Consider the following 57,671-nt stretch of genomic DNA (forward strand, 5'->3'; position numbering starts at 1 on the left):
CTTTGGGGTCAGGTCTTGCACCTTGCCCCAACTTGCGGGCTTTAAAACGAATTGCTGTCACAACTTATAGGATTCTCCAACTTGATCACATCGAAACGACCAGTTTGGCTGCTACGAATCATCATGGCTGTTGTGTCGATAAGTTGTGTAGTGATATTCGTGCCTTGGCTTGCGGCCTGTGCTTATTTAGCGCCTTTGCCTGATAGGGTTCAACAGCAAGTGGATGATGCGATTCAATATGATCTGGATGGCATTGTGGTTTATGTGGATATCAAAGGTCAGGCTCCTCAGTTTTATGCTGCAGGCTGGAAAAATAGAGAAGATAAAGTACCGGCAGACCCGCACGCTTTGTTTAAAATTGGCAGTATCAGCAAGTTATATATTGCTGCCGCAACAGCCAAATTGGTCAGGCATCAGCAGTTATCCTTAGATGACAGCCTGACAAAACACCTGCCGGAATTGGCAGGGCGAATAGAAAACGCCAACAAGATCACCCTTAAAATGCTGTTACAGCATCGCAGTGGTATCCCTGATTGGATTGACGACCCTGAGTTTCCATGGACCACGTCATTGAAGGATGTGAATGAGTATCTTGAATTGGTGCTCGATGAACCCGCCGAATTTGAGCCGGACAGTAGTTATGACTATTCCAATACCAACTACCTGTTGATTGGCCGTATTCTCGACAAAACATTGGGTTACGCTCATCAAGACTATATCCGTAGTGAAATTCTGGCTCCTCTTCAGCTGTCGCATACCTTTGCAGGATTGAGTGAGGTGGACCTGAGCAAAGTTTCCAGTGGCTACTACAGGGGTTATGAAGGGGACGTAAAAATGCTGGATATTGTAGTTCCGGGTGGCTCTATGGTTGCGACAGCCGAAGATACAGGACTTTTTCTTCGGGCATTAAATGATGGAACGCTATTCGATGCTGTGGAACAAGACATCTATTCCTCCATCTATGTCTATGACCATACTGGGCTCTGGCCCGGGTATTCAAGCATCGCACGCTACCACAAGGATATTGACGCAGTAGTTATTCAGTTTGTGAACACCAGCGGTGGAAACTCCTGGCTGGTGTCAGAAATAGTGTATGACCGTATTGTTGAAATTCTACATAAGCAATAAGCAACTGCGTTTGTCGGTTATATGAGCTGTTGCTATAAATTCAGGCTGGTTTCTGAGCTGCTAATCAAAAGGTTGCCGTCGCAAGTGAGGTTGCTGCGAAATGGACAAAGCCTGACCCGAAGGTGCTCACTATAATTTTTTGCACCTCAGTATATTGGTCTGGCGCAACTCCTCATGACTAAAGTTCACCCTGCAGCAACTTAGTGCGAATATCTTCTAATTCTGTCCGGCGTGCATCAGTGGTTTGTGGGTAGGCTAAATCCAGTCGGGCCAGCGTTTCGTTAATAATGGTTGAAATGATTAAGCGGGCATTTTTCTTATCATCGGCTGGTATCACATACCAGGGCGCAACTTTGGTGCTGGTATTGCTTAAACACTCTGAATAGGCGCTCATATAACTGTCCCAGTGTTGGCGTTGTGCGGTGTCGGCTTCGGAGAACTTCCAGTTCTTATTGGGGTTGTCGATGCGGTCGAGAAAACGGCGGCATTGTTCTTCTTTAGACAGGTGCAAAAAGAACTTGATGACACGAGTGCCGTTGCGCACCAAATGAGCTTCAGATGCAACAATAGAACGGTAGCGATCTCGCCAGAAGCTACCGGAGTTAAGGTTTTTGTACGGCAGTTTTTGCGCCTCTAATAGCTGTGGCTGCACCTTCACAATCAGCACTTCTTCGTAATATGAGCGGTTGAAAATACCTATTTGACCACGTTCAGGCAGAGCGCAGTGGCTGCGCCAGAGAAAATCGTGATCCAATTCAGTAGCACTTGGGTGTTTGAAACTGTGCACCCGGCAGCCCTGCGGGTTTATGCCCGACATCACATGGCGGATAGCGCCGTCTTTACCTGCCGCATCCATAGCCTGGAAAATGATCAGCAACGCATAACGGTTGTCGGCATAAAACAATTGCTGCGCCTTTTTCATGCTGTTGGTGCTGTCGCTAAGTTGCTTTTTATAGTCTTTTGACGAGCTGTAGAACGGCTCTGCCACTGTGGCTTGCTGGTGCAAATCCAGCTTGGAACCCGGGGCTACGGCATAATCGGCACTGCTGATCGTCGGCTTTGTTTTCATCTGTCATCACTCGCTTTAGGTTAGTTTGGCTACAGGTCTGTAGTCAGGGTTTCGTCAGATTAGCCTCTGAAACAGGGTGGATGGCGACAGCTGCTTTGTTCTGACCTTGGCAAAGATCTTCAGGGTAGATCTTGCTGCGTGGCTCATTTATGCAATTTGATTTTAGTGTCGATTTATCAAACAGGTTTGATAGTACCCAGTGTTGATAACATATAGTACGAGCGACTACCAACCAAAACATCTACCTCAGATTTATAGGCATGACGAACCGGGTTGTTTGGGGGGCCAACTGACTGCCACTATGCGCCTGCCCCAGCTGAAATAAATTTACTCAATAGATGAAGTTTTTTATTGCCACTTAAACGATTAAGTTGTAGCTTTAAAGCATTATCAGATACAAATAATCTGACAGACCGGATGCGTTGTTGTATTGCCCTGGGGAGGGTGAAACGCGCCGGATTTTATGGATCTTGCCTTTGAAAAGGCTAAGGTGAATAAAGCCGAAGATCCTGATAAAAACCAGCGCTTTACAAAAGCGCACCATGACAGGGTAGACCCATGCAACACCTTCACTCTTTAAATGCGAGTTCGCCACCTTCATCCACAGCACAGCTGTCGCCCAGTGCTTTTACGCAGGTGAAGTGGATGACTTGTCTGATGTTTTTTGTCTTTGCTATGACCACAGACGCAGTGGGCGTCATTATTCCGCAAGTGGTGGCGCAGTTTCAGCTCAGCCTGACCGAAGCCGCCGCTTTTCATTATGTGCCTATGTTATTTATTGGTTTATCCGGTTTGTTTTTAGGCCGTTATGCTGACCGCTTTGGCCGTAAAAAGGTGATCCTGGCTGGTTTGGCGCTTTACGCTATAGCTTGTGTGGCTTTTATTTTTGGTGAAAGTTTTATCTTTTATCTGCTGCTGTTAGGTGTCAGTGGTTTAAGTATTGGTTTATTTAAAACCGGAGCTTTAGCGTTAGTGGGCGATGTCAGCCCTGATGCTGACAGCCACACCCGATTAATGAACAGAGTCGAAGGTTTTTTTGGTCTGGGTGCTATTTTTGGCCCTGCTTTAGTGGGGTTATTAATAGCTGCATCTTTAGACTGGACTCAGCTGTATCTTCTGGCTGGGCTGATTTGTGCTGTGCTTTTGATTATGGCGTCCAGACTGGAATATCCGGCCTATCAGCCACAGCAGCATACGTCGGTCTGGCAAAGTCTGGCGCTGGTGAAAGATAAACATGCGCTGGGGTTTTCGCTGGCCATCGCCTGTTATGTTGCCACCGAAGTCGCCATTTTTGTTTGGTTGCCAACCTTACTGCAAAGTTATGATGGCAACTTCACCGTACTGGCCGCCCACGCTATTACGGTGTTTTTTATTCTGCGCACCGCAGGGCGATTCCTCGCCGAGTGGTTATTGCTGCGTTTTAGCTGGACTGCGTTATTAGCCTGGTTTGGCAGCGCTATTTTTATCTGTTTTGCGCTGAGTATGTATTTTGGCGTCGCTGCCGCTTTATGGCTGATGCCGCTGTCAGGGCTTTTTATGTCGATGATGTACCCAACATTAAACTCCAAAGGCATCAGCTGTTTTCCGCGTCAGCAGCATGGCGCAGCTGCAGGTTTAATTCTGGCTTTTACCGCGCTGGCTGCAGCTTTAGGGCCTTTGCTGATGGGCTTAGTTGGTGATGCGATGGGGGATGTGCGTTATGGTTTTTATCTGGCGACAGGTTTTGCGTTGCTGTTAATGCTGGGGCTGTGGTGGAATCACTTTGTGCAACCTGCCGCCAGACGACTGGCGCTTGGGCATGATTAAGTGTTAAGGGTTTTGCATAAAACAAAGGCAGCCCAGGCTGCCTTTGTTGTTTTAGCGTTATAGCGAAAGCTTTATTTCAGCGGAATAAACTCAATAGCAGCGCCACCACCAGCTTGTAATGTCAGGGTGATTTTATCTTTGGCTGTTACTTCACTGCGCTTGATTTCATAAGCCTCTGGATTGGTTTCCCAGTGCGCGTCGGCTGCATCTGTATAGGCAATCATCTGATAACGGGTTCCGGCTTTCAGAAAGCTCAGTGACTGTTCTAAAGTGCGGGCCTCTTGGTTGCTGGTCGCACCCAAATACCAGTTGTTTGAGTCTTTATCCTGTCGTGCCATTACCAGATACTGCCCAATCTTGCCTTGCAGCGCTATGCTTTGCTGCCAGTCGGTCGGCACGGCATCGATAAATGCAAAAGCCGGGTGGCCCTGATAGTTCTCCGGTAAATCAGCTGCCATTTGCAGCGGGCTGTACAAGGTGACATACAAAGCCAATTGATTGGCTAAAGTGCTGGGCACTCTGTTATTCGGCCTGTATTTTTGATAGTCAAAGTTAAAGATACCGGGCGTAAAGTCGATAGGACCGGATAAACCGCGGGTAAAAGGAATGATCACCGTATGATTCGGTAAGTTACCGGTATCCGGGCTGCCGCCATTGTATTCCATACCTCGCACAGACTCCCGTGTCATCAGGTTAGGATAAGTGCGGCTTAAACCAGTGTCTTTGACTGTTTCATGGGCGTTGACCATCACTTTGTGTTTGGCCGCAGTTTCTGTCACTTTTTGAAAATGATTGACCATATACTGGCCGTGATGCCATTCCTTCTGGTCCACTCTGGTGCCGACATAACCCATTTTGACTGATGGAATACCGAGCTTCTGATAATAAGCAAAACCTTGTTCCATCTGCTTTTCGTAATACTGGATACCAGCAGCTGTCTCGTGATGACCTGTTAAAGTTACCCCTTTGCTTTTGGCGTAGTTATTTACTTTTTCTATATCAAAACCCTGGACTGCTTCAGTAAAACTAAAGGTAGGAGGGCGCTGCCACCAGTCGCCTTCCCAGCCTTTGTTCCAGCCTTCGATCAAGACGCTATCAATGTTGTGTTTACTGGCAAAGTCTATGTATTGCATGGCGCGTTCTGTGGTGGCGCCTTGTTTGAGGCCTGGTGACCAGTCTTTTTCGCCTATATGCATCTCCCACCAAATGCCGATGTATTTGCCGGGTTTGATGTAACTGACATCTGTATCTTTGGCCGCTGGTTCGTTTAAATTCAGAATCAGATCTGAGTTCAGTAAAGCCACTTCAGAATCCGTAATTTGAATAGTGCGCCATGGCGTTTGAAAAGGCGTTTGAGTGTAAACCTTATCGCCGTTGGCCCAGGGCACTAAGTCGGCTTTTAAGGTGATGTGGTTGTCGGTGATATTACGTAGTGTCATAGAGGCATAATCGACCAAAGCTGCTTCATGCACAGAAACTGCTATGCCTTGATCCAGCAAAGTCAGAGGGGTATGAGCCACATTGACTGAGCTTAACGCCGAGTTCAGATACTGATATTCAAAACGCTGATCCTGATAAGCCTGGATCCACCAGGCCGAAAAGTTACGAGCAAAAGCAAATTCGGTCAGCTCGTCGCTAATCACTACTTTGTTTACATGCGGCTGCTTTGGCAACAGATAACGAAAGGCGACCCCATCATTGTAAACACGGAATACCAACTGCATTTGCCGGGCTTTGTCGCCTTGTTCGCTTAAATCCAGGCTGATTTCGTTGTAGTGATCCACTATGGTGGCACGCTGGCCCCAAACCGGCTGCCAGCTACTGTTGTGGCTTTGCTTTTGTACTTTGTCTGCTTTTAAGTGGGCTTGCAGCAGTGGCTGATCTTTAAAAGCAAAACCCAAGGCTGAAGGCTTAATCACTGCTTTGTTTTTGTAGTTCACGCTATAAGTTAGGCTTTTATCCGACAAACTTAGCGTTAAGTTGATGTGCTGATCCGGCGATTGCAGTTGCCAGTTTTTTTCTGCCGCTAAGGCCGAGGTGCTGATTAGTATCAGCAGCAAGGACAAGATCCACTTCATAATAAAATCCTTTGATAGTTGGGTGTAAATCTATAAAAGTCAGCCGAATGGGCACCTTATGACTTTGTATACAAAGCTAAAAACTCGTCGTGACTGGTGAGTTTTTGCAGCGGTTGCTGTTTTGCGGTGCTGATATTCTGCATTACCTCAAGCAGCTGCTCTTTTGAATAAGCTCGCACTGCAGGGTGATAATCAGCAGGTTGAAGCCCTTGGCCTAACATCACTTGCAGCCAGGACGAGTCGCGGAAAATATCGTTAGCATCGTTAAAAATAGCGCCTGTTTCTTTAAACAAGGCCAGTTTTTCCTGCAGCCGATGCGGAATAGCCATCTGGCGCATATCCCGCCAAAAGTCGGAGTCGTCGCGCTCGTTGACGTGATAATGCAAAATAATAAAGTCGCGGATGGTTTCAAACTCGTCTTTGGATTCAGCGTTGTAAGCCCTGACTTGCGCCTCGCTGATGCCGTGGTTTGGAAACATTTTCATCAGGCGCACTATGCCGGACTGGATCAGGTGAATACTGGTCGATTCCAATGGTTCGAGAAAGCCGCTGGATAAGCCAATAGCCACCACGTTTTTATGCCATTGCTTTGTGGTGCGGCCTGTTTCAAAACTGATTTTTTTCGGTTCAGCCAAAGCTTTGGAGTCCAGATTATTCATCAGCGTCTGATAGGCCTGATCGTCGTTTAAATAACCGGAGCTGTAGACTATGCCGTTGCCATTACGATGCGTCAGCGGAATACGCCATTGCCAGCCAGCGCTGTGCGCTATGCTACGGGTGTAGGGCAGGGTGGTGTCGAAACGTTCTGTTGGCACAGCCAAAGCACTATTGGCTGGCAAGTAGTGGTCCCAGTGCTCGTAGGTAACACCCAAAGTTTTTCGGATCAGCAGACCACGCAAACCTGTGCAGTCGATAAATAAATCGCCGGTGATTTCACGGCCGTCTTTGAGCTGTAAGGCCTTTACAAAACCTGTTTCAGCGTCTTGTTTTACCTGCTCTATCAAACCTTCGGTACGGGTGACTCCGGCTTGTTCTGCCAGTTTTCTCAGGTATTTGCCATAAAGCGCTGAGTCAAAATGATAGGCGTAGGGCATATCGTACACAGGGTTAGGGGTTTTGATTTTGTTAAATTTGCCTTGTTCACAGCACAGGTAATTTAAATCAAAATCCCATAAGGATTCTTTTAGTCCAAGCTCTTTAGCCCGCAGCCAATAATGCTGAAAATTAGTCACGCCAAGGGTAGCGCCTGGCGCACCAAAGGTATGGTAATAACTTTCGCCTTGCACCCGCCAGTTTTCGAATTTGATCGCTAGTTTGATGGTGGCATGGGTTTCCCGCAGGAATTCTTTTTCGTCCAATCCCAGATACTGATTAAAAATCTGGATGGGGGGAATCGTGGCTTCACCTACTCCTATAATGCCGATGTCTTCGGATTCGACCAGTTCTATAGCAAGTGTATCGCCAAATACTTTTTTTAGCAGGGCAGCTGCCATCCAACCCGCAGTACCACCGCCTGCGATCACAAGTTTTTTGATGGCTTTTTGCATTGCTATTCCTTGGGTAATTTATTGTTTTATTTAGTAATTTTGTAGCTAAAGTTTAGCTACAAAAAAGCCCCTGACAACAATAGATGTGATCAGGGGCTTGTTCTGTGACGTCCTGTGGCTCTTAGTAGAAAGAGTAGTTAAAGTTCAGCATATAAGACGGGCCAAACTGGCGGCGTGTTGTCACTATGCCATTGTCATCTACTGTTTCTTCATCCACATCTGTCAGGTTGGTACCTTGCAGCGACACACGCAGACCTTCGAGCATATCGAACGGGCTTTGAGTAAAGTCATAGCTGATTTGCGCATCAACCAATGTGACGCCGTTGCGTGATGCAGTTTCAACTTTGTTGGAACCGCCACGCTGATAGGTGCTGAAATCTGAGCGCTCTGTCGCTGCAACCCTGAACTCAAAACCTTCCATTTCGTAGTAGGCTGTTACCGAATAAACACGGTCAGATTGCCCCGGAATGCGGGTGCCATCTTCCAGCTCGGCGTCAATTAAAGTCGCTGAGGCTGCCAGGCCAAAACCATCCAGACTTTCAGATAACATACTCAGTGGTGTGTTGGCCGTGAACTCTAAACCCTTCACTTTTCCTTTCAGACCATCTTCAAAAAATGAGAAGTAGCCATAATCAGGCGGCGTGACTAAATCACCTGCTGAATAGAAAATATCAGCCGGACCATAGAAGCCATCCTGGTCGATAATACGGTCATGGAAACCCGGAATAAAGTAGTCGGCTCCAGCGTTGGTTTCATCGTTACGGAAGTTAATCAGGCTGTCTCCGTCACGGGTCCAGTTCACCAAATCTTTGTAGAATACGGCCATAGAAACATAACCATCAGCTTCAAAGTAGTTTTCCAGCGACAAGTCGAAGTTATTGGATTCCAGCGGACGCAGCTGTGGGTTACCGGCAAATTTTGACCATGGAGTACCGTAGTTTTCTACATCTGCAATAGTGTTAGGGATGGCAATAGACTCAATACCCTGGTCGAACTTGACAAAACCTGAGGCTTTCATCTGATCGATACGGGCACGGCTGATAGTTTTGTTGGCGGCTGCACGGATAAACTTGTTATCTGCAACTTCAAAACTTAAGTTTAAGCTTGGTAACACATGGTTGTAGCTGGCGCCGTCGCTGACCAGACAATCGGCATCAATCACCTGATCGTTGTTGGCATCGCAGACTGCGAAGTTGGCGCCTACTATGCCCACATAACCATCAGAAGACTGGTCAGTTCTGACATACTGCAGACCGATATTACCAGTGTAAGGAATGCCGGCTATTTCGTTTTCAAAGTCGCCTTTGATATAAAAAGTAGTGACTTCTTCGTCCACACTGTAGGTGTCGCCTAAACGATCAGGCTCAAGCAAACCTGCGTCGTTTAAGCTGTAGGTACCGTCACGGAAAGGCGCAAAACCGTCGTAAGCCACCACCTGACCAAAACCTGCCCAGCTTAAATCGGCTAAACCATAAACGTAACTTTGTGGGATAGATGTAGATAACGGATAAGAGTCGGCTGTGGCGAAAAAGCCTTTGTTATCTTTGTCTTTGTAACGATCGCTGTAGTTCACACCTAAGGTTACTTTGTTGAAGTAGGAGCTCTCAATTAAACCTACAGTTTCAAGACGATAGGTTTTCAGCTCTTCAGTAAAATCGGCAAAGTTCAGGAAACCATCCTGCGCATTAAAGTAGCTGAATGGCTCGCCATTGGCTTGTAAAACAGGAGTGGTGAATTGGTCGGCAAGGTTCGCCATACCACCGCCCCAGACTTGAGGACCTGTCAGTTGCAATAAAGCCGGGTCAGAAAAAGCGTTCAAACCGCTGGAGCCGGTAAAGATGATACCGTCCGGGCTCATAATAAATTCGCGGCTTCCCAGCTGAGATGAATTTAAAGCGCCAGAGCGGGCCAGGCCTGCATAAGATTCGCCGCGCGAGTCGTGTTTTTCAGATTCGCTGGATGCGACGTCCAGTTCAACCGACCAGTTGTCATCCAGTTGATACTCAAGGTTCAGACCAAAGACTTGCAGTTTGCCGTCTTTTTGCAGTGGGTCGGTGCGAAGCACAGGGTTGGAATTGATTTGTGTACCTGTTGAATTTGCGCCAGAGCCTGTCACATTAGTGGATGAGAAGGGTTCGATAAAACCACGCAGTACACCTGAGTCTGAGTAGTCGATATCCAACGCATCTATGCTGATATCGAGCTTGTCGCTTGGGCGGAATTGTAATACGGCAGAGATGGTGTCACGTTCCAGTTCAGTACTGATGGACTGCGTATCCAGACCTGTTGGCAGCAGCTGTCCTGCAGCGTTTTCGCTGTAACCCCAGACACCGTATTTACGCTGATTATTCGGTGATTCAGTTGATGCCAGTGCAACAGCTAAACCAATGGTGTCATCGGCGAACTTCTCAACAAAAGATAAGGCAATACGTTTGCCTTTGTTGTCGAATTCAGGGTTATCTGAGTCGCTTTGATTCGCCTCGTAAGTCCCATTGACTGTTAAGGTTTCTTTCGCCTGCAGCGGACGAACTGTTCTTAAATCTACTGTACCGCCAATGCCTTGCACCATCAGGGTGGCATCAGTGGTTTTGAAAATGGTGGCGCCAGTCATAATTTCTGACGGGTATAAATCGTATTCCACACCACGGTTGTCGCCAATACCAATCAGCTCACGACCGTTCAGTGAAGTACCAGTAAAGTCTTCTTTAAAACCCCGTACTGAAATACCAGAAGTACGGCCGCCAACACGCTCACCGGATAAACCTGGTAAACGCGACAAGGATTCTGCGATAGAAGAGTCAGGTAATTTGCCTATGTCCTCAGCTGAGATGGATTCCACTATGGAGGAATTGCCCATCTTTTCCGCCTGAGCACGGATTAAAGAGCCACGAATACCTTTTACTTCAATGATCTCTACTTTTTCGGCTGCTTTGGCTGCGTCCTGTGCCAGCGCCTGACCGGAACAGAGTGCTGAGGAAACGGCCAACGATAACAAGGCTGGTTTAAATATCTGTCTTTTCATATCGAATTATCCTGTTGTCAACTTATGGTGCATCAAAATGTTTTTATTATGTGTACAGCTATCTATGCTGAAATTGTATTAATCATTCAGGGCTTTTCTGCCTTTGGTCTGTGGTTTGATGACCATATGGCTGACGAGCTTAATCGATTAAGTTTTGTGATATAAAAAAAGCAACTGGATAAAATATCGATATAGAGTTGCTTTTTTTCATCATCAGATGAACTTTTTTAATTCATCTCTTAATCGTTTTACTTCTGAATTCAGATGAAGTCAAGTCTGACCAGAAAATAAACAACTTGAAGTGCGAAACTGCTGGTAAATTTTTGCTGCGGACAAAAAAGAACCGGACTAAAAAGTCCGGTTATTTTCACTGGAGTTGAGACAAGCTCAGCTTAATAATTTACTTAGGGCGCTAAAACCCTGACGAATGGTTTCCACTCTGTTGTCGGTTTGGTCGCGTTCGACATAAGCGTGGCGTAAACCTGCTGCATCGGCTTTGGCAAAAATAGGTTTGAAATCAATCACACCTTTGCCGACATCTGCAAAAGCACCGGCTTTGTCCATGTCTTTGACATGCCAGAGTGGGAAACGGCCAGGTTGGCGGGCTATTAAATCCAGTGGACTGAGGCCTGCTTTGACGACCCAGTATAAATCCAGCTCCATTTGCAGCAGTTTGGCGTCTGTTTCATTCAGTAACACATCGTAAGGCACCTGGCCGGACAACTTGATAAACTCAAAGTCGTGGTTGTGGTAAGTCAGTTGCATACCAGCGGCCTGAATTTTCTCGCCGGCTTTGTTTAAAAAGGCTGCTAAGGCTTTGTATTGGTCAATCGTTTTGCGGTCTGTGTCCATCAGATAAGGCAGCACCAGATACTTGTGGCCCATGACTAAGGCCTGTTCAATCACCTTATCCAGATCCTTTTGCATCACATCCAAAGGTACGTGAGCTGATGGAGCATAGAGGCCTTCGCTGTCCATAATCTTCTTCAGCTGAGTTGCGCTTTGATCGTAATAACCAGCAAACTCAACCTGAGTGTAACCTACGCCAGCCACCAGTTTTAAGGTGTCTGCCACACTTTTCGCCATCAGATCACGCAGCGTGTAGAGCTGTAAACCTGGTACTACTTTAGCAGCTGTGGCTGATGCTTTAGTTTCTGCAGATAATGGCAAAGAGGCCATACCTAAACCTGCCACGCCCAAACCCAGCGCGCTGAGTTTCAGAAATTGTCGGCGCTGCTGATCCAGCAGTTCTGGTTTTTGTTTTAAGGTCGAATGGTCGTATGGCATAGCTAGCTCCTGCTCTGGTTGCGTCAACCAGCTTAACCCTGCCCAAGCAGAATATGCGCTGGTTTGGTGACTAAGGTCAGCTTAACCCAGCCGGAGCTGGACCTGTGCTGGCACGTTGAATAAGGTCAAAAGGTAAAATGACTTTAGGTGCTTTACCCAGACGACCTTCGATTAAATCTATTAATAAGCTGACCGCTGTACTACCAAATTCTTCAGCGGGCTGAGCTATGGTCGTCAGTGGCGGATCGGCAAAGGCGGCAAAAGAAATATCATCAAAACCTGCCACAGAGATATCACCAGGTACTTTCAGACCACTTTGTTTAATACCTTGCATAGCTCCTATCGCCATTTCATCGTTTTCGCAAAATATGGCGCTGGGTGGATTGGGCAAAGCCAATAATTCTGTGGCCGCTTTATGGCCAGATTGCAAAGTAAAATCACCCGGATAAAGCAAGCTTTCATCAAAAGCAACGCCAGCTGCATTGAGTGCATCTCTATAACCTGCAACCCTGTCACGGGTTAACGGGCTACGAGCCGGGCCTTTGATCATCGCAATACGTTTGTGTCCCAGTTCCAGTAAATGTTCGGTCATAGCACAGGCCGCTGCTCTGTTATCCAATAACACTGTAGGGCAGGCGATACGGTCTAAGACTTCACAGGCATTGACCATAGGCAACACAGAGCCGATTTTCATGTCCAGTTGAGCAAAGGGATTATGAGCGCGCAGCTGAACCAGACCGTCTGCTTGCGAGGTATGCACCATACGTGCATAACTTTGTTCCATTTCTTCATCTGCCAGCGTATTACATAACAGCAGTGAATAACCTTTATCGTGAGCGGCTTGTTGCATACCACTGATCACACGAGCGAAAAATACGTTGGCCACTGTAGGTACCAGAACAACCAGATTACGGGTTTTACCTGAGCGAAATTTTACAGCCATCAAATTAGGTTTATAGCCAAGCTGTTTGACTGCGGTCAGCACTTTAGTTCGGGTCTTCAGTGACACCAAATCGGGCTGCTGCAAAGCCCGGGACACTGTGGCCACCGACACTCCAGCCAGTTGTGCTACGTCACGAATAGTAGACATGAATGTATTTCACTTTATGGATTTGCTCCGGATTTTATCTGGATATTCAACACTATGCATCTGTTTAGCCTGACAATATTCAAGCACTAATTAATATCTGAAAGCTCATGTAACCGATATCATTTATAAAGCACTTTTTTATAAATGGGAAGGCAGTTTTACCGAAATGCTCAGGCTTAATTAGTGCAAATGCTCTTATTTGGTGCGATGTTTTTTTGAGTTTGTGCAATTAAAGTGCGTGATTTGCGACAAACAACGGATTTTCTATTGACGACACAAAATGTAATCCGTTACATTTTTTGCAGCTTCAATTTTTGATCTACAGTCACTATCTGTTTGTGTCTGTAAACCACAGGGAAAAAACCATGAAAACCCCAGGTAAGCAAAAAATTCGTATGGGTATGGTCGGCGGCGGAGAAGGCGCTTTTATTGGTGCAGTGCATCGTCATGCTGCTGCGCTGGACGGCCAGATTGAATTAGTCTGTGGCGCTTTTAGCCGGGATGCCGCTAACAATCAGCGCACAGGTGACGATTTGTGTCTTGATCCGAATCGCCTCTACAGCAGCTGGCAAGAGTTAGTGCAGCAAGAAGCTGCATTACCTGAGGACAAACGTATGCAGCTTTTGGTGATAGTGACGCCAAATCAGCTGCATGTGCCTATCAGCCGCGCTGCTATAGCTGCAGGCTTTCATGTGTTTTGCGAAAAACCAGCTGGAGTCACGCTAGCTGAAACTCAGCAACTGGCCGTAGATTTGATTGCCAGCAATAGCCTCTATGGTCTGGCCCATACTTACCTTGGTTATCCTATGGTGTGGCAAGCGAAAGAGCTGGTACAAAACGGCACTTTGGGCACTATCCGTAAAATTTTTGTCGAATACCCACAAGGCTGGCTAACCGAAGATTTAGAAAGCAGTCAGAACAAACAAGCCAGCTGGCGTACTGATCCTGCTCAGGCTGGTGCCAGTGGTTGTATGGCTGATATTGGTACCCATGCTTTTGGTATGGCGGAGTTTATCAGTGGCCAGCATATCACCGAACTTTGTGCCGAACTCAAAAGCCATGTAGAGGGCCGTCGTCTTGATGATGATGGTGCAGCTTTGTTCCGCACAGACGGCGGCGCCAGTGGTGTTTTACTGGCAAGCCAAATTTGTGCCGGTGAAGAAAACGCACTGAAAATCCGTATTTATGGTGATAAAGGCGGGCTGGAATGGCATCAGATGGAACCTAATACCTTGATCATTAAACCTCATGGCGCTCCTGTTCAGGTCTTGCGTGCCGGAGCGGGTCAGGCTGGTTTAGGTGCCGAAGCTTCACGTCGTTGCCGTCTGCCAGCTGGCCACCCTGAGGGTTATCTGGAAGCTATGGGTAATTTGTACCGTGATTTTGCAGCTGCTATCCGTGCAGGCGAACGTGGCACTCCTACTGGTGTGCCAGGCATTAAAGCCGGTATGCGGGGTATGGCATTTATTGAAACTGTCAGCAGCAGTCAGCATAGCAATGAAAAATGGCTGTCAATTCCTGCGACAGATTAAGCCGCTGGTCAGTGCAAAGGCAGCGTTCAACTTTTTGATTAGCCGGCATGCTGGCTCAAGGAACACCGATGAATAAAATGAAAGGGCCAGCCATATTTCTGGCTCAGTTTATGGGCGACGAAGCGCCATTTAACCACGTGGTCAGTATGGCCAAATGGGCTGCAGACTTAGGCTACAAAGGCATTCAGGTGCCGACTAATAATCCGGCCTTTTTTGATCTGGAATTAGCGGCGACCAGTCAGGCCTACTGTGATGAGATTCAGTCTAAATGCCGTGCAGCAGGTGTTGAAATTACTGAGCTGTCGACTCACTTGCAGGGCCAGTTAGTGGCTGTGCATCCGGCTTATGACGAGTTGTTTGATAACTTCGCGCCTGAAGCTTTACGTGGCAAACCGGCTGAACGCACACAATGGGCTGTGAAGCAGTTAAAACTGGCCGCCAAAGCCAGTCAGAATTTAGGCTTAAAAGCTCATGCGACTTTTTCCGGCGCTTTGCTGTGGCATTTAGTGTATCCATGGCCACAAAGGCCTGCGGGTTTGGTGGAACAGGGTTTTGCCGAACTTGCCAAACGCTGGTTGCCAATTCTTGATGCCTTTGACGAAGCTGGTGTGGATGTTTGCTACGAAATTCACCCAGGCGAGGATTTACATGACGGCGCCACTTTCGAGATGTTTTTAGCCGCCACCAACAATCATCCACGCGCCAATATTCTGTTCGACCCAAGCCACTTTGTGCTGCAGCAACTGGATTATTTAGATTTTATCGACCGCTACCACAGCAGAATCAAAATGTACCATGTCAAAGATGCTGAGTTCCGTCCTAATGGCCGCAGCGGTGTTTATGGTGGTTATCAGGATTGGGTCAACAGACCAGGACGTTTCCGTTCTTTAGGTGACGGTCAGGTTGATTTCAAAAGTATTTTCAGCAAGTTAACCCAATATGATTTCGACGGATGGGCAGTGCTGGAATGGGAATGTTGTTTAAAAGATTCAACCCAGGGCGCACGCGAAGGGGCTCCATTTATCGCGTCTCACCTGATTGAAAAAGCTGGCAGAGCCTTTGATGACTTTGCTGGTGCTAAAACAGACGAGGCGCGTAACCGCCGGATCTTAGGGCTAAAACCGTAATCGCATAATAAAAATTAAGAAATCATTATTTACCCAAAATCATTGATGATGCAGTCAGTACAGCGCAGCTTTAAGGATGAAGGGTAAAATCAACGGGGAAGACGAATCGAATGAACAGCATAAAAATACGCTTATGCAGCATGATGTTTTTACAGTTCTTTATCTGGGGTGGCTGGTTTGTCACTTTAGGTACTTTTTTAAGCCAGAACCTGCAGGCTACTGGCCCACAAACTGGTATGGCTTTTTCCACTCAGTCCTGGGGCGCTATTATTGCGCCATTTATAGTCGGCTTAATAGCCGACCGTTTTTTTAACGCTGAACGTTTGTTGGGTGTGCTGCATTTAGCTGGCGCTGTTTTACTGTACTTTATGTATCAGGCCGCTGATTTTACAACCTTTTATCCACTGGTTTTAGGTTACATGCTGGCTTATATGCCAACGCTGGCGCTGGTGAACTCTGTGTCTTTTGGCCAGTTAAAACAACCAGAACTGGAGTTTGGTCAAATCCGGGTGTGGGGCACTATCGGCTGGATAGCTGCTGGTTTAGTGATCAGTTATGCCTTTGGTTGGGATGCTCAGCAGGCTATAGCAGACGGCGCGCTGAAAAATACTTTCCTGATGTGTGCTGTGGCGTCTTTGGTGTTGGGTTTATACAGTTTTACCTTACCTGCGACACCACCTGCGGGTCGTGGTCAACAACTAAAATTAGGTGAGTTGCTGGGGCTGGATGCGTTAGCACTGTTAAAAGACCGCAACTTCGCCTTATTCTTCTTAGCCTCAGTGCTGATTTGTATTCCGCTGGCCTTTTATTACCAGAATGCCAACCCTTTCCTGACAGGCATAGGTGTTGAAAATGCCACAGGCAAAATGACCCTGGGCCAGGTGTCTGAAGTGTTATTTATGCTGGCTTTACCACTGTTTCTGAATCGTTTTGGTATTCGCTGGACCTTATTATTAGGTATGGCAGCCTGGGTATTACGTTATGTGCTGTTTGCTTATGGTGATGCAGGCCAGGGCTTATGGTTACTGGTGGTAGGTATAGCGCTACACGGTATTTGTTATGACTTCTTTTTTGTCTCAGGTCAGATTTACACCAACAGCAAAGCCGGCGTAAAAATCCGCAGTGCGGCTCAGGGCCTGATCACGTTAGCCACTTACGGTATAGGTATGCTGATTGGCTTTAGCGTTGCAGGTCAAATTACTCAGGCTTACACCACAACTGAAGCGACAGACTGGACTTCCATCTGGTTATTCCCTGCTGTGTTTGCTGCTGTAGTGCTGGTGCTGTTTGCAGTTATCTTTAAAAACGAGCCACTGCAACAACAAACAGAGGACAAACAGCCATGAAGCCGCAATTACCGCGCCGTGAACTGTTAAAGCAACTAGCCGCTGGCGCTATTGGTGCTTCGGTCTTAGGTTCTGGTTTGTTACTGTCAGGTGCTGCAGCTGCAGCGCCTGCGACAGCTGGTGCGCTCAAAGGCAATATCCGTCATTCAGTCAGCCGCTGGACTTATGGTGATTTATCCATTGAAGAGCTTTGTTTGCTGGTGAAGTCTTTAGGTTTTACCGCTATAGATTTGGTCGGGCCTGAAGATTGGCCCACCTTGAAAAAACATGGCGTGGACAGCTCTATGTGTAATGGTGCAGAGCTAAATCTGGTTGATGGTTGGTCAGATCCGAAGTTTCATCCGGAGCTGATAAAACGCTACTTAACACAGATAGATTTAGTGGCAGAGGCTGGTTATAAAAACCTGATCTGTTTTAGTGGCAATGCCCGTGGCATGGACAGAGAAACCGCCTTACAAAATGCAGTCACTGGTTTAAAACAGATTTTACCTCATGCAGAAAAGCGTGGTGTGGTGCTGCAAATGGAGCTGTTTAACAGCAAAGTGGATCACCCTGATTATCTGGCCGATGGCACAGCCTGGGCTATCGAGCTTTGTAAACGGCTGAACTCGCAGAACTTTAAGCTTTTATACGACATCTACCATATGCAAATTATGGAAGGTGACATTATCCGCACTATCAAAGATAACCATCAGTATTTTGGCCACTATCACACTGCAGGCGTGCCGGGCCGCCATGAAATTGATGACTCGCAGGAGCTGAATTATGTCGCTATAGCGAAAGCTATTCGTGACATAGGTTTTACCGGCTATCTGGCGCAGGAATTTGTACCAACACCCAAAACTAAAGAAGGCAGAGCGCAGTCACTGGCTCAGGCTATTCGTATTTGTGACGTTTAAACCGGGACAAAGCGGCCTGACCGTTTTGCCAAACATAATGAAAACAGGGCATGTAGCCAAAGTCATCCAGATATGACTGGTACAAACCCGCCCAACAGGGGACAACAAGATGACAGTTGCGCAGAATCATTACGACGCCATAGTGGTCGGTTCCGGCATCAGCGGTGGCTGGGCCGCCAAAGAGCTGACCGAAAAAGGCCTGAAAGTTCTGTTATTAGAACGTGGTCGTGACATCGAACATATCAAAGGCTACACCAATGCCTTTAAAGAAGCCTGGGATTATCCTCATCGCGACAAGGCGACAGAGAAGATGAAGAACATGCATCCGGTGCTGAAGCGGGAATATACGCTGAATGAAAGCACCTATGGCATGTGGGCCCGTGAGGATGAATCGCCTTATGTAGAGATTAAACGTTTTGACTGGTTCCGTGGTTACCATATGGGCGGACGTTCTTTATTGTGGGGGCGCCAGAGTTACCGTTTAAACGAAGCTGATTTTGAAGCCAACTTAAAAGAAGGCATAGCAGTCGACTGGCCTATACGTTATGCCGATCTGGCGCCTTGGTATGACTATGTGGAGCGTTTTGCTGGTATTTCAGGCAACAGGGATGGCCTGGATGTATTGCCTGATGGTCAGTACCTGCCTGCTTTTCCATTGAACGTGGTAGAACAATCTGTATCAGAACGACTGAAAAAAGCCTTTGGTGGTAACCGTCATCTGATCTGTGGCCGCACAGCCAATATTTCTCAGCCAAAACCTGAACAAAACCGCGTCAATTGCCAATACCGCAATAAATGCTGGTTAGGTTGTCCATTTGGCGCTTATTTCAGTACTCAGTCTTCTACTTTGCCTGTGGCGATGAAAACCGGCAATTTAACAGTGCGGCCTTTTTCTATAGTGACTCAAGTGCTGTATGACAAAGACAAAAAACGCGCCCGTGGTGTCGAAGTGCTGGACAGTGAAACCAATCAGACTTATGAATTCACCAGTAAAATAGTGTTCCTGAACGCTTCAGCCTTTAACTCGACCTGGGTACTGATGAATTCAGCCACAGATATCTGGGAAGGCGGTTTAGGCAGCAGCAGCGGTGAGCTGGGCCACAACGTGATGGACCACCACTTAAATGCCGGAGCTTTTGGTGAGATAGAAGGTTTTGACGACAAATACTATTTTGGCCGTCGTCCTACAGGTTTTTATATTCCACGCTTCCGTAACTGGGGCGGTGATAAACGTGATTATTTACGTGGTTTTGGTTATCAGGGCGCGGCCAGCCGTCAGGGCTGGCAGAGAAACGTGGCTGAGATGGGCATAGGTGCCGATCTGAAAAATGCTTTGGCTGAACCTGGTACCTGGACTATAGGTATGAGTGGTTTTGGTGAAATTTTACCTGATCACAACAATAAGATTTCGTTAGACCGTACTGTCAAAGACAAATGGGGTTTACCAGTGCTGGCGATGGATGCTGAGCTGAAAGCCAACGAAATCAAAATGCGTAAAGATATGATGCAGGATGGTATCGACATTCTTGAAGCTGGCGGCGCCAAAAACGTTCAGGGTTTTAATGGAGAATGCCATCCGGGTAAAGGTATCCATGAAATGGGCACAGCCCGTATGGGCCGCGATCCTAAAACCTCGGTACTGAATGGCTTTAACCAGGTCTGGGATGCGCCCAACGTCTTTATAACAGATGGTGCTGCGATGACGTCAGCCTCTTGTGTGAATCCGTCTTTAACCTATATGGCGCTGACTGCACGAGCTGCTGCTTATGCAGTAGACGCACTGAAAAAGGGAGACCTGTAACATGGACAGACGTGACCTGTTAAAAATGATTGCAGCCGCTACTGGCGTGGCTATGGTGGGTGGTGATTTATGGGCTGCCGACCTGAAATCAGCCGATGCGGGTAAAGCACTTTTTACTCAGTCTGATATTGCCTTTTTAGACGAAATTGCTGAAACCATTTTGCCAAAAACCAGCACTCCAGGGGCAAAAGACGCAGGCTGTGGCGCTATGATGGCCGTGATGGTGACAGATTGTTATGAGCTGAAATACCAGACGGTATTTTTTGAAGGCTTAAAAACCATCAAAGCTCTGGCTAAAAAACAATTTGGCAAAGACTTTATGCAACTGACTGCACCGCAGAAACATGAATTGCTGTCGAGGCTGGATCAGGATGCGAAGCAGGCCGCTGCCAATCCGTTACCTCATTATTTCACTTTGCTTAAACAGCTGACGCTGATGGTGTTTTTCACTTCTAAAGTGGGAGCAACTGAAGTGCTGCGTTATGTCGCTGTACCGGGCCGTTATGATGGCAATATGCCTTATAAAAAGGGCGATCGCGCCTGGGCGACCTGATCCGGTTTCGCTTGTTTTTGGTTTCAATCAGGCGGTTTAGTCCGCCTTTTTTAAGGTATTTATAATGAATTATGTATGGATTGGCGTTGCTTTATCCTTAAGCACAGCAGCTGTAGCTGCGACTGATATCAGCAAATTAACAGAAGCAGAACGTCATGCGTTAGCTGCTAAAACTGAAGTCTGGACTCCGGTGCCGCCTGTTGTTACTGCAGCAGAAGGCCAGGCTCCTTCAGATGCACTACAGTTGCTGGATAAAAACCTGTCGCAGTGGACCTCCGTGAATACTGGTGCTGCGGCACAGTGGACTATGAAAGATGGTGTGCTCACAGTAAAGCCAGGTACTGGTGATATCCGCAGCAAAGAATCGTTTTGCGATATTCAGTTGCATCTTGAATGGCGTGTCGGCAAAGATCGGATGGATAAAGAAGGTCAGCTGCGTAACAACAGCGGCATCTTTTTACAGGAAATGTACGAAATCCAGATTTTAGATTCGTACCAGAATAAAACTTATCCAAATGGCCAGGCTGGTGCTGTTTACAAGCAAACTATTCCGTTGGCGAACGCAACCCGTCCATCAGGTGAGTGGCAGGAATACGACATCATCTACAAAGCCCCACGTTTTGACGGTGAAAAGCGTTTATCACCGGGTTATGTCACAGTGCTGCACAATGGCGTGTTGTTGCAAAACCATACTGAAATTGCTGGCACCACTGAATGGATAGGAGCGCCGCAAGTGAAAGCGCATGGCTGCTTGCCACTGAAATTGCAGGATCACGGCGACAGCGTTAGTTTCCGCAATATCTGGGTTCGTAAGCTGGATTAATGCTCTTTTTATGGCAAAAAGGCTGGTTGATACCAGCCTTTTTTATGAGCAAAACCTGTTGTTACTTCATTTCAGCAATAATAACCTGCAAGCCTTTCAGTGAAGCTTCAACACTTTGCATTGGTGTCATTCCAGCAGGGTAAGATTCCTGTTCTACCACCAGCCATTGAGTACCACCTATAGTTTTATTGGCAGTGATCAAGGCTTTCCAGTCGGTCGTGTCTTTACCAATAATAGGATCTTCAGTATTGCCAGGCTCTGGAGCCGACGCTTTGTAGTGAGTAGTAATAGTGCGGCCCGGATAAGCTTTGACAAAATCTACCGGATCTTTGCCTGCTACTTCAGTCCAGCCCACATCTTGCTGCAAAATCACTTTGCTGTTGGTGTTTTTGCCAATCACATCCCAGGGCGTTTTGCCCATTTCGCCCAGCATTTCTGGTTTGTGGTTGTGATAACCGACCTGCATACCTAAAGGCGTTAGTTTTTCCTGAATTGCTGCTAAATCAGCGGCTACAGCTTTTGCGCCTTCAACAGTAAAAGCACGCTGATCCATTGGAATAATTAAATAATGACAATCTATGGCTTTATAAAAAGCGACAGTCGCTTCAAGTTGCTCCGGGCTTAATTTTTCAAAAGGTACGTGAGCGCCTGAAGCTTTTAATCCCAGTTTATTTAAAAATGCTTTTAAACCAGCAGGATCATTGGCGTATTTGCCAAAAAAGCCTGCAAACTCAACACCATCAAAACCCATTGCAGCAAGCTTTGTCAGAGTACCTTCAAAGTCGGCCTGCATCGCATCTTTGACTGACCATAACTGCACACTCAATTGAGGTGTAGTGGCCGTAACTGCTGTGGTATCGGCATAGCTGAAGCCTGAAGCTGTACTTGCTAAAACCAGGCTGAATACCCCAGCAGTTTTTGTTAGTTTTTTCTTTAAAAAAAGCATAACCCTGTCCTTTTTATTGTCATTGAAAGCGGTTTCAGAGTGCTTGATTTTGGCTTATAGATCAATGCTAAATGCGTTGGTTGGCGGGTTCTTCAAGGATTAAATTAAAACACTTCGCTGTATTGAAACTATCTATTGTCATGGAATGAAGCCAGTACTTTGGTGCTGGCTTCTTGTCTATTTGTTCTGCTTGGCCGAGGTGATTTATTTTATACAGAAAAGATCAGTAATCACGTCCACTTTGCTCACCAGCTTTCCTGTTACACCTCCATCAATTAGTAACTTTACATGTCGGTAAATCAGGCCGTAAGCAATCAGTGATTGTGACTCGACCAGTACGGACAGGAATATACATACTGTAATGCATGATAAAAGTGTTGATGATATTTGCCTGAGCAGGATTGGTGATGTATAGGTTAAGGCCTTTAAGGTTTGCTGCATTAAAAGGCACCACATTTCCCCCTTCGTCCGTTACGGACATTAGCTCAATCTCTAACTCTACAGGCGAGTTAGTTAGCGTTAATTTAAAGGTGACATTGCCTCCTGACTCAAGATTCATTTTAAAAATGTTCGGTAAGCTCGTTTGAACTAACCCTAATGTCTGAGCGAAATGGTTTACAACCTGCACGAGCGTTTCAATTTGCCCCGGAATACTGTTGTTTAGGAAATCTCTAATTCTCGTCTGACAATAAGCACAGTTAACAAACTCCCAAGCGTTGGATACAACGCTATTGGGTACAACCAATGCTTTAGCTGCAGCTTTCATTTCGTTATCAGCGGCGACAATTTCGCTCATCTGCATTTGAATAGTTGCTTCTGTTTGAACTTTAGATAACGCAACAGAATAAACCGCTGGCTGCATAGGCGAACCTGGAAGTCTCGCTTTTTTCACCTCATAAGTAGAGGCTTCTCGCTGTGCTAAATCAATCACAGTTACCGTTTTACTTATTACAGAACCTGGACTTGTAAGCGAGGCATTGGGGATATACTGCCAGGCCCAATTACTGACTGCAGTACTCTCTTTTGATGCATCGCAGTCAAAGCATTCAACTATATTAGATGCTTTAGCTATGAAGGCGAACATTAAAGCGCCGAATACTAACGTGAGTAATACGATTTTTTTCATTAAATACATCTTGATGATATGAATTCTCATTTGCATTATCTTACCTTTAACTGCTACTTGCAAACATAAAATTAGCTACTGGAGCTCATTGAGCAGAAACAAAGCAGACAAGGCTTCGTGTTACCTATGGCAAAAACACTAGTAAATTACTCCTGCGCTTAATGTGTAGGTGCGGTATTTAAAGGTTTTCTATACATAGTGTCATCACCTTTGCAGCGGAAGGAGCTTTTAAGCAGCAAAGATTACACATTGTTTAGTTGTTACAAAAAAATAGCCCCTTTGCAGGGGCTTTAAAAGTCAAACACCCGGGGAGGTGTTATCAGGGAAACGACTATCAATGGACCGGAGTTAACCACAGCACCTGATAAGGTAAAAGTTGTAAAGGGCCTGCTGGCAGCTTTTGAGCTGTCAGTTCGTCGAACCATAACTGGCCCGCTAATGAGCTGCAAAGTTGCGCATGTTCAGAGAAGTTCACCACTGCCACCAGGCGTTTGTTATCCAATTGACGTTGGTACAAAAACAGATGTGGATTGTCATCCCTTAGTATTTCTGTGCTGCCTGAACCTAGCAGTGGTAACTGGGCCCTGGTTTGGGTTAAGTGCTGTAACTGTTGATAAATACGGCCAGATAAGGTATCGGCAGAGTTGGCCAGCGCCAATTGTTTATCTGTGACTGCCACTCTGTTGACCCAACGGCTGTCGTCTTTTTTCGCAGGATCCAGCACATAGCTGTAATCGTTTTTTAAGCCCAATTCGTCACCCATATAAAGCAGAGGCAAACCGCCAATACTTAAAATGACAGAATTAAGCAGATAAATACGCTGCAGCGCATGCTTAAGATGCAGGGGGTTATTTTCAGCTTCAGCTTTTTCCACCCCAGCCAAAGACGACAACATACCGGCAACCCGGCAATCACCTGTGACAGGATTTTGCTGAAATGGCACACCTGCGGCAAAACTGCCTTCAAACTGACCTGTATAAAACTGATTTAAAAACTGACGGTGATGATCCGGATTGATGCCCAGTTGCCAGGCAATGCTGTCGTCAAAAGTCCAGCCAATATCGTCATGGCAACGGATGTAATTGACCCAGCTGCAATTTGGGTTTATCTCAAAACCTTTACGCAAGGATTCCGTCAGTAACTTAGTTTTACGGGTGGCTAAACTATCCCACAGTAACGCCATCAGCAGCGGGTTGTACGACAACTGGCATTCTTCCGGCGCTATGTATTTCACCACTTCATCCGGGTGCACTATAGCTTCAGATTTAAACTGCAAAGCCGGAGCTGCGATGCGGGCTACAGCGTTAAAAGCTTTGATTAAAGTGTGGGCTTTAGGCAGGTTTTCACAGTTGGTACCCGCTTGTTTCCAGACAAAAGCCAAAGCATCTAAACGCAGCACCGAAGCGCCCTGATTGGCCAGAAACAACATTTCTTCAGCCATGGCATTAAACACCGCCGGATTGGCATAGTTTAAGTCCCACTGAAAGCTGTTAAAGGTAGTCCAGACCCATAAAGCTGAAGCTTTATCCTGAGTAAAGCAACCACGGCGAATTTCCGGGAAAATCTCCCGTAAGCTTGGGGCAAACTGGTCGCGCTCTTGTTCGGTCAGGAAAAAATAGAAATCACGGTATTCTGCGTCACCAGCTTTGGCTTTTTCAGCCCAGCGGTGTTCGTCAGAGGTGTGATTAAAAACAAAATCCAATACCGGCTTAATGCCTTGCTGATGCAGCTGTTGCATCAAATCAGCTAATTGCTGCATGGAGCCAAGCTGAGGCATAGTGCTGCGATAATCAGATACGGCATAACCGCCGTCACTGTTAGGTTCCGGCGCTTTAAAGAGCGGCATCAGGTGCAGATAGTTAATGCCACTTTGTTTTAAATAGGGGATACGTTGTGTCAGACCCTGAAAGTCTTTGGCAAATAAATCGACATAACAAGCGGCACCCAGGGCGGCTGAGTCTTTGTGCCAATTTTGTGGCTCTGCATCTTCCTTGCGCAAATAGGCTGGACGCTGAGCGGCACTTTTGGCCAGCAGTTTTAACAACTGCTCCAGATGATAATAGCAGTCGTAGTGCTCTGCATATAAACTCAGATAAAGCTCAAGCAAAGCAGGCAGTTGTTGCTCCAGCCTGCTTTTGAGCTCTGGCCAGCTGTCTTTTGCTGTCACTTTTAGAGATTGGCTTAATCGTTTAAGTGTCTTTTTACTTTCAAAGTGCAACAGCTCTGGATTCTCCAGCAACTGTGCTGTGGTTTTTTGCATGTGAACTGTTCCGCGACTACAGTGTGATGTGCTTAATAGAACTTCATTTTTCATATTTTGGCAAGGCTTTTAGCGGCGAAATGTTTAAATTCAGTGTTGAATATTTACACTGCTGCATTAAATGGATAAAGTTAAACTGAAACGTTTTAGATTGTGATGCTATTTTAGACTGTCACTCAAAAGGAATAAAGCAAATGAAGCCGACACCGGTGTGTTGTTTTGGTGAAGTACTGATCGATTTTTTACAGGACAAAGCCCAGCCTGGCCTGTTTCATCGTTTTGCCGGTGGCGCTCCTGCCAATGTGGCAGTAGCTGTGGCCAGATTAGGCGGACACAGCAAATTTATCGGCATGTTGGGTAAAGACATGTTCGGTGATTTTTTGTTGCAAGAGCTGCAAAGTTACGGTGTGGATTGCAGTGCAGTGCGTCAAACTCTGGACGCTAAAACCGCCCTTGCTTTTGTCGCTTTAAATGAGCAGGGCGATCGCAGCTTCTCATTTTACCGGCCGCCTGCCGCAGATTTACTTTATAAAGTCGAGCATTGCCCAAGCGATCTGTGGCTGCAAAGTGGCATTTTGCATTTATGCTCCAACAGCCTGACCGAACCTGATATAGCGCAAACCAGTTTTGCTTTAGTGCGGTTGGCGCAGCAGCATGGTTGGCTGGTATCGGTGGACGCTAATTTACGTCATAACTTGTGGAATGAAGGCAAAGCTAGCAGAGAGTTGGTGATCCAATTGCTGGAAATGGCCGACTTAGTGAAATTAAGTGAAGACGAGTTGGAGTATCTTGCTGATGGCCAAAGCACAGAGAGCTGGTTGCAGCATATCCTGGCTTTTCGCCCGGCCTGGCTGGTGGTTACAGCAGGTGCAAATGAAGTACTAAGTTACAGCAAAACAGATTCGTTTTCTGTGCCAGTTAATGCAGTTCCGGTACTGGATACCACAGCAGCAGGCGATGCTTTTGTTGGCGCCTGGTTAAATCAGATCGCTATGCAGCTGACTCAGGGGCTGAATGTCGCTGATTTGCTCAGCCACAAAGAGCTGCGGCAGCAAATGATTGAAAAAGCCATTAAGGCAGGCTCGTTAACTTGTCAGAAATATGGTGCTTTTGCTGCTTTACCTACAGCACAAGAGTGGGACTAAAAAAATGGGGTCAGAGTAAAATTAATTGCCAGCCAATTAATTTTACTCTGACCCCAATTTTAGTTTATACCGAGATGTCAATATTCTGACCCAGGTTGCCGACAGGAACCGGACTTGGCGACTGCAATGCCGGAGACGAATTTACAGCGCTTTCCAGCAACTGCATCGTTTGTCTCCCTTCCTGTTTTTGCTGGGTTTTTGCCAGACTGGCACCCAGTAGTTCATAGCTCTGGCTAACTGCAGCTGAGCCTACGGATTGTGTCATAGTCACTCCCATGCCATATTTCCATACATCATATCGGCAAAAGGATCGCAGACTTTAGAATTATTTTCAGGATCCGGAAAAAAATGAAGCCGCTCGTTGCAGCGAGCGGCTTCGGTCTTAAGGCGAGCGGAGTGACTTATGTTCCAAATGCCTGAAGTTGTTGAACTCTTTTTACCAGTTCATGGTTTAGCAGTGTTTCTGCTAGTGGATCATGGCCGTTGACTGAGAACGAATGCCACGCTCCGGAATAATCGAAGGTAAAGTATTGGCCTGAACCACTGGTTCCAAAGGGCGTATCGGCCGAGTTGGGCTTTTCTTCACTGTTCCTTTTAATAAAGGTTCAGGTTTTAAACCATTTTGGCCAATTTTAGCAGCTAAACCTTGCTGAATATCCGCTATTGTATAGCCAGTTTTGATTTTCATCCGAACGTAAGGAATGCCTGCTGCTTCAAAAGCTCCGCTGACAAACCAGTCAGGTACAGCTTTATGACCGGCTTTGCTGTTGTTGTTCACCAGATCAACCACAGCGACAATGCTCATATCGGCCGGATCGCACAGCACAAAATCCAGATACTTGGCATTCAGTTTGACCGAAGCTGATATACGGGATTTGGCGTCAACATTGTTTTTTAATTCAAGAATATCGGCCATTTTCACTCTGTTCATTACTTTGTACTTTCCTTTCACAGCTTGTTCCAGCATGTTGAGGTAAGAACGTTCGACCTGAGTAAAAAGACTGCTTTTCTTACTAAATGGAAAAGGATTGCCATGGCTCATAAAACGGCTGGCTAAAAAAGCTGCCACCACAACCAACACGGCTAATACTAAAATTAAAACTTCCATTAATGACCTCCGACAAACTTTTGACTCTGCAGCTCAAATTAAGGTGGCTGCATAGGGGATAAAGCATAAGATGTGCCAACAAGTTAGATTAAATGCTCTAATTTGTATAAGTTTGCTGAATGTTTGGCATATAGCCTATTGATGGCTGAAATGATGGGGATCGGGCCGGGTTCGGCTTATAGTGAAAAGAACTCCTATTGCTACAGACAAGGATCACCAGAATGACAAGCAGCAACACTGCAGGATTAGAGATCAAAGGCCGCCTGCCGGCTGAATTTCAGAACATCTTAACACCGGAAGCCTGCCGTCTGGTCGTTGAGCTGACGCGTGAGTTTCGCGCCCCTTTAAAGCAATTACTACAGCAACGTAGCGTCGAACAGGCGCGTTATGACGCAGGTGCTTTACCGGATTTTCGTGCTGACACTGCCGATATACGTGCTGGTAACTGGACAGTAGCGGCTATTCCAGCTGACTTACAGGACAGAAGAGTGGAGATCACAGGTCCTGTGGATCGCAAAATGATCATCAACGCCTTAAATGCTGATGTAAAAGTTTTTATGGCCGACTTTGAAGACTCGCAAGCGCCAAGCTGGGATGGTGTGATTGAAGGCCAGATCAACTTACGTGACGCTAACTTAGGCACTATCAGCTACAGCGATCCACAGTCAGGTAAACAGTATGCGCTGCGTGATAAACAAGCATTATTGATAGCACGGGTTCGTGGCTTGCACCTGTGGGAAAAACATTTAGAAGTCGACGGCGAGGCTGTGCCAGGTTCACTGGTTGATTTTGCTTTGTACTTTTTCCACAACTACCAAACCCGTTTAGCTAATGGCTCTGGGGTCTATTATTACTTGCCTAAACTGCAAAGCTATAAAGAAGCAGCCTGGTGGGATGCTGTATTCCGTTTTACTCAAACTAAATTTAACCAGGCTGTCGGCACTATCCGCGCTACTGTACTGATTGAAACCCTGCCTGCAGTGTTTGAAATGGACGAAATTCTGCATGCGCTGCGTGAGCATATAGTGGCGTTGAACTGTGGCCGTTGGGACTATATTTTCAGCTATATCAAAACCTTAAAGAATCATGCAGACCGCGTCCTACCAGACCGTCAGGTGGTGACTATGGACCAGCCGTTTTTATCGGCTTACTCAAAACTGCTGATCAAAACCTGTCATAAACGTGGCGCTTTGGCGATGGGGGGTATGGCGGCTTTTATTCCGGCAAAAGATCCTGTTGCGAACCAGGCCATTTTAACCAAAGTAACGGCTGATAAAGAACGTGAAGCCAGTAACGGCCACGACGGCACCTGGGTGGCACATCCGGGTTTAGCGGCGACAGCGAATGAAGTCTTTAATAAATACCTGACGGATGGCAAAACCAATCAGCTGCATATCAGCCGCTCTGACGATGCGCCTGTGACTGCCGCCGATTTATTGGCACCAAGCAGCGGCGAGCGCACTGAAGCAGGGATGCGCATCAATATCCGCGTGGCTTTGCAGTACATAGCGGCCTGGATCAGTGGTAAAGGTTGTGTGCCTATTTATGGCCTGATGGAAGATGCGGCGACGGCGGAGATTTGTCGCACCTCGATTTGGCAGTGGATTAAACACGGCAAAACCTTAAACAATGGCCAGTTGGTCACCAAAGACTTGTTTGCTCAAATGCTACAGCAAGAAGCTGCTGTGGTGCGCGAAGAAGTAGGGGAAGAGTTGTGGCAACAACAGCAGTTTGAGCGGGCTCAGGCACTGCTGCTGCAAATTACCACAGCCGATCAATTGGTCGATTTCCTGACCTTACCTGCTTATGAGTTGTTAACTGCTTAAAAACCGGGTCAGAGCTTAGGCTCTGACCCCCTTACAAATGCAGCTCGTCTGCCACTTCTGTGATTAAACGCCGCAGCCAAATATGACTGGCATCCTGATGCAATAACGGACTCCAGATCATTTTCAGCTCTATAGACGGGATAGGAAAGGGCGGATCCAGTACTTTCATAGTCGCGTCATTCTGATATAAAAGCGCAGCCCGCAAAGGCAAGGTCGCAATCAAATCTGTCTCCACCGCTAAATGCATAGCCACATGGTAGTTACGGGTAAAGACGCTAATGGTGCGCTGTTTGCCGAACTTAGCTAGAGCTTCATCCACCCAACCCAGTTTTTGTACATCAGCCGGATCCATACCCACACCTACACCAAAACCTGTTTTACTGACCCAGATATGCTGGGCTTTTAGGTAAGTGTCTAAATTAAAGTTGCAAAGGATAGGGTTTAAGCTATTGACCAGACAGGCAAAACTATCGCGCCAAATGGTTTTCTGGTGAAAAGATTGCGGCAGCTGATCAAAACGGTTAATTGCCATATCCACTTTGCCGTTTTCAACATCATGAAAGGTCACGTCTGACGGCGTCATAATATCCAGCGAGGTGCCTGGCGCCTGAGCCCGCAGCTTTTTCAGCAGAGCCGGAATCAAAGTAGAGGCCGCATAATCGCTGGCCATAATACGAAATACTCTATGGCTGTGTTCTGGCTCAAAATCTTTATTCGGCTGTAAGGTTTCTTCCAGCGTCAGCAAAATGCCCCGTACTACAGGCGCTAATTCCTTAGCACGTTCTGTTGGCACCATACCGTCCGAAGTGCGAACCAGAATAGGGTCGTTCAGTAAATCCCGCAGCCGTTTTAAGCCATTACTCATAGCAGGCTGGGTGATATTGAGCTGATTGGCAGCACGGGTGACGTTTTTTTCCCGTAACAACACATCCAGGTACACCAACAAATTCAGGTCGATTTTACTGATATTCATCTGCTTCCACTTCTTATGGCTAATGAGGTGCTGATTAAGCGCTGATTTTAGGCTTTCTATATTCACACAATGAATGACGAGAATCAAAAAAATCAGCTACATGAATCCTTGTTTTGAAACCTATAGTGAATGTCAACAGAGGCAGTTACCAAATGTCGGGCTGTTTACAGAATTCATAAGAACTGACCGGACTTTATCACCGGACAAACAAAAGACAACACCATAGAGGATGCATCATGTCAGCTTATCAACAGACCATTAAACAACTGGAACAAAGCTGCAAAGCGCAAGGAACAGGCTGGGCCGCTATTAATGCTGAGTCTGCTGCCCGTATGCAGTTACAAAACCGCTTTAAAACAGGGTTAGAAATTGCGCAGTACACTGCCGATATTATGCGTGCAGATATGGCTGCTTATGATGCAGACAGTGCTCAGTACACTCAATCTTTAGGTTGCTGGCATGGCTTTATCGGCCAACAAAAACTGATCGCTATTAAGAAACATTTTGGCAGCACTAAAAGAAAATACCTGTATTTGTCCGGTTGGATGATTGCAGCGCTGCGTTCTGAGTTTGGTCCTCAGCCAGATCAATCCATGCACGAAAAAACTGCAGTGCCTGCGTTAATTGAAGAGTTATATACCTTCTTAAAGCAAGCTGATGCCCGTGAATTAGGTGGGTTATTCCGTGAGCTGGACGATGCGCGTGAGAAAGACGATCAAGCCAAAGCCGCTGAAGTGCTGAATAAAATCGACAACTTCGAAACTCATGTAGTGCCTATTATTGCCGACATTGATGCGGGTTTTGGTAATGCGGAAGCCACTTACTTACTGGCGAAAAAAATGATTGAAGCCGGTGCCTGCGCCATTCAGATTGAAAACCAGGTGTCGGATGAAAAACAATGTGGTCACCAGGACGGTAAAGTCACAGTGCCACACGCGGATTTCCTGGCAAAAATTAATGCGGTGCGTTACGCCTTTTTAGAGTTAGGCATCGAAAACGGCATTATCGTGGCCCGTACTGATTCCTTAGGTGCTGGTTTAACTAAACAAATTGCTGTTACCAATGAAGCTGGTGATTTAGGCGATTTATACAACAGCTTTTTAGATGGTGATTACATTCAAAGTGCCTCTGATATTCAAAACGGCGATGTGGTGGTCAAAGCTAACGGCAAGTTGTTAAAACCAAAACGCCTGCAAAGTGGTTTGTTCCAGTTCAAACAAGGCAGCGGTGTTGATCGTGTGGTGCTGGACTGCATTACGTCCTTGCAGCATGGTGCGGATTTACTGTGGATTGAAACCGAAAAACCTCATGTCGGCCAAATCGCTGAAATGGTCAATCGTATTCGTGAAGTAGTACCTAATGCCAAGCTGGTCTACAACAACAGCCCATCTTTCAACTGGACGCTGAATTTCCGTCAGCAGGTATTTGATGCATGGAAAACAGCGGGTAAAGATGTATCAGCTTACGATAGAGCCAAACTGATGAGTGCGGATTACGACACCACGGAATTGGCGCTGGAAGCAGACAACCGTATCCAAACATTCCAGGCTGACGGTGCCCGTGAAGCAGGTATTTTCCACCACCTAATCACTTTGCCTACTTACCATACAGCTGCGTTGTCGACCGACAATCTGGCGAAAGAGTACTTTGGTGCTGCAGGTATGTTGGGTTATGTGGCTGGCGTGCAACGCAAAGAAATTCGTCAGGGCATCGCCTGTGTCAAACACCAGAATATGTCTGGCTCTGATATTGGTGATGATCATAAAGAGTACTTCTCTGGAGAAGCTGCGCTGAAGGCTTCAGGGAAAGACAACACCATGAATCAGTTCTCCTAAATCTGGTGCATGGCCGACTATACCCAAAGTACTGACAGGGCTAAGGGTATATTCCCTTCGAAATTGTTGATTTACGTGGTCGGGTCATACTGACATTGGCAGCCGTGAGGCTGCCTTTTTTGTTTTATAGAGTGTCAGTAGGGAGTTTGAACGCAACACCTTGATCTCACTTCTTTATTCTGGCAATTTTATCGACAGGAGCCGGAGAGGCTGTCAGCATTTTTAAAGATTCAGGGAGAATTCTAATGATGAGTGCAGTACAAAACGCAAAACGTAACGAGTTAAAAAGCACATTAAAGTTTGTGTTTATTGTTTTGCCTGCTGTAGGAGTAATGTGTGGGGCAGCTTTAGGCGTTGGTTTAGGAATGACCTTCCACGCAGGCATATCCCAGTCACCGCTTTTTATTCCTCTGATTGTAAGTGGCCTGGGATTGATGGCCATAGCCTGGCATTACGCCAAAAAAATTGACCAGCTCTGAAACACTTTTTATCGCTTTTCCAGCCAATAAAAAAGCCGCTTGATCTTAATGAAGACCAGCGGCTTTATGCATTCATTTCAAATGATTACAAAGACTGTAAGAAGGTTTTCACTGCAGTACGTTGTTCAGCAGTCAGGTTTTCATACAGGCTGCGGCTTTGAGTGGCTTCGCCACCGTGCCATAAAATAGCTTCGTCCAGAGTACGGGCGCGGCCATCATGCAGATAACGTACTTTATCTTCGCCACCCTGCACATACTTCAGGCTGCCTAAACCCCATAAAGGCGCGGTACGCCACATAGAGCCAGAGGCTTTGCCTTGTGGCAGGTTGTCCGCTAAACCAGGGCCCATATCGTGCAGTAATAAATCGCTGTACGGTTGGATTTTCTGGTTACGCAGCTCAGCCAATGGGTGAGTTTTGCCTGTAGTAAAGCTGGAGGTGTGACAAGCTACACATTGGCTTTGCACAAACAGCTGTTTACCTTGGGCTATCAGCTCTGGGTTTATGTCATGCTCAGGCGATATGCGGCTACCATCAGGGAAACCACTGCGTAAACTACGTTGGGCCGGTACACCTAATAAACCCAGATATTGAGTTAAATGCTGTAACTCGCCTTCAGAGATATGAGTAGTGCCCGAGTTTTGCTGACAATCTGCAGCGCCTTTCTGACATGAACGTTGTGGATACACTGGTGAAGTCACACCTATATCCTGAACTAAAGCTTCTGCCGCCTGATGACGGGCACTAACTTTATTTGCTTTCCAGCCAAAACGGCCCAGCTGAGTTGCACCTGTTTCCGGGTTCTCTACCCAATGTGCTACACCTTTAACGCCATCACCGTTGGCGTCATTGATATCGACATTGGCCAGAATTGCCTGCTCAGGAATCGCTTCTATCAAGCCCATACCTATGACTTGTGGCGCCTGACGTACTGAATACAGCTCTGGTACCGGGCCTTTAAATTCATACAGAGGTTTTTGCAGTTCTACCGCAGTACCATCAGGCAGTGTTTTCACTTCAGTCTGATAAGAGGCTACTGATACTGAATAATCATCAGCATTCGCTGCTCTGGCTTTAGCCTGAATAGTTAAACCGTACAGTGGATCGGCTACCACTTTGTCATCCGCTAACATACCGGTAAATACGGAGTAGGTGTCCAGTTTAGCGCCAGCTTTTAATGCCAGACTGCGGCCATTATTCTGGTGACAACCAATACAACGTTCATTGTTATAACGTGGGCCTAACTGGTTCTGGTGTTCAGCAAATACCGGGTTTTGCGTGGGGGATTCTGAGTGAATACCTGAGGCAAAAGAGGTATGGAATAAACGACGACCTTTAGAAAATCTTAAAGTGTTGCCTATCCCAATGTTGTTGGCCATTTGCTGGAACATACGGAAAGGCTCTTCCGAATAGTTATAGGACACGCTGGTTTCACCGCCAAGCAGAGTATGGTTTGGCAGAGGTTCTGAATCCAGGTTTGGCGCTATACCGTACCAGGGTCTCATACCTACACCAACAATATACAGCTGTTCAAAAGAGTAATAGCGCTCACCACCACCGTCGATCACTGGTGTTAATAAACGTGGAGCTGGTGCCAGCTCAATTTTGTCACCAATTTTCAGCGGGCTATGAGGGCTGGTGCGCCAGTTTGAACTAAAGCTCATCATGCATTCACGTTTACCTGAATGACATAGAGGTTGACCACCTTCATTCGGGTTATTAAAGCCATAGTTCAAAGACCAGCCAAAATCTTTTACATTCGGGTTTTCGATATTACGGAATAAGCTGAAGGTGGTACCGCGGAAGCTGCCTTCATTGACATGTAACCAGACTTCGATGCTGTTACCACCAGCCGGGATAGTGTCACGTATTTCCAAACCAAAAGTACGGTTCTGGAAATAAAAAGGCGGAAAAGTCAGGTAACGACCTGGTCCGGTATCTGGCGCATCCCAGGCTTCACCGCGTTCACGGGCATGACGCTCGGTTGGGCGTGCACCCATCAAGGTCACCAGCGTACCATCTGCTTCTTTATACTGAATTTGCTCAACCACCTTCGTATTTTCAGGGAAAAGTGGCAAAGCGCCTTCAGGTAAAGGCACTGGGTCCGGACCAGGTTCTGTCGGGTCTGTCGGATCAGTTGGGTCTGTAGGATCAGTAGGTTCCGTTGGATCAGTCGGGTCGGTAGGATCTGTTGGATCAGTCGGGTCAGTTGGCGGAACTTCACCAGCCTTACCAAAAACTTCCAGCTCCCGAATAGAATAACCCCAGGCATTACCTGAGCTTGGTGTTAAAGCGTTGATACGGATATAGCGGTAATCACCGGCTAAATCCATTCGGTCAGTTCTGTTGCCAAACTCATCAATATAAGGCGTGGCTAAGGTAGTCCAGTTACTGTTATCCACTGAGCCTTGCACTTCATAACTTGCAGCATTGGCAGCTTCCCAGTGAATCGCCACTTGTTGCACTGTGCTGACTGAACCTAAATCGACAGACATCCATGAAGGAGATTCCTGATGATTCGATTCCCAGCGGCTGTCTGTATTGCCATCCACAGCTTTGGCTGAAGACTGCAAATGGCTGCTGGCATACGTTGTTTTGCCTTTGGCTATATTGCTGCTGCCAACCGGCGGAGCTTCAGGTGATGTGGGTGCGCCTTCCCCAGCTGTACCTAAAACCTTTAATTCCCAGATGGAGAAACCATAACCATTGTTGACACTGTGTTTGGTCGCGAACACTCGCAGGTAGCGGTAATCTGCATTGAGCTCAACAGTATCTGTTCTGTTGCCTTTTTTACCACCAGTCTGTACCGACAAGGTGGTCCAGTTGCTGTTGTCGTCAGAGCCCTGAATTTCATAAATTTCAGCGTTCGCATCTTCCCAGTCAATTTGTACCTGGTCGATATGACTGACGCTGCCTAAATCTATAGCCAGCCAGCTTGGTGCCACTTTATGCGCCGACTCCCAACGGCTGCCTTTATCGCCATCTACTGCCATCTTGGCCCGACGTAATTCGGTGCTGGCTGTTACTTTTTTATCTAAGGCTAAATTAACAGGCTCGGCGTAGGCTACGCCGCCAAGCGCTAATAACAGGACGGAACTCAGAGCTTTGCTGAAGACTGAGAGCCCTGATCTAAAGTTGGGCTGTTTTCTGCGTGGAAAAGCCGGATTCATGTTCATCTCCTTTAAGAGTGATCGTTTGGGTGCTGTAAAAGTCGCTACTGTACTGCTGTGACCTGTATTTTGTTGTTAAGAACTGTACTGGATTTCAAACGGCATATTTAAAAAAAAACAATACAGTTCAAAGATAAAGCGGCATGTATTAAACAAAACTGAACAAATGTTGTATTTATTTTAGGAATTTTATTCAGGCAGGATAATAAGTGCAGATTAATGACATTTTCGTGACAGGGGCTTCTGTTTTTCGGGGCTAAATTAAGTCTTATCAATGTAGAAAGTTTAAGCCGGTAAAGTCGGTCTTTAAAGCATCACTCATTCGATCGGATGAGTCTACATCGATTTATTTTGTCCACCGGAGGACCCTATGGCCCTGATGCTTCATTCTATACGTCATAAAATTATTGCGGGTTATGCAGCTGTGTTGGTTGTCGCTCTGGTGTCGGCCGCTGTGCTACTGAGTAATAACCAGCAAATCCGGCAACGGGTCGATAGTTTTACTGGTACGACATTACCTGTATTAGCTCAACTGGACTTGTTGTTGTCCAATAGCAAGGAGCTGGTGCTGGCAAGTTATTCTTTGTATGGCACTACTCTGGACAGCGATAGTTTTGCTGACAGGCAACAGCAACTCGAGCAAAACTTACAGCAAGCCAACCAGCTTTTAAGTCAGCAATTACAGGTGTCTCTGGACACAGAGTTATCCGCTTTCCAGCAAGCGGTTAATGAACTAAGTGCCGTGATGGCACAACCTGAAGTCAACTGGGATTTAGCCCGTGAACGTTTAACAGCTTTAACGCAGCAAGCTGCAGTGTTGGCAAAACGTTTAGACGAGCTGCGAAGCGAAGTCGCTGCAGAAGCTAATGCGGGTTCTATAGCAATAGCACAGCAACTGTCGCTGAGTTTAGTGGTGATCATCAGTTTGATTTCTGTGCTGGTTTTGGTTGCGCTTGGCGCTTTTGTGATGGCCCAGCGTCAAATTGCCATCCCCATTCAACAGCTATCCGGACAAATTACTCAACTGGCCCAACAACGTGATTTAACAGTGCAGTTTAACTCAGAGCAGCAAGGCGAAATGGGGCAAATGTCCGGCAGTTTGACCACACTGTTGCAGGTGTTCAGTGCAGGTATGCAGGATGTCCGTAGTGCGATAGGGCGCATTGGCGTTGCTGTGACAGAACTGAGCAGCAGTACAGATGTCTCAGCTCATTCAGTGCAGCATTTACAGCAAGATATAGTTCGTTTAGTTGAGCTGATGCAGCAATTAGAGCAGCAGATGCTGCAAAGTGTAGAGTATTCGGCCTCAGCGGCAACCCATGCTCAGCAAGGCGCTAAGCAATTGGCACAGGCTCAGCTTGAGGTGAAACAAAGCTCTGACAGTATTCATGCTTTAGCCAAAGATATCGAAACCACAGCTTCCATGTTGCTGACTCTGAAAGTTGCAGGCGATCAAGTCTCTACAGTGGTCAAAACTATTGCTGATATAGCAGCGCAAACTAATCTACTGGCATTAAATGCGGCGATAGAGGCGGCAAGGGCTGGTGAGTCAGGCCGGGGTTTTGCAGTGGTGGCTGATGAAGTACGGACTCTGGCGACCCGAACTCATCAATCGACAGTCGAAATTAACAGTATGCTGGATACTATAGTGCGTTCCATTCAGTCAGCGGTTCTGACTATGGGATCGAATCAGCAGCAAGCCGCACAGTCTGTAGATTTGTCATTGGCTCTGGTGGATACATTGCAGCAAAGCCGCGCTGTTATTTTGCAATTGGCAGAGGTCAGTCAGCAGTCTGCTGATATTGCAAGTGACGCTCAGCAGGATGTAGCTCATCTCAGAGGACAAGTTCAGCAGTTCAGGCAATTGGGTGATCAGGTTCTTTCTGGTAATACGCAAATTGGTCTGGCCGCTCAGTCTATGACTGAACTGGCTGACCAATTAAGCGTTACCGTGTCACAATTTAAACTATAAAAGCGCTGTCGCATCCGTTAAGGCGCAACGATATCAGAGATAGAAACTTTGCCTTTTGAACGTTGCTCATAGGGTTCCAGCATGGCGACAACTTTATCGGCATTAGCACTGCGGGCGAAGTTCACTAAGGTTTTGCCATTACAAACCACTTTGTCGACAGCCCGTTGTTTAGACAAGCGGTTAGCTTTGAGGGTTTTATTCAGACTGAAGCGATCATCGTCCTGAGCATGACTGCAGGTTTCGATTAATACACTTTGGATCAGCGGGGTCATAGTGTTCTGTGCGCTGGCGGTCGCGGACAAAGTTAATACTGCTGCAGCGATGATTAGTTTTGCTTTCATGGTGCTATCCTCTGAGTTGGGTTATGGCTTTTGCCATGCTTGTATTCTGGCGCTGAAAGCCTTGATTTTCCTGCCTTCTGTGACCAGAGGAATGACAAAAGTGACCAGAGGACAGGCCTTACTTTTTGTTACTTTCTGCGTAAAAAAGATACAAAAAAGCCCGCTAATTTATGCAGTTTTGGCGGGCTTTTTGCGAGGCAAAATGACATAGAAAAGACTATTTGCCGGGCACTAATTGCGAAGACCAATCTGCTTTAAAACGTCTTGACGCCGCAACAGTCTGGCCATTGGAAAGCAGTAACTGATAGTCGTTGTTATGAGGTTGTACTTTATGCACATGGTGCAAATTGACGATAGTGGAACGGTGAACCTGAGCAAACTGAGCCGGCAGGCGTAACATCAGCTCCTTGATGGTTTCGCGGATAATCAGGTTTTCACTTAGGGTGTAGACACACATGTAATTACCAGCTGCTTCAATCATCAGAATATCAATATCATCAAGCAATAAAGTGGAGGCGCCGGTTTTAAAGGTGAGTTTACTTTGGGGGGCCGCGACTGGCATATCCTGTTGTTTATCTAAAGCGGTTTTAGCATCCAGCAAGGTTTGGGCTAAGCGCTGACGTGATACAGGTTTGAGCAGATAATCAAAAGCAAAATGCTCATAAGCTGAAAACGCATAATTGTCGTAGGCTGTCACCAGAATGATTAAAGGCGCAGCCATAGCAGAAGATTTATTCAGCTGTTTTAACACCTCAATACCTTTAATGCCTGGCATCTGTATATCTAAAAAAACTAAATCAACAGCAGTGTTCTGCAAGTAGGCTAATACTTCATCGCCATTATCAAAGCAGGCATCGATTTGAATATTAGGGTAAGTGGCCAGCTTGGCTTTTAAGTTGCTGATGGCTAAGGGTTCATCATCGGCTATCACTGTTTTAATCTGCTGCATGCAGTAACTCCAGAGGTAAAGAGATTTGTCCGGTAAATTTATCTTGTTGCTGGCTGAAGCTTAAACTGGCCTTGCCATGAAACAATAAGCTCAGGCGTTCGGCCAGATTATGCAAGCTGCCAAAACTAGCTTGTTGCGGCCAGCCTGCCGCAAGTTGAGTTCCCGGGCCATTGTCCGATAGTTTTAGCAGTAAAGCCGAAGATTCTTGTGTCACTTCGATGTCAATACAGGCATGTCCTCTGAGTTCAGATACAGCATATTTAATGGCGTTTTCTGCCAAAGGCTGCAGTAACAATGGAGGGACTTTTTGTTGCATGGCTTCTTCGTCCAATTGCCAGTTTATTTTCAGCCGATCACCAAAACGAACCTGCTGAATAGCCAGATAAGAGGCTAAAGCGTCGAGCTCTTCTTTCAGAGGAATTAAATGTTCAGTATGGTTTTTCAGTGAGTGTCGTAAAAAGGTAGAAAGCTGCAGGATCAGATTTTCCGCATCCATTCCTTTGTGTTGCACTATTAAAGAGTTCAACGCATTCAAAGTATTAAACATAAAGTGAGGATTGAGCTGATACCGCAGTACTTTTAAGCGGGCCATCCTGGCCTGGCGGGCTAATTCCTGTTGTTGCCGGAATTCTGCTCTGTTCAACAGATTGGCTTTGTAGACTAAAAACAACGCAAACCAGCCAGCTATTGGCAATAACACCAGATTAAAAGCCAAAGCATAACGCAGCAAAGAATCGGTTTCGGAAGGCATCAGGGCGTAATTCATCATCAGATGCTGACGCACCGGAGTTAATACCAGCCAGAGTGGGATCAGCCACCAGGCCAGTCTTAATGCCTGCTGTTTGATGCTAATATTTAGCGCCAGCTCTTTTTGTCCCAGATAGCCGGTCACTATAAAGTTCACCAGACTAATCAGGGTATAAATCATCAGATAAGGAAATACATCCCTGTTATCCAAAGGAACCAGCACGGCTAAATGGATAAATTTGATCAATAAATAACTCAGCCAGAACACTAAATGCCAGTACCAGAATCTTTCTTTGTTTACGTCAAATTTGACAGCTGAAATCATCCGGCCACTCCTTGCAACGGCAGCTGAATAGAGACCAGAAACCCCTGTTGTCTGGCTTGCACCACTAAACTGGCTGCATTGCCAAAATGTTGGCTTAAGCGGTTTTGGATATTCGTTAAGCCTACACCTGAGCTTTGCCCCAGCTGTTTAATGGCATGCTCACCCGGGCCATCGTCTTCGACCTGCAAGCAAAGCTGGCCGTTCTGTGTTTGTCCGGCAATGGTAATAGTGGCGCCTTGCTGCTGGGTGGCCACAGCGTATTTAATGGCATTTTCGACCAGTGGTTGTAGCAACAGCGCCGGGATCAGATGTTGTCGGATGTTTTGATCTATTTTCCAGTCGACTTTTAGTTTGTTACCGAAGCGGGTTTTTTGTAAGGCCAGATAAGCTTCAATCGCAGACAGTTCATCCGCTAGTTTCACCAGACTATCCGGAGAGCTGCTTAAGGAATAACGTAAAAAAGACGCCAGTTGTTCAGACATCAGTTCAGCATCATCAAAACGTTCGGCTTCGATTAAAGCACAAACAGAATTCAGCGCATTAAAGGTAAAGTGCGGGTTAAGCTGATGTCTTAGTGCCTGCAACTCAAGTTGTTGTATTTTCTGACTTAAACGGGCTGATTCTGCCAAACGAAAATGCCGTTGTTGATTCAGAATGTAGGCCAGATAAAGCGCAGTCCAGACAAAAAAAGCCAAAGTGTTGCTATCAAGATTACTTAATAAAAATCGCGGGTCAAATTGCTCGTTTTTCATCGGGATCAGCCAGAACGCATTTTCTAATGGCACGTAAATACAAGTCATTAGCAAAGCAGCTAACACCAGTTGCCAGATCGAAAAATTATGCAGACTGATTTTGTATTGAGACCAGAATAACAAAGCGCCAGTCACCAGCCATGCAGCTGCATCACTGACAAAACTCATGCCCAAATAATGCAGAGCTTCAGCTTTATGCCAGATTAAAAAATCCAGACACCAGCTCAAAGCACTGAACATAAAAATAATGCACCAAAACAGGCTATGGTGGCGCAGTAAGGGTCTTATTTCAGCATTAAACACTGAGTCATTCCTGTTGTAGTTAATCTAGCCAGTATAACCAAAGACTTACTGAAATCGACCAGGGTCATGGTTCACTGGACGCAAAGTTGTGACCAACGGGTTTTGACTGGCACTCTTTTTGTAATTTGTGGCGTCCTGGCTGAAGATAAGTGAAAAAATAACAATAGTAGTCCTGTTTTGCCTGCGTTATCGTAGGAATGTATATCAGGCTCCGGATAAAAACGAACTGTCATTATGCTAAGTAACGCAGAACTCAGGCAAATTAACTGGCTGCGTAGCTATTCTGCTTTTGATATGGCAAATTAAGCGGCGTTTGAAAAATTAAGTTCAGAATAATTATAAGGAAGGGAAATGGAAGGCTTTATTAGTACGCTAAACAGCATAGTCTGGAGCCCGGCGCTGATTTACCTCTGCCTTGGTGCAGGGTTGTTCTACTCTATACTCACCCGTTTTGCTCAGGTGCGTCATTTCAAAGAAATGTGCAAACTGATGCTCAATAACAGTGAATCCGAAAAAGGTATTTCGTCATTTCAGGCTCTGGCAGTGTCTTTGTCGGGCCGTGTTGGTGTAGGTAACATTGCCGGTGTCGCGGCAGCTATAGGTTTTGGTGGACCAGGTGCTGTATTTTGGATGTGGGTCGTGGCCTTTTTAGGTGCAAGCACTGCTTATGTCGAATCCACTTTAGGTCAAATTTATAAAGTAGAGGAAAACGGTCAGTACCGTGGTGGCCCTGCTTATTATTTCGAGCGTTGTCTGGGCTGGCGCTGGTTAGGTATTTTGTTTGCCGTTTCTGCCATTATTGGCTGCGGTATCTTTTTACCAGGCGTACAAGCCAATGCTGTAGGTAACGCTATCACGCAAGTTTTTGGTGAAGGCACTGCAGTGGTCACCAGTTTTGGTGAGGTTGGCAGTAATAAGCTGATTGGCCTGGCTTTTATTCTGATGATTTTGGCCTTTATTATTTTTGGTGGTATTAAACGTATTGCTAACTTTACCCAAATTATTGTGCCTTTTATGGCTCTGGGTTACATCATTCTGGCTTTGATTGTTGTGTTCTTAAATCTTGATAAAGTACCGGCTGTCTTCAGCCTTATTTTTACTGATGCTTTTACTGCTCAGGCAGGTTTTGGTGCTGCTATAGGTTGGGGTGTTAAGCGTGGGATTTATTCCAACGAAGCGGGTCAGGGCACAGGCCCACATGCTGCCGCTGCAGCTGAGGTTGAGCATCCTGCCCAGCAAGGTTTAGTACAGGCTTTTTCTGTCTATGTAGATACCTTATTTGTTTGTACCGCAACGGCCTTAATGATCCTGATCACGCAGCAATACAATGTGCAAACTGAAGATTTTAATGCGGTAACGGGCACAGGCACTATGATACTGCAGAATATTGATGCAGCCACTGAAGTCGCTTCTCCAGCCTTCACTCAATTAGCATTATTGAGCGTGTTTGGTCAGTTTGGTCAGGTATTCGCCGGACTTGCTATTTTCTTCTTCGCCTTTACCACCATTTTGGCTTACTACTACATTACAGAAACCAATGTGGCTTACTTAAATCGCATATTTAACAATAAGTTGCCAACACTGGTGTTCAAGTTGTTGTTAATGTTTATGGTGGCCTACGGTACAGTGAACAGTGCTGGTTATATCTGGAATATTGGTGATTTGGGCGTCGGTATTATGGCGTGGGTGAACGTCCTGGGTATTTTGCTTATCTTCTTTATGTACAAGCCGACTATGCGCTGCTTACGTGATTATGAAGAGCAGAAAAAGAATGGTGGCCCTATTAATTTTGACCCTGTGAAGCTGGGCATTAAAAACGCAACCTTCTGGGAAAAACGACTGGAAAAACAGCAAGAAGAGAAAAAGTAACTCTTTGATTTTTTAAAAAGGAGCTGATTATCAGCTCCTTTTTTTATCAACACAGGAGTGTATTGTGATTGCTCAAACAACCCGCTTAACTTTACGTGAACTTCAGCTTACGGATGCTGCGTTTGCACTGCGCTTATATAACGATCCTAGCTTCCTGCAGCATATAGGAGACAAAGGGGTTCGCACTGTTGAAGATGCCGAAAAGAACCTGCAACAGGGTGCTATTGCCAGTTACTCCCAACATGGTTACGGCATGTGGCTGGTTGAAGATAAACAGGGCCAGGCCATAGGCTTATGTGGCCTGATTAAGCGTGACTTTTTAGCCGAAACCGATTTAGGTTATGCTTACCTGCCAGAGTTCTTTGGCCAGGGTTATGCTTATGAAGCAGCGCAGGCTGTATTAGCTTATGCTGCAGAACACACTGCTTTAAATACAGTAGTCGCTATAGTGTCGCCCGCCAATCTGGCTTCGAAGGCATTATTGCAAAAACTGGGTTTTGAGCAGGATGGTCAGGTGCTGGTTCCGGATAAAAATGAGATGGTTGATTTTTATCGTCTTTATTTAACGAAAAAGCCTGACCTATAAAAGTCAGGCTTTTTGACCCTTGGCTCAGACGGGCTGAGCAACCAGTTTTTGATCCAGCTTACCGCTGATATGAGTCAGGCCATAAGCAAGTAACACAATCAAAGCACCTATCCAGGGGGTGTACATCAAACCAAATTGGCTGACGACTAAACCTCCTGCCCAGGCGCCAAAAGCAATACCTAAGTTAAAGGCGGCGATATTCAGACCACTGGCCACATCCACTGCTTTGGGAGTGTAAATTTCCGCCTGACGTACTACATAAAGCTGCAGACCGGGCACATTACCAAAAGCAACTGCACCCCACAACAACACGGTTAAAGCAGCAAACACAGGGTGTGGCGCGGTAAAACTTAACAGTAACAGCACAGCTGCCAGACCTAAAAAGATCAGCTTCAGCGCGGCTATAGGGCCTTGTTTATCGGCAAGCTTGCCACCCCAGATATTGCCCACAGCCACAGATACACCATACAACAGCATCAATAAGGCGATATGGTCAGTGCTGAAACCTGATACGTCCTGCAATATGGCCGCAAGGTAAGTAAAGGCAATAAAGCTGCCGCCATAACCAAGCGCTGTTTTGGCATAAACCATCAGCAGGCGGGGTTCAGTCAGTACCTGCAATTGTTCGGCAAAAGTGGCTGACTTTTGCTGTGGTAAGTTATTGGGCACCAGAATAGCCGAACCTATCATCGCAATAAAACCTAAGGCTGCTACTGCATAAAACACTGCTTGCCAGCCCAAATATTGACCTACAAAAGTACCCAGTGGTACGCCTGTCACCAAAGCCACAGTTAAACCAGTAAACATCAGGGCTATAGCACTGGCAGCTTTTTCTTTGGGCACCAGACTGGTGGCAATAGTGGATCCTATGGAGAAAAACACACCATGCGCCATACCTGTCAGCACCCTGGCCAGCATCAGGGAATAATAATCCGGTGCCATAGCCCCCAGCAGGTTGCCTACTGTGAAAAGCGCCATTAAACCTATCAGTAAAGCTTTACGTGGCATTTTGCTGCTAAGCGCCGTCAGCACTGGCGCGCCTATAGCAACACCCAAGGCATATAAACTGACCAATAGGCCAGCAGAAGGTAAGGATACTGTCAGGTCGGCAGCAATCACAGGTAACAAGCCCACTATGACAAATTCAGTGGTGCCTATGGCAAAGGCGCTTAAGGTTAAGGCCCATAAAGCGAGTGGCATAACAGTTCTCCGTTAATGGTCAGGCGAATTAAAGTGGCGCCAGTGTGCTGGAATTTGTTATTGTGAAAAATGGCGGTAATGGCAAATATCTATTGCTTTAGGGGCAACAATGGCGGGACATACGGAACAGCTCGATACTTTTGTCACAGTAGTGAAAACCGGTAGTTTTACAGCTGCTGCCGATCAGCTCGGCCAAGCCACATCTGTCATCAGCCGCAGAGTAAAGCAGCTGGAACAGCGCCTTGGCGTGGCGTTATTGGTACGCACCACCCGTAGTTTGCGACTGACTTCTGAGGGCGAATGGTATTATCAGCAGGCCAGCAGTATTTTGCGCCAGCTAGCTCAGGCTGATCATTTTTTAATGGACCGAAGCCACAAACCTGCAGGCAAATTACGTATAGATTCAGCCACCCCTTTTATTTTGCATCAGCTGGTACCTCTGGTATCTGAGTTTCTGGCGCTTTATCCGGAAATAGAATTGACCCTGGATTCCTCCGAGTCTTTTATTAATCTGATTGAAAAGCGGGTCGATGTCGCCATACGTTTTGGTGAGCTGACAGATTCCAGTTTAAAGGCGCGCAAATTAGGGGCAGGTTTTCGTCGTTTGTTAGCAAGCCCTGACTATCTGGCTAGTTTTGGTACACCAGAAACTTTGGCTGATTTAGCAAAACACCGCTGCATTGCTTTTAGTTCAGCTGATGCTTTAAACCGCTGGCCCATTCGGGATCATGACGGCGAGCTTTATAAAATCACGCCTTATGTATCCGCGGATAGCGGTGAAACTGTCCGTCAACTGGCTTTACATGGCAATGGCATTGCTTGTTTATCTGGTTTTATGACGCAGGAAGACATCAGAGCAGGGCGCTTAGTGCCTGTGCTGGAGCATGTACGTGAACAGGTATTGATGCCTGTCTATGCTGTCTATTACAGCGAAGGGGAGGCTAATCCCAGAGTACGTTGTTTTATTGACTTTTTAACTCAGAAGCTGGTGCTGTAGCTTGTTGTTGCGCTGATTTTTGCTGTTTCAAATAATCCTGATAACTGCCAGCCTGGCGTTCCAGACATTGGACTTTTACCTGAGCAGGTAACTGGTTGCATTGAGATCGATGATCCCGCTGCATTTTGTCAAACCACCATTCATCTGAGCCTCGTTGGCTGTAAGCGCAGGCACTTTGCAATACCACCAGCAGCACGACTATGGCAAAACGCATAACTATAGTCTCCCAGAAAATAAGTTAATAAAAGTATGCATGGAGCGCGGTCTGATTACCAGAGCTTTGTCGCTGCGACTTATGGCACTGCCTGTCATTAAAAGTTCATCAAAAAAAGTCAAACGCCAAGGCTACAAACTTTTATTCTGTTGAAAATTCAATTTATTGGCTCTGATTGTGCAAAGCAAAAGACACCGCTCTCTTTTACCTGAACTGATCCGGCTCGAGGCTTTGATTGACCGTCTACCTTCAAGCGTAAAAGCGACGGAGCAAGCTCGTTTTACATCAGGTTTGCATTCCTACCCAAGTTACCTAATTGAATTAGCGGCTTTTGATGCAAGCAAACCTACACTGCTGTTAACTGGAGGCGTGCATGGGCTTGAGCGTATAGGCTCTGCAGTCTTGATTGCTTTTCTGGAAAGTCTGTTACAACGGCTGGAATGGGACCATGGTTTGCAGCATCAGTTAAGTCAGCTGAATGTTTTAATGCTGCCTATGATCAATCCTGTGGGGATGGCCAACCACAGACGCAGTAACGGCAATGGCGTGGATTTAATGCGTAACGCCCCGGTCAATTGTGAAGATAAAGCGGCATTTTTAGTAGGCGGGCATCAGTATTCATCGCGTTTGCCCTGGTACAGGGGCAACCCGCTGCAACCTGAAGCTGAAAGTCAGGCGCTATTTAACCTGGTACGGCAAAAGTTGTTTCAAAGCCCTTTTAGTCTGGTGCTGGATTGCCACTCAGGTTTTGGTCAGGTGGATCGCCTCTGGTTTCCTTATGCCAAAAGTCGTAAACCTCTGCCGCATTTAGCTGAACTGTACCGGCTACGCCAACTGTTGTTTGATAGCTACCCGCATCAGGCTTACGAGTTTGAGCCTCAGTCGCTGCATTATTTATGTCACGGCGATTTATGGGATTATTTGTATGACGAGTCGCTGCAGCACGACACTTTATTTTTGCCTTTGACTTTAGAGATGGGCTCATGGAACTGGGTACGGAAAAATCCATTTCAGTTATTGTCCAGCTTAGGTTTGTTTCATCCGGTAAAACCGCATAGGGTAAAGCGGGTATTGCGCACTCATTTAACTTTGTTTCATTTTCTGATTGCTGCCACAGCCTCACATAAAACATGGCGGCAGATGATGCACCCACGCATGCTCAGGCAGGAGGCAATGGAGCTATGGTACTAAGTTCAGAGAAAACCCCTGTACTGCTGATCCGCGGTTTATTGCGCGAAAGCAGGCATTGGCTTCATTTTCCTGCGCTGCTGAGTGAAAAATTGCAGCGCCCTGTATTTACTCTGGATTTACCGGGTTGTGGCGCTTTGTATAAAGAAAAATCTGCTGCCTCCGTGCCTGCTTTACGTAAACAGCTGCAACAACAATGGGCACAACGTTATCCTGATTATCAGGGACAAGCTGTGCACTTAGTCGCTATTTCTATGGGCGGCATGCTGGCGCTGGATTGGGCTCTTACTGCACCAGAGCAAGTGAAATCTGTGGTGCTTATCAACAGCAGCAGTGCAGGATTAAACCCGTTCTGGCAACGATTACTGCCCGGTAACTATTTGAAAGTACTGTTGTGTTTATTGGCTGGCCCCTTACAGCGGGAAGAGCTGATTTGGCAAATGACGGTAAATTCGCCAGTACAGCCGGATGTCTTAAAGCAGTGGCAGCAATGGGCCATTGAAAACCCGGTCAGCCGAATCAACGCCTTGCGCCAGCTTTGGGCGGCCAGCCGATTCCGGTTTAAACAAAGTCCGCCATGTCGCTTGAAGGTATTCACCAGCAAAAATGATCAACTGGTCTCTTCAGAGTGCAGCCTTGCTTTAGCTGAAAAACTACAGGCACCTTTATTTATCCATCAGACCGCTGGCCATGATTTACCTATGGATGCTGCTGACTGGCTCATTGAGCAACTTGGGAGTTGAACCCTGGTTTATGATCCTGTTCCTTTTTTGCTTGTGTTCATCCCCTGCTTAGGGTAAGTTTTGGCTTCCAAAAACAAGGGCCAGCTCTGCGTTGTTTGCTTGCTTTATCTGTAATAAAAACAAGGATATGTTTGATGTTGTATCAGTTATTTTTTCTTTTCGCCATTTTGGCGTCCAGCTGTTCTGTGTTTGCTTCACCTATGGATAAAGATGGCTGGCTGCCTTTTGAGTTGCAGGGCGGGATAGTCACTATTGATGTTGAGTTTGAAGGGAAAACGCGTAAAGCCATTATTGATTCTGGTGCGGAAATCAATTCAATCAGTGCCGGTTATGTTGAACTCAAAAAAAATGAACTGCAGTTCGGGGAGAAAATCCGATTAAAGGGCGTTTTTGGCGAAGAAACCACGGCTCTGGTAAATGCGATTCCTGTAAAAATTTTTGGGCATGAGGTAGAGCTGAACGATCTGGCTCCCGCACAATTGGGTAATGCAATTTTATTGCTGGGCTTGCCATTTTTACAGAATTTTATTGTGCAGTTTGATTACCCAAATCAAAAAATGCGGCTCTTGCCACATTCAGTGGTCGACATGAAAAAAATTGCCAATGTTGAAGTTAAAAAAAGTCGGAACAGAAATTTACCTGCGATCAAAGTGGAACTTGCTGGAGGAAAAAGCCTGTGGTTGACCCTTGATACCGGCAATAGTGGTGGTTTAGTCGTCAGCAGAATGTTAGCCGAAGAACAGGATTGGTTAAGGGACCAGCTTGTGTTGAAGCATTCGGTTTCTGGTGCTGTTAAATCAGGGCAAGTAGAAACCTTTACTATTTCCTACCTGAAGGTGGGCCCCTATGAACTTGAAAATGTTTTAGTCACTATTCCTGTGGATGGGGAAGCGATGAATATTCGGGACTCTCATCGATCTTCGGTTAACCAACTCAGCAAAGGGACATCAACCAACGGTTTATTGGGTTACGATATTCTTAAGCATTTTGTGCTGACTCTGGATACAAAAAACTGGCGTGCTCATCTTGCCGCACCTTAGTTTTGCCAGAGACTAATTGGTGCATGGCACAGCAATGAGCTGTGCTGTGTCGGTGTTGTGTTATCGGCCAGAGATTGAATTTCGCCCTTTATTCAATTTCCAGCTTTAGACTTAAATGAGGCTTACCAGCAATATAGTTGCGCCTGAAAGTGGTGAAATAAGCTGTTAAATCTTCGCTTGCCTGATGATCGCCTGCCAGTTCCAATACCGCAATACCTACTTCTGCAGTACAAAGCTGATGATCATGAGCCGCTTCGCGCAACTGATACAAAGAGCTTTGTTCTGGTTGAATACCCAGCACTGGAAACCCATCCAAATAGGGGCTTTTGCTGAACATCTTTTTCGCTTCACGCCAGGTGCCATCCAGCATCACAAAAAGTGGAATTTTATCGCCTGTGTTAACCGCGTCAATACAACGCTCCGGCGCCGCATATTGTTGTGGAAATACCACAATAGGGGCGTATTTAGGGTTTTGTAGCAAAGCTAAAAGCTCTGAGTCCGGCTGAGTTCTGTCCCAGACAAAGGCAAAATTTTCCGGTGCCACATCGGCAATTAATCGCCCTGTATTTGTCGGCTTATAAGCTTCACCTTTGTACATCACAAAACAAAAGGCACTGCGGCTTGAGGCTTGTGGTTTGGCGGCGCAAATGCAATCAGGCACAGGCAATAAACACAAAGGGCAGCGGATCACACGACTACCGCGGGCATTAAAGACCCGGACGGTTTTTTTAAGTTCGCGCTCACGCAGCGCCATCACTGAATTGATATGAGACACAAAGCTTATCCTTGATTGCCGCCAGACACTATGCCTGCTCAGGCGGCGGCATTGTACTTAAGCCTTCGTCTTTTGCATACTCTGCCGGATACAATGTGTGGAAGCGTTGGCTTTGTGGATACGGAAACACATCTTCTACTATGCCATCGCGAATACGTTGCTGTTTTTGCTGCCAGTAGCTTGCGTCCATTAGTTCAGGATGACTTTGGATAAGCATCTGCCGGATATCATTTTGCGCCGTCACATAAGTGGTAATTTGCTCTGGAAACACATCACCCGGGCCTACGGAGTACCAGGGTTCGTTGCTTAACATATCGTCGTAGTTGTCGGTTTTTGGAATAAAACGGAAATTCACATCCAGCAGGTACTGTACTTCGTCGTAATCATAAAAAATCACCCGGCCGTGGCGGGTGACACCGAAGTTTTTCAGCAGCATATCGCCAGGGAAAATATTGGCGGCAATCATATCTTTAAGCGCCTGACCGTAATCGGCCATCATCTTCACTTTTTGTTCGAAACTGGCCTGCTCTAAATACAGGTTCAGCGGCAACATGCGTCGTTCGATATACAAGTGTTTGATAATGACCCTGTCATCTTCAATCTGCATAGAACCCGCTATGCTTTGCTGCAACTCCTCCAGCAATTCAGGGCTGAATCTGCTGCGGGGCAGGGCCACATCTGAATACTCCATGGTATCCGCCATACGGCCAACCCTGTCGTGTTTTTTTACCAGCAAATAGCGGGCTTTGACTGTGTCGCGGCCAAACTCTTTGGTCGGTGCAAACTTATCGCGGATCACCTTAAATACATAAGGAAAAGAGGGCAGGGTAAACACCATCATCACCATGCCGCGTATACCAGGTGCAGCGACAAACTGATCTGTGGATTTATCCAGATGGGTTAACAGCTCGCGGTAAAACTCTGTTTTACCTTGTTTATGCAGGCCCACTGACGAATACAATTCGGCCAGAGTTTTATGTGGCAGCAACTCTTTTAGAAAATGCACCAAAGCCGAAGGTACTGTCATTTCCACCATAAAATAAGCGCGGGAAAAACCAAAAATAATGGTCATTTGTTGTGGGTCGGTGATTAGTGTATCGACATAAATGCCCTGATTTTCATCATGCAACAGCGGAATAATAAAAGGCTGCTGACCGTCAGGCGTCACCACTCGCCCTACGATGTAAGCCGCTTTATTGCGGAAAAACAGCGACTTTAAAATATCAAAACGCACCAGATGCACCGGAAAATGACCATGGCTGGACTGGCCGATAAAAGTGCGTACCAAAAGACGAATATCCCGCTCTAAATCCACAAAAGGCGCTTGCAGATGAAAACTGGCAACAATAGCTCTGATGCTTTGTTTTAAGCCATATTGGGCAGGAAAATAGCTTTCATACACCGAAGCTATAGGCGCAGGTAAACGTTGTTTGCTTAAGGTGGATTCGACAAAAATATTCTGATTATGAAAATACTTACGCTCGTACAAACGGCAAAACACAGAATTGTAAAAGGTTTCAGCCAACTCAGCCTGAGGGTGAAATAACAAATACTGCTGGTACTGCTGCTTCACCTGTTGCCACAGGCATTCATTTAATTCAGTCCCTGTCAGCTTTTGTTGCAGCAAGGCCAGGGTTTCATTCACCCGCAAGTCGTAATAAGAAATACGCTCCGAGCTGATACGTTGCAACTCCAGCCAGTTTTTTTGCGCAAAACCTTGCTGCGCTAATGCAGTGATTTTTTGAAACAAGCCAAAATGGCGGCGAAAGCCTTTTAAAATAAGATCAGCTATTTCTGTAGCTTGCAGCATAACCAGACATCCCGAAGTACCTTCCTTCAGAAATAACTGAAATCCGACCAGATATCAATTGTTGGTTGAGGGGGGATGATGGGGGATTGTCCTTTGCTTTGAGTTTTGAGGTGTAGATTTATTCGGTATTTTTGTGGTTTATTCTGTTGGTTTATATTTAAACTCACTGAAATTGAATAAATAAATTTTTTGGGGCAAGGGGCAAGACCTGACCCCAAAGGCCAATTGATTCCAAGAGATTTACATGATAACACCCGCCATGTTGGTGGTAATGCGATGAAGGACGGAAGGTAGTGAAAGCTATAACAAGAGATAATAGTCGCGATATTGGATTTGTTGTGGGTTGTTTATTTAAGCAAGCCATCACTCTTGATGAAATGAAGATGTGGTGTGAACGTTTGATTCTAAATTGCGATGATTATCCAGATTATTTAATTGATTTATTAGATTTTAATGGGCCAAAAGCCAAAATTTTTAATGTTATAGGTTTTGTTCCAGAATGGCCTTTTGATGATGAAAAAAAAGTGGCGCTTTATGGTATCGCATATAGGCGAGGAGTTGATGTATACGATTGTCCGATCTCACGGGAATTTGCAGAAGAGCTAATAAGTAAAGAACATGAAATATTAGATTATTTTGAAAAAGAGTTTAGCTTCTTGATGTCCTAGCAAAATAGGGTCAGCAGTCCCTCAGGACCTGACCCCAAAGACGCTGATAAGGATGAACGTTTGAAATTTTCTATCGATTTTTTTATGTGGCCATCTAAATATGTTAGTTATGTTCAAAGGTTAGGTCTTTGTTTTTTGAACAAATGGGGTCAGGTCTTGCCCCTTGCCCCGTTAGTTGTGTTTGTCTTTTGTGAGGTGGAGGGGGAGGTTTGGCCCGCATCCTGCTTGCCAGCATTGATAATGCATTCGTCTGCCTCCAAACCTCTTGCCCGAGCAAAGTAGGTTAACTATGGTTAATTGAAATTATCTGTTATGGGGCAAGACCTGACCCTGAGGGCGCTGTCGGTGCCGAGTATGCAATTGGTAATGAGTTTCCTGTGGTAAAAAATATCAAAAATACACCTGGTGGTACTTAAATGAGAGAGTCTGATATTTGCAAAAGAGTTGGCCAACTACTGTTCAATTGTTCTCCGGAAGGGGCGTATTCTTTAATTATGGATGCTGAAATATCTGAAGATAATGATGCAACTACTTTTAGAAATACATTTGTAAACTCGAAGGGCGATATAGGATGGTTTCGATGTGATCCGAATGCAAACCACGAAATTTCGACACTTTTGGTTGAATTGAGGGAGTTGTTTGTCAAAGAGCAGAGAGGTTTTTGGCTTGGGTTGGTTTTTAAGTTAGATCTGAACAGTAGTAAATTTGATGTGGAATTCAAGTACAAAGAATAATAAATAAAAAGACCACAACGTGAAAAAAGCAGAATTAATAAAATACTTTAAAGCGCGTTTTCCTGCAGTGAATGAAGGCGGAGGAGACTGGTGTTTTACACTTATTGATGATGAAACAGCTTATTCTCATATGCGACCGAAACTAGGTGGAACCCAATTAAATCAATATATTGGTATTTCGTTTGTGATGAATCCGCGATGGTTTGACGAGCTGGAAACTGCCATCTTTAATGAGGGGGCGGGAACTTACCTTATTTCAACTGGCGATGGTTGTGTGCAGGTGAACGCGAATGGGCCTGTCACTGAAGCTCATTTAGAGGAAGCTATCCTGAAGGCAAAACAATGGTATCAACGCAGTAACACTGAAGAAGTGTTGGCTCCCGAATTCAAACGAAGGTATGACTTTTATAACCGATTTGGGCGCTGGCAATTTATTCATATTATCGCCTGCGTCTTAAAAGGCGATGTTGAGAAACTACAAACCTATTTGGGTGCTTTTAAGCGAGGTGACCGGATGGAATTTATTCCCATTATCCATCAGGAGTATTTTGAGCGGGCTATCCCGCTGGCAAAGAAATACCGTTCAGGTGAGCTAATATCACCAATTCAGTTTTAATTGTGCTTGGTCTGATTGGCGTTAAAAATTAGGCCTGGTTTAATATGACAACCCAAACCCCATCTCACTTCCCATCCACCTTAAAATCTTGCGGCTGAAACCAGTATCTGCTGTTTGTCACTGGAGTATCAGGGCTTAACAGAGGGTTTTTAATACTGATCCACGGATCTGAGCTGTTATGCCGCAGAGGAAACACATGGCGGGTGAGTTCTTGTTGCTGCATATGTGCAAGTAATTCGCCATCATCAATCATTTGCTCCAGCCCTTGTTCAATCCAAAGCGCCAAAGCTTCATTTTCTTTACGGGTAAAAAAGTACACGGCAAAAGGATAATGCAGCATCAGTTTGTTATAGCGCACCAATTCCGGATACAAAGCCTGGCGTTTTTCCAACTCGATCACACCTTCATGTAAACCTCGTGGAAAATAATCACAACGCCCGGCGAGTAATTGCTTAAAGATATTTTCGTACACCGGCGCTTCTTCAACCTTTAAGCCAGAGCTGCGCATAATTTCAACATCTGGCCAGAATGCGCCCTGACAAGCGGTTAGCTGTTGTAACTGCTGCAGGCTGCGGATGGAGTTAAATTTTGCGATCGAGTCTTTGCGCAAAATAAACTTACGAAACCCCATCAGGCCACGTTCCAGCGGAATACGAATAGCGCGGAATTCCTGCTCTTTAGCGAGGTCTGTACCTACCCAGAATACATCCAGCGATTCGCCTTTGGCTAACTCGCGCAAGGCTCTGCCTTGTTCCATCGCAAAAGTGGGCTTGAGTTCAGGTATAGCGCGGCCTGCGGCTGCTTTAGTCAGAGCTTTTTTTAACAAGCTGGTGTAGTACTGGTGATTGATATCAAATTCAGAGCGGGGTTTGGTGACGAGTAACTGAGCCGGAGTTTCGCTGGCGGCCTGAGCGACAAAACACAGCAGGAGCAGGCAAGCCGACACCAGAACAGACCACTTCATAACCACTCCTCAAAACAACTTCTCAAAACCACTCCTCAAACAGCCCCTCAGAACAACAACCTGCTTAGTCTAAATGCCCGGCAGTAAAAGGCATAGGTTTAACTCCGGCTTTTATGGCAGCAGCTTCACTTATTTATCAGCAAAGACGAACGAGCAACAAAGATTAATTGTTAATAACTTGGATATTATTCTTTAAAGCTTTCAGAAATCCGGTAAGCTATACGGTAAATTTGATAATTCATTCTTAAGGATAAGTTATGGTCGAAACGAATTTAATTGTCACTGCAGCTCTGGTAGTGGCTGTGCTGATACTGATTGGCAAAACTGTGGTGATACTGCCACAAAATATGGCCTATATCATTGAGCGCCTTGGTAAATATTACACCACTCAAACGGCTGGCCTACAGTTTATTATTCCTTTTATCGACCGTATTGCGTACAAGGTGTCGCTCAAAGAAAGTGCCATTGATATCCCCAGCCAGTCGGCCATTACCAAAGACAATATCAGCCTGACGATAGATGGTGTGTTGTATATCAAAGTGATGGAACCTTACAAAGCCTCTTATGGCATTGATAACTATGTGTATGCGGTGATCCAACTGGCACAAACATCGATGCGTTCTGAAATTGGTAAGCTGGATTTAGACAAAACCTTTGAAGAACGTGACAGCCTGAACGTAAAAATTATCCATGCTATTAATCAGGCCTCCGCAGCCTGGGGTGTGCAGGTGATGCGTTATGAAATTAAGGACATTAACCCGCCAGCTTCGGTGTTAGATGCGATGGAAAAACAGATGCGTGCCGAGCGGGAAAAGCGTGCTTCTATTCTGGATTCAGAAGGTAAGCGTCAGGCTGCCATCAATATAGCGGAAGGTGATAAACAAGCCACAGTATTAGCAGCGGAAGCCGAACGCGAGCAGCAGGTTCTTAAAGCTGAAGGTGAAGCCCGTTCTATCGAGCTGGTTGCAGAGGCTAAAGCCAAGGCGTTAACCATGATAGGTCAGGCCGCAGCGACTCCTGAAGGCCAGGCTGCTGTTTTACTGGATCTGGCAACTGAAGCTATTGCAGCGAAAAAAGCCATAGCCCGTGAATCGACAGTAGTGCTGATGGATAACGATAAATCTTCTGCCGGAAACACAGTAGCTGAAGCTTTGGGTGTAGTGGCTGCCATTCAAAAATCAGGAACTTTATCCTAAGGAGACTTCATGGAGCTGAATCTGCTGTCTGGCTTATTATTGCTGGCTTTGTTATGTCTGGCTTTGCTGCCTTTTGCTATTCCTGGTGTACTGGAAGTACTACTAGCCTTAGCTATTGGCGCTTTTGTCAGCGCAGCTTTGATCTGGTTTGGCTGGTTACCGCAAGACACCAGTCTGGTGCTGTTAAGTTTGGCGATGCTGACTGCTTTGTCGGCCGTCTTATTATGGAAGCCTCTGCGTAAGTTGCAAAAAACCGGAGTACGTTTACAGGAAGACAGCGCTATTTCTGATTTTGTCGGTACTGAGCTGGTGCTGACAGAACAAGCCAACAAAGACAGTGACAGTCATATTCAGTTTTGTGGTCTGGAATGGCGGGTACGTTTAGACCCAACAGACATGGCAACAAAGGTAGAAGCAGGGCAATCTGTGTTCATTAGCTCTGCTACCGTTGGTTTTTTGCTGGTAAAAAGTAAAACAGCCTGATGCCCCGGCGGCTCAGGCTTTTCAGCTTAATCTGAAACCCTGTTGTTCAAAATCCGCCAGCCATTGGCTAAACCTGTCAAAAGGCATAGGTTTGGCCAGCAAATAACCCTGCACCGCATCTGCGCCTAAACGCCGGGCAAATTCCAGCTCTTTGATGGTTTCTACCCCTTCAATCACTGTATACAGCTGCAAAGATTTACCCAGCATCACGGCATACCTTAATACTGTATCGTCATTGAGCCGCACTGCCTGACAGAGTAAATCCCGGTCAATTTTAAGTTCGCCCAAAGGCAAACCCTGCAAGCGGGCTAAAGAGGATTGCCCTACACCAAAATCATCCAGCGAAATACGAATATTGGAGCGCTCCAGCAATTTAAGCGCTTGTTCTGAGTCTTTAACCAAATCGACAAAAGCAGTTTCTGTCAGCTCCAGTTGTAGTGGCACTGTGGAATAACTGGTGCTTTTTACAGCCTCTATCACACGAGATATCAGCGCAGCATTACGCAAATCCAGTGGCGATATATTCATAGATAAGCGCAAGTTAGCCCCGGTATCTGCCAATTGTTTTTGCAGGATCAGAGTTTTATCCAGCACCCATTCTGTCACCTGACTAATCATGCCGGTTTGTTCAGCCAGAGGAATAAAATCGACAGGTGAAATTTGCCCCATTTTTGGGTGATACCAGCGGATCAACAGCTCAGCTGCATGGATTTTTTGTTGTTTCATATCCAGTATCGGCTGTACGTAAAGCTCTAACAAATCATCTTGCAGCGCAATATTGAGCTCGGACAATAAGTGAATATGCTCAAGGTTCTGCTCCAGATACAAAGGCTCGTACGGCAGATAATCGCCCGCTCTGTCGGCATGTTCTATCGCAGCAAGCGCTAAATCCAGTGCATCAGAGGCTTTGGCGCAGTCCTGCGGATAATGCACTGAGCTATAAACAGTACCTAAATCCAGTTGCAGATTATCCACTTTTAACAGGGCGTCGAGCTGGTGGCGTAGTTGCTCAAACTGCGAGCGAAAATCTGTGGGTGCAATGAGCACTGCATAACTGTCGCGCTCCAGCGCAAACAAGGCGGGGTAGTTCGCTTCGGTCTGGCGTTGTTGTTCACACCAACGTTTCAGTAATTTACTAAAACCTGTGATGGTGTGATTGGCTTCTTCCACCCCTAAAGCCCGCTCTATCTGACGAAAGCGCTGGTGCACTATCATTACCAGATA

48 protein-coding genes (1 of these 48 running past the window's edge) are annotated in these 57,671 nt (G+C 46.1%); 25 read left to right on the top strand and 23 right to left on the bottom strand.

What is annotated here, in order from left to right; genetic code table 11:
- The first annotated feature begins 123 nt into the window (after window positions 1–123).
- A complete protein-coding gene (locus LSG34_RS12980; protein WP_233009525.1) occupies window positions 124–1,128 on the top strand; it encodes a serine hydrolase domain-containing protein in 1,005 nt (334 codons plus the stop codon).
- A 178-nt stretch (window positions 1,129–1,306) separates the two neighbouring features.
- Here the strand turns inward: LSG34_RS12980 and LSG34_RS12985 are convergent, their stop codons facing one another.
- The gene (locus LSG34_RS12985) at window positions 1,307–2,197 is read right to left on the bottom strand and encodes an ADP-polyphosphate phosphotransferase (protein ID WP_233009526.1); all 891 of its coding nucleotides are present in this window, start codon (window positions 2,195–2,197) and stop codon (window positions 1,307–1,309) included.
- Window positions 2,198–2,755: 558 nt separating this feature from the next.
- Between LSG34_RS12985 and LSG34_RS12990 the strand changes: the two genes are divergently transcribed.
- Complete coding sequence (locus LSG34_RS12990; protein WP_233009527.1) at window positions 2,756–4,003, top strand: MFS transporter; 1,248 nt, start codon at window positions 2,756–2,758, stop codon at window positions 4,001–4,003.
- 71 nt (window positions 4,004–4,074) lie between these two features.
- On the opposite strand, the gene LSG34_RS12995 is transcribed toward LSG34_RS12990, so the two are convergent.
- The 5 genes from LSG34_RS12995 to LSG34_RS13015 form a co-directional block, all read right to left on the bottom strand.
- On the bottom strand, window positions 4,075–6,081 hold the full coding sequence (locus LSG34_RS12995) for a glycoside hydrolase family 97 protein (RefSeq protein WP_233009528.1): 2,007 nt from the start codon (window positions 6,079–6,081) through the stop codon (window positions 4,075–4,077).
- Window positions 6,082–6,137: 56 nt separating this feature from the next.
- Window positions 6,138–7,628, bottom strand: a complete 1,491-nt coding sequence (locus tag LSG34_RS13000; protein WP_233009529.1) for a tryptophan halogenase family protein — start codon at window positions 7,626–7,628, stop codon at window positions 6,138–6,140.
- 121 nt (window positions 7,629–7,749) lie between these two features.
- The gene (locus tag LSG34_RS13005) at window positions 7,750–10,650 is read right to left on the bottom strand and encodes a TonB-dependent receptor (RefSeq protein ID WP_233009530.1); all 2,901 of its coding nucleotides are present in this window, start codon (window positions 10,648–10,650) and stop codon (window positions 7,750–7,752) included.
- Window positions 10,651–11,037: 387 nt separating this feature from the next.
- Window positions 11,038–11,937 (bottom strand): sugar phosphate isomerase/epimerase family protein, encoded by a 900-nt coding sequence (locus LSG34_RS13010; RefSeq protein WP_233009531.1) that lies wholly within the window; start codon window positions 11,935–11,937, stop codon window positions 11,038–11,040.
- A gap of 76 nt (window positions 11,938–12,013) precedes the next feature.
- Window positions 12,014–13,027, bottom strand: coding sequence for a LacI family DNA-binding transcriptional regulator (locus LSG34_RS13015; RefSeq protein WP_233009532.1), 1,014 nt, complete (start codon window positions 13,025–13,027; stop codon window positions 12,014–12,016).
- A gap of 365 nt (window positions 13,028–13,392) precedes the next feature.
- Between LSG34_RS13015 and LSG34_RS13020 the strand changes: the two genes are divergently transcribed.
- From LSG34_RS13020 to LSG34_RS13050, 7 genes are all read left to right on the top strand, one after another.
- Window positions 13,393–14,559: a Gfo/Idh/MocA family protein gene (locus tag LSG34_RS13020; RefSeq protein WP_233009533.1), complete on the top strand. Its 1,167-nt coding sequence runs from the start codon at window positions 13,393–13,395 to the stop codon at window positions 14,557–14,559.
- Window positions 14,560–14,627: 68 nt separating this feature from the next.
- On the top strand, window positions 14,628–15,686 hold the full coding sequence (locus tag LSG34_RS13025) for a sugar phosphate isomerase/epimerase family protein (protein ID WP_233009534.1): 1,059 nt from the start codon (window positions 14,628–14,630) through the stop codon (window positions 15,684–15,686).
- 110 nt (window positions 15,687–15,796) lie between these two features.
- Entirely contained in the window at window positions 15,797–17,032 is a 1,236-nt protein-coding gene (locus LSG34_RS13030; protein WP_233009535.1) for a nucleoside permease, read from the top strand.
- On the top strand, window positions 17,029–17,931 hold the full coding sequence (locus LSG34_RS13035) for a hydroxypyruvate isomerase family protein (protein ID WP_233009536.1): 903 nt from the start codon (window positions 17,029–17,031) through the stop codon (window positions 17,929–17,931). Before LSG34_RS13030 ends, LSG34_RS13035 begins: the two co-directional genes overlap by 4 nt.
- 109 nt (window positions 17,932–18,040) lie before the next feature.
- Window positions 18,041–19,732: a GMC oxidoreductase gene (locus LSG34_RS13040; RefSeq protein WP_233009537.1), complete on the top strand. Its 1,692-nt coding sequence runs from the start codon at window positions 18,041–18,043 to the stop codon at window positions 19,730–19,732.
- Window position 19,733: 1 nt separating this feature from the next.
- Complete coding sequence (locus LSG34_RS13045; RefSeq protein ID WP_233009538.1) at window positions 19,734–20,285, top strand: gluconate 2-dehydrogenase subunit 3 family protein; 552 nt, start codon at window positions 19,734–19,736, stop codon at window positions 20,283–20,285.
- Window positions 20,286–20,349: 64 nt separating this feature from the next.
- Window positions 20,350–21,108, top strand: coding sequence for a 3-keto-disaccharide hydrolase (locus LSG34_RS13050; protein WP_233009539.1), 759 nt, complete (start codon window positions 20,350–20,352; stop codon window positions 21,106–21,108).
- Between the two features lie 61 nt (window positions 21,109–21,169).
- Here LSG34_RS13050 and LSG34_RS13055 read toward each other — a convergent pair whose 3' ends face one another.
- From LSG34_RS13055 to LSG34_RS13065, 3 genes are all read right to left on the bottom strand, one after another.
- The gene (locus tag LSG34_RS13055; protein WP_233009540.1) at window positions 21,170–22,054 is read right to left on the bottom strand and encodes a sugar phosphate isomerase/epimerase family protein; all 885 of its coding nucleotides are present in this window, start codon (window positions 22,052–22,054) and stop codon (window positions 21,170–21,172) included.
- 271 nt (window positions 22,055–22,325) lie between these two features.
- On the bottom strand, window positions 22,326–23,180 hold the full coding sequence (locus tag LSG34_RS13060; RefSeq protein ID WP_233009541.1) for a hypothetical protein: 855 nt from the start codon (window positions 23,178–23,180) through the stop codon (window positions 22,326–22,328).
- Between the two features lie 334 nt (window positions 23,181–23,514).
- Window positions 23,515–25,440 carry an amylosucrase gene (locus tag LSG34_RS13065; protein ID WP_233009542.1) on the bottom strand — a complete coding sequence of 642 codons (1,926 nt, stop codon included), beginning with the start codon at window positions 25,438–25,440 and terminating at the stop codon, window positions 23,515–23,517.
- 194 nt (window positions 25,441–25,634) lie between these two features.
- Between LSG34_RS13065 and LSG34_RS13070 the strand changes: the two genes are divergently transcribed.
- The gene (locus LSG34_RS13070; RefSeq protein ID WP_233009543.1) at window positions 25,635–26,585 is read left to right on the top strand and encodes a carbohydrate kinase family protein; all 951 of its coding nucleotides are present in this window, start codon (window positions 25,635–25,637) and stop codon (window positions 26,583–26,585) included.
- A gap of 64 nt (window positions 26,586–26,649) precedes the next feature.
- Here the strand turns inward: LSG34_RS13070 and LSG34_RS13075 are convergent, their stop codons facing one another.
- Window positions 26,650–26,850 (bottom strand): hypothetical protein, encoded by a 201-nt coding sequence (locus tag LSG34_RS13075; protein WP_233009544.1) that lies wholly within the window; start codon window positions 26,848–26,850, stop codon window positions 26,650–26,652.
- A 201-nt stretch (window positions 26,851–27,051) separates the two neighbouring features.
- On the bottom strand, window positions 27,052–27,693 hold the full coding sequence (locus LSG34_RS13080; RefSeq protein ID WP_233009545.1) for a DUF2726 domain-containing protein: 642 nt from the start codon (window positions 27,691–27,693) through the stop codon (window positions 27,052–27,054).
- A 221-nt stretch (window positions 27,694–27,914) separates the two neighbouring features.
- Between LSG34_RS13080 and aceB the strand changes: the two genes are divergently transcribed.
- Window positions 27,915–29,519: a malate synthase A gene (aceB, locus tag LSG34_RS13085; RefSeq protein WP_233009546.1), complete on the top strand. Its 1,605-nt coding sequence runs from the start codon at window positions 27,915–27,917 to the stop codon at window positions 29,517–29,519.
- Window positions 29,520–29,550: 31 nt separating this feature from the next.
- On the opposite strand, the gene LSG34_RS13090 is transcribed toward aceB, so the two are convergent.
- Window positions 29,551–30,492, bottom strand: coding sequence for a LysR family transcriptional regulator (locus LSG34_RS13090; protein WP_233009547.1), 942 nt, complete (start codon window positions 30,490–30,492; stop codon window positions 29,551–29,553).
- Window positions 30,493–30,728: 236 nt separating this feature from the next.
- Here LSG34_RS13090 and LSG34_RS13095 point away from each other — a divergent pair, with 236 nt between their 5' ends.
- Window positions 30,729–32,327 carry an isocitrate lyase gene (locus LSG34_RS13095; RefSeq protein ID WP_233009548.1) on the top strand — a complete coding sequence of 533 codons (1,599 nt, stop codon included), beginning with the start codon at window positions 30,729–30,731 and terminating at the stop codon, window positions 32,325–32,327.
- A gap of 245 nt (window positions 32,328–32,572) precedes the next feature.
- Window positions 32,573–32,806, top strand: a complete 234-nt coding sequence (locus LSG34_RS13100) for a hypothetical protein (protein ID WP_233009549.1) — start codon at window positions 32,573–32,575, stop codon at window positions 32,804–32,806.
- Window positions 32,807–32,891: 85 nt separating this feature from the next.
- On the opposite strand, the gene LSG34_RS13105 is transcribed toward LSG34_RS13100, so the two are convergent.
- Complete coding sequence (locus tag LSG34_RS13105; protein ID WP_233009550.1) at window positions 32,892–35,975, bottom strand: di-heme oxidoredictase family protein; 3,084 nt, start codon at window positions 35,973–35,975, stop codon at window positions 32,892–32,894.
- A gap of 370 nt (window positions 35,976–36,345) precedes the next feature.
- Here LSG34_RS13105 and LSG34_RS13110 point away from each other — a divergent pair, with 370 nt between their 5' ends.
- The gene (locus tag LSG34_RS13110; protein WP_233009551.1) at window positions 36,346–37,947 is read left to right on the top strand and encodes a methyl-accepting chemotaxis protein; all 1,602 of its coding nucleotides are present in this window, start codon (window positions 36,346–36,348) and stop codon (window positions 37,945–37,947) included.
- 17 nt (window positions 37,948–37,964) lie between these two features.
- Here the strand turns inward: LSG34_RS13110 and LSG34_RS13115 are convergent, their stop codons facing one another.
- The 4 genes from LSG34_RS13115 to LSG34_RS13130 form a co-directional block, all read right to left on the bottom strand.
- Window positions 37,965–38,288, bottom strand: a complete 324-nt coding sequence (locus tag LSG34_RS13115) for a DUF3718 domain-containing protein (RefSeq protein WP_233009552.1) — start codon at window positions 38,286–38,288, stop codon at window positions 37,965–37,967.
- 217 nt (window positions 38,289–38,505) lie between these two features.
- Window positions 38,506–39,237 carry a LytR/AlgR family response regulator transcription factor gene (locus LSG34_RS13120; RefSeq protein ID WP_233009553.1) on the bottom strand — a complete coding sequence of 244 codons (732 nt, stop codon included), beginning with the start codon at window positions 39,235–39,237 and terminating at the stop codon, window positions 38,506–38,508.
- Window positions 39,224–40,309 (bottom strand): sensor histidine kinase, encoded by a 1,086-nt coding sequence (locus LSG34_RS13125; protein ID WP_233009554.1) that lies wholly within the window; start codon window positions 40,307–40,309, stop codon window positions 39,224–39,226. Before LSG34_RS13125 ends, LSG34_RS13120 begins: the two co-directional genes overlap by 14 nt.
- Window positions 40,306–41,364, bottom strand: coding sequence for a sensor histidine kinase (locus tag LSG34_RS13130; protein ID WP_233009555.1), 1,059 nt, complete (start codon window positions 41,362–41,364; stop codon window positions 40,306–40,308). Before LSG34_RS13130 ends, LSG34_RS13125 begins: the two co-directional genes overlap by 4 nt.
- Window positions 41,365–41,715: 351 nt before the next feature.
- Here LSG34_RS13130 and LSG34_RS13135 point away from each other — a divergent pair, with 351 nt between their 5' ends.
- Both LSG34_RS13135 and LSG34_RS13140 read left to right on the top strand, forming a co-directional pair.
- Window positions 41,716–43,233 (top strand): alanine/glycine:cation symporter family protein, encoded by a 1,518-nt coding sequence (locus tag LSG34_RS13135; RefSeq protein WP_233009556.1) that lies wholly within the window; start codon window positions 41,716–41,718, stop codon window positions 43,231–43,233.
- A 64-nt stretch (window positions 43,234–43,297) separates the two neighbouring features.
- On the top strand, window positions 43,298–43,819 hold the full coding sequence (locus LSG34_RS13140) for a GNAT family N-acetyltransferase (RefSeq protein WP_233009557.1): 522 nt from the start codon (window positions 43,298–43,300) through the stop codon (window positions 43,817–43,819).
- A 24-nt stretch (window positions 43,820–43,843) separates the two neighbouring features.
- On the opposite strand, the gene LSG34_RS13145 is transcribed toward LSG34_RS13140, so the two are convergent.
- Window positions 43,844–45,019 (bottom strand): MFS transporter, encoded by a 1,176-nt coding sequence (locus LSG34_RS13145; RefSeq protein ID WP_233009558.1) that lies wholly within the window; start codon window positions 45,017–45,019, stop codon window positions 43,844–43,846.
- Window positions 45,020–45,128: 109 nt separating this feature from the next.
- On the opposite strand from LSG34_RS13145, the gene LSG34_RS13150 reads away from it, so the two are divergent.
- Entirely contained in the window at window positions 45,129–46,016 is an 888-nt protein-coding gene (locus LSG34_RS13150) for a LysR family transcriptional regulator (RefSeq protein ID WP_233009559.1), read from the top strand.
- Here LSG34_RS13150 and LSG34_RS13155 read toward each other — a convergent pair.
- Window positions 45,982–46,230: a hypothetical protein gene (locus LSG34_RS13155; RefSeq protein WP_233009560.1), complete on the bottom strand. Its 249-nt coding sequence runs from the start codon at window positions 46,228–46,230 to the stop codon at window positions 45,982–45,984. The two genes, LSG34_RS13150 and LSG34_RS13155, sit on opposite strands and share 35 nt — an antisense overlap.
- A 177-nt stretch (window positions 46,231–46,407) precedes the next feature.
- Between LSG34_RS13155 and LSG34_RS13160 the strand changes: the two genes are divergently transcribed.
- The 3 genes from LSG34_RS13160 to LSG34_RS13170 all read left to right on the top strand — a co-directional run bounded on the left by LSG34_RS13160 (window position 46,408) and on the right by LSG34_RS13170 (window position 49,201).
- Window positions 46,408–47,421, top strand: a complete 1,014-nt coding sequence (locus LSG34_RS13160) for a DUF2817 domain-containing protein (protein ID WP_233009561.1) — start codon at window positions 46,408–46,410, stop codon at window positions 47,419–47,421.
- Window positions 47,412–48,161, top strand: coding sequence for an alpha/beta fold hydrolase (locus LSG34_RS13165; RefSeq protein WP_233009562.1), 750 nt, complete (start codon window positions 47,412–47,414; stop codon window positions 48,159–48,161). Before LSG34_RS13160 ends, LSG34_RS13165 begins: the two co-directional genes overlap by 10 nt.
- Window positions 48,162–48,295: 134 nt before the next feature.
- Window positions 48,296–49,201 (top strand): retroviral-like aspartic protease family protein, encoded by a 906-nt coding sequence (locus LSG34_RS13170; protein ID WP_233009563.1) that lies wholly within the window; start codon window positions 48,296–48,298, stop codon window positions 49,199–49,201.
- Between the two features lie 88 nt (window positions 49,202–49,289).
- On the opposite strand, the gene LSG34_RS13175 is transcribed toward LSG34_RS13170, so the two are convergent.
- Together LSG34_RS13175 and aceK are read right to left on the bottom strand one after the other, a co-directional pair.
- Window positions 49,290–49,976: a tRNA-uridine aminocarboxypropyltransferase gene (locus tag LSG34_RS13175; RefSeq protein ID WP_233009564.1), complete on the bottom strand. Its 687-nt coding sequence runs from the start codon at window positions 49,974–49,976 to the stop codon at window positions 49,290–49,292.
- A gap of 28 nt (window positions 49,977–50,004) precedes the next feature.
- Entirely contained in the window at window positions 50,005–51,786 is a 1,782-nt protein-coding gene (gene aceK, locus LSG34_RS13180; RefSeq protein ID WP_233009565.1) for a bifunctional isocitrate dehydrogenase kinase/phosphatase, read from the bottom strand.
- A gap of 293 nt (window positions 51,787–52,079) precedes the next feature.
- Between aceK and LSG34_RS13185 the strand changes: the two genes are divergently transcribed.
- From LSG34_RS13185 to LSG34_RS13195, 3 genes are all read left to right on the top strand, one after another.
- Window positions 52,080–52,454 (top strand): hypothetical protein, encoded by a 375-nt coding sequence (locus LSG34_RS13185; protein ID WP_233009566.1) that lies wholly within the window; start codon window positions 52,080–52,082, stop codon window positions 52,452–52,454.
- A gap of 416 nt (window positions 52,455–52,870) precedes the next feature.
- On the top strand, window positions 52,871–53,188 hold the full coding sequence (locus tag LSG34_RS13190; protein WP_233009567.1) for a hypothetical protein: 318 nt from the start codon (window positions 52,871–52,873) through the stop codon (window positions 53,186–53,188).
- 19 nt (window positions 53,189–53,207) lie between these two features.
- Entirely contained in the window at window positions 53,208–53,804 is a 597-nt protein-coding gene (locus LSG34_RS13195; RefSeq protein WP_233009568.1) for a DUF6990 domain-containing protein, read from the top strand.
- Window positions 53,805–53,868: 64 nt separating this feature from the next.
- On the opposite strand, the gene LSG34_RS13200 is transcribed toward LSG34_RS13195, so the two are convergent.
- Complete coding sequence (locus LSG34_RS13200) at window positions 53,869–54,768, bottom strand: transporter substrate-binding domain-containing protein (RefSeq protein ID WP_233009569.1); 900 nt, start codon at window positions 54,766–54,768, stop codon at window positions 53,869–53,871.
- Between the two features lie 257 nt (window positions 54,769–55,025).
- On the opposite strand from LSG34_RS13200, the gene LSG34_RS13205 reads away from it, so the two are divergent.
- Window positions 55,026–55,964 carry an SPFH domain-containing protein gene (locus tag LSG34_RS13205; RefSeq protein WP_233009570.1) on the top strand — a complete coding sequence of 313 codons (939 nt, stop codon included), beginning with the start codon at window positions 55,026–55,028 and terminating at the stop codon, window positions 55,962–55,964.
- Window positions 55,965–55,973: 9 nt separating this feature from the next.
- The gene (locus tag LSG34_RS13210; protein WP_233009571.1) at window positions 55,974–56,447 is read left to right on the top strand and encodes an NfeD family protein; all 474 of its coding nucleotides are present in this window, start codon (window positions 55,974–55,976) and stop codon (window positions 56,445–56,447) included.
- Window positions 56,448–56,468: 21 nt separating this feature from the next.
- Here LSG34_RS13210 and LSG34_RS13215 read toward each other — a convergent pair whose 3' ends face one another.
- A protein-coding gene (locus LSG34_RS13215) for an EAL domain-containing protein (RefSeq protein ID WP_233009572.1) crosses the window boundary here: on the bottom strand, window positions 56,469–57,671 show its end. Its footprint extends 1,341 nt past the window's final position; the window shows 1,203 of its 2,544 coding nt (coding positions 1,342–2,544); its start codon lies beyond the right edge, outside the window; its stop codon occupies window positions 56,469–56,471.

The sequence above is a fragment of the Rheinheimera faecalis genome, from assembly GCF_021290965.1.
Classification (GTDB): Bacteria; Pseudomonadota; Gammaproteobacteria; order Enterobacterales; family Alteromonadaceae; genus Pararheinheimera; species Pararheinheimera faecalis.

Bases quoted from the DNA above. Each gene is read 5' to 3' on its own strand.
- LSG34_RS13040 (WP_233009537.1), top strand. From the start codon at position 18,041: ATGACAGTTGCGCAGAATCATTACGACGCCATAGTGGTCGGTTCCGGC.
- LSG34_RS13125 (WP_233009554.1), bottom strand. From the start codon at position 40,309: ATGATTTCAGCTGTCAAATTTGACGTAAACAAAGAAAGATTCTGGTAC.
- LSG34_RS13055 (WP_233009540.1), bottom strand. From the start codon at position 22,054: ATGCTTTTTTTAAAGAAAAAACTAACAAAAACTGCTGGGGTATTCAGC.
- LSG34_RS13000 (WP_233009529.1), bottom strand. From the start codon at position 7,628: ATGCAAAAAGCCATCAAAAAACTTGTGATCGCAGGCGGTGGTACTGCG.
- LSG34_RS13020 (WP_233009533.1), top strand. From the start codon at position 13,393: ATGAAAACCCCAGGTAAGCAAAAAATTCGTATGGGTATGGTCGGCGGC.
- LSG34_RS13115 (WP_233009552.1), bottom strand. From the start codon at position 38,288: ATGAAAGCAAAACTAATCATCGCTGCAGCAGTATTAACTTTGTCCGCG.
- LSG34_RS13025 (WP_233009534.1), top strand. From the start codon at position 14,628: ATGAATAAAATGAAAGGGCCAGCCATATTTCTGGCTCAGTTTATGGGC.
- LSG34_RS13095 (WP_233009548.1), top strand. From the start codon at position 30,729: ATGTCAGCTTATCAACAGACCATTAAACAACTGGAACAAAGCTGCAAA.
- LSG34_RS12980 (WP_233009525.1), top strand. From the start codon at position 124: ATGGCTGTTGTGTCGATAAGTTGTGTAGTGATATTCGTGCCTTGGCTT.
- LSG34_RS13165 (WP_233009562.1), top strand. From the start codon at position 47,412: ATGGTACTAAGTTCAGAGAAAACCCCTGTACTGCTGATCCGCGGTTTA.
- LSG34_RS13190 (WP_233009567.1), top strand. From the start codon at position 52,871: ATGAGAGAGTCTGATATTTGCAAAAGAGTTGGCCAACTACTGTTCAAT.
- LSG34_RS12995 (WP_233009528.1), bottom strand. From the start codon at position 6,081: ATGAAGTGGATCTTGTCCTTGCTGCTGATACTAATCAGCACCTCGGCC.
- LSG34_RS13200 (WP_233009569.1), bottom strand. From the start codon at position 54,768: ATGAAGTGGTCTGTTCTGGTGTCGGCTTGCCTGCTCCTGCTGTGTTTT.
- LSG34_RS13205 (WP_233009570.1), top strand. From the start codon at position 55,026: ATGGTCGAAACGAATTTAATTGTCACTGCAGCTCTGGTAGTGGCTGTG.
- LSG34_RS13005 (WP_233009530.1), bottom strand. From the start codon at position 10,650: ATGAAAAGACAGATATTTAAACCAGCCTTGTTATCGTTGGCCGTTTCC.
- LSG34_RS13090 (WP_233009547.1), bottom strand. From the start codon at position 30,492: ATGAATATCAGTAAAATCGACCTGAATTTGTTGGTGTACCTGGATGTG.
- LSG34_RS13100 (WP_233009549.1), top strand. From the start codon at position 32,573: ATGATGAGTGCAGTACAAAACGCAAAACGTAACGAGTTAAAAAGCACA.
- LSG34_RS13210 (WP_233009571.1), top strand. From the start codon at position 55,974: ATGGAGCTGAATCTGCTGTCTGGCTTATTATTGCTGGCTTTGTTATGT.
- LSG34_RS12990 (WP_233009527.1), top strand. From the start codon at position 2,756: ATGCAACACCTTCACTCTTTAAATGCGAGTTCGCCACCTTCATCCACA.
- LSG34_RS13010 (WP_233009531.1), bottom strand. From the start codon at position 11,937: ATGCCATACGACCATTCGACCTTAAAACAAAAACCAGAACTGCTGGAT.
- LSG34_RS13030 (WP_233009535.1), top strand. From the start codon at position 15,797: ATGAACAGCATAAAAATACGCTTATGCAGCATGATGTTTTTACAGTTC.
- LSG34_RS13050 (WP_233009539.1), top strand. From the start codon at position 20,350: ATGAATTATGTATGGATTGGCGTTGCTTTATCCTTAAGCACAGCAGCT.
- aceB (WP_233009546.1), top strand. From the start codon at position 27,915: ATGACAAGCAGCAACACTGCAGGATTAGAGATCAAAGGCCGCCTGCCG.
- LSG34_RS13110 (WP_233009551.1), top strand. From the start codon at position 36,346: ATGGCCCTGATGCTTCATTCTATACGTCATAAAATTATTGCGGGTTAT.
- LSG34_RS12985 (WP_233009526.1), bottom strand. From the start codon at position 2,197: ATGAAAACAAAGCCGACGATCAGCAGTGCCGATTATGCCGTAGCCCCG.
- LSG34_RS13015 (WP_233009532.1), bottom strand. From the start codon at position 13,027: ATGTCTACTATTCGTGACGTAGCACAACTGGCTGGAGTGTCGGTGGCC.
- LSG34_RS13155 (WP_233009560.1), bottom strand. From the start codon at position 46,230: ATGCGTTTTGCCATAGTCGTGCTGCTGGTGGTATTGCAAAGTGCCTGC.
- LSG34_RS13080 (WP_233009545.1), bottom strand. From the start codon at position 27,693: ATGGAAGTTTTAATTTTAGTATTAGCCGTGTTGGTTGTGGTGGCAGCT.
- LSG34_RS13065 (WP_233009542.1), bottom strand. From the start codon at position 25,440: ATGCAAAAAACCACAGCACAGTTGCTGGAGAATCCAGAGCTGTTGCAC.
- LSG34_RS13060 (WP_233009541.1), bottom strand. From the start codon at position 23,180: ATGAAAAAAATCGTATTACTCACGTTAGTATTCGGCGCTTTAATGTTC.
- LSG34_RS13170 (WP_233009563.1), top strand. From the start codon at position 48,296: ATGTTGTATCAGTTATTTTTTCTTTTCGCCATTTTGGCGTCCAGCTGT.
- LSG34_RS13035 (WP_233009536.1), top strand. From the start codon at position 17,029: ATGAAGCCGCAATTACCGCGCCGTGAACTGTTAAAGCAACTAGCCGCT.
- LSG34_RS13145 (WP_233009558.1), bottom strand. From the start codon at position 45,019: ATGCCACTCGCTTTATGGGCCTTAACCTTAAGCGCCTTTGCCATAGGC.
- LSG34_RS13045 (WP_233009538.1), top strand. From the start codon at position 19,734: ATGGACAGACGTGACCTGTTAAAAATGATTGCAGCCGCTACTGGCGTG.
- LSG34_RS13105 (WP_233009550.1), bottom strand. From the start codon at position 35,975: ATGAATCCGGCTTTTCCACGCAGAAAACAGCCCAACTTTAGATCAGGG.
- LSG34_RS13070 (WP_233009543.1), top strand. From the start codon at position 25,635: ATGAAGCCGACACCGGTGTGTTGTTTTGGTGAAGTACTGATCGATTTT.
- LSG34_RS13120 (WP_233009553.1), bottom strand. From the start codon at position 39,237: ATGCAGCAGATTAAAACAGTGATAGCCGATGATGAACCCTTAGCCATC.
- aceK (WP_233009565.1), bottom strand. From the start codon at position 51,786: ATGCTGCAAGCTACAGAAATAGCTGATCTTATTTTAAAAGGCTTTCGC.
- LSG34_RS13150 (WP_233009559.1), top strand. From the start codon at position 45,129: ATGGCGGGACATACGGAACAGCTCGATACTTTTGTCACAGTAGTGAAA.
- LSG34_RS13075 (WP_233009544.1), bottom strand. From the start codon at position 26,850: ATGACACAATCCGTAGGCTCAGCTGCAGTTAGCCAGAGCTATGAACTA.
- LSG34_RS13135 (WP_233009556.1), top strand. From the start codon at position 41,716: ATGGAAGGCTTTATTAGTACGCTAAACAGCATAGTCTGGAGCCCGGCG.